This is a genomic window from Nitrospirota bacterium, assembly GCA_040752355.1.
Classification (GTDB): domain Bacteria; phylum Nitrospirota; class Thermodesulfovibrionia; order Thermodesulfovibrionales; family Dissulfurispiraceae; genus JBFMCP01.
Genome location: JBFMHE010000002.1, coordinates 115344 through 173014, shown reverse-complemented (window position 1 = coordinate 173014; position 57671 = coordinate 115344). Strand labels below are relative to the sequence as shown.

49 protein-coding genes, 1 tRNA gene and 1 other RNA gene (2 of these 51 cut by a window edge) are annotated in these 57671 nt (G+C 60.9%); 43 read left to right on the top strand and 8 right to left on the bottom strand.

The window, feature by feature from the left end; all coding sequences use genetic code 11:
• A protein-coding gene (gene priA / locus AB1805_02765) for a primosomal protein N' (GenBank protein MEW5744353.1) crosses the window boundary here: on the bottom strand, positions 1-1481 show its 5' portion. 568 nt of this gene lie to the left of the window's left edge; 1481 of the gene's 2049 nt are visible here — the first part of the coding sequence; its start codon is at positions 1479-1481; its stop codon lies beyond the left edge, outside the window.
• A 108-nt stretch (positions 1482-1589) separates the two neighbouring features.
• On the opposite strand from priA, the gene AB1805_02760 reads away from it, so the two are divergent.
• The 3 genes from AB1805_02760 (at position 1590) to AB1805_02750 (ending at position 5244) form a co-directional block, all read left to right on the top strand.
• A complete protein-coding gene (locus AB1805_02760) occupies positions 1590-4046 on the top strand; it encodes an ATP-dependent Clp protease ATP-binding subunit (GenBank protein ID MEW5744352.1) in 2457 nt (818 codons plus the stop codon).
• A gap of 121 nt (positions 4047-4167) precedes the next feature.
• Positions 4168-4692 (top strand): TlpA disulfide reductase family protein, encoded by a 525-nt coding sequence (locus AB1805_02755; protein MEW5744351.1) that lies wholly within the window; start codon positions 4168-4170, stop codon positions 4690-4692.
• A gap of 3 nt (positions 4693-4695) precedes the next feature.
• Entirely contained in the window at positions 4696-5244 is a 549-nt protein-coding gene (locus tag AB1805_02750) for a DUF4416 family protein (GenBank protein ID MEW5744350.1), read from the top strand.
• 29 nt (positions 5245-5273) lie between these two features.
• On the opposite strand, the gene AB1805_02745 is transcribed toward AB1805_02750, so the two are convergent.
• Positions 5274-5885 (bottom strand): DUF3786 domain-containing protein, encoded by a 612-nt coding sequence (locus AB1805_02745; GenBank protein ID MEW5744349.1) that lies wholly within the window; start codon positions 5883-5885, stop codon positions 5274-5276.
• A 243-nt stretch (positions 5886-6128) separates the two neighbouring features.
• Here AB1805_02745 and AB1805_02740 point away from each other — a divergent pair.
• From AB1805_02740 to recR, 5 genes are all read left to right on the top strand, one after another.
• Positions 6129-6218 (top strand) — tRNA-Ser (locus tag AB1805_02740).
• Positions 6219-6250: 32 nt separating this feature from the next.
• An RNA gene (ffs, locus tag AB1805_02735) (signal recognition particle sRNA small type) lies at positions 6251-6348 on the top strand.
• Between the two features lie 160 nt (positions 6349-6508).
• Positions 6509-8185, top strand: coding sequence for a DNA polymerase III subunit gamma/tau (gene dnaX, locus AB1805_02730; GenBank protein ID MEW5744348.1), 1677 nt, complete (start codon positions 6509-6511; stop codon positions 8183-8185).
• Positions 8178-8519, top strand: coding sequence for a YbaB/EbfC family nucleoid-associated protein (locus AB1805_02725; GenBank protein MEW5744347.1), 342 nt, complete (start codon positions 8178-8180; stop codon positions 8517-8519). The genes dnaX and AB1805_02725 overlap by 8 nt, the downstream gene beginning before the upstream one ends.
• A 92-nt stretch (positions 8520-8611) precedes the next feature.
• On the top strand, positions 8612-9205 hold the full coding sequence (recR, locus tag AB1805_02720; GenBank protein MEW5744346.1) for a recombination mediator RecR: 594 nt from the start codon (positions 8612-8614) through the stop codon (positions 9203-9205).
• A gap of 2 nt (positions 9206-9207) precedes the next feature.
• Here the strand turns inward: recR and AB1805_02715 are convergent, their stop codons facing one another.
• Complete coding sequence (locus AB1805_02715; GenBank protein MEW5744345.1) at positions 9208-9480, bottom strand: hypothetical protein; 273 nt, start codon at positions 9478-9480, stop codon at positions 9208-9210.
• A 71-nt stretch (positions 9481-9551) separates the two neighbouring features.
• Positions 9552-11186: a phosphomannomutase gene (locus tag AB1805_02710; GenBank protein MEW5744344.1), complete on the bottom strand. Its 1635-nt coding sequence runs from the start codon at positions 11184-11186 to the stop codon at positions 9552-9554.
• A gap of 157 nt (positions 11187-11343) precedes the next feature.
• On the opposite strand from AB1805_02710, the gene AB1805_02705 reads away from it, so the two are divergent.
• Both AB1805_02705 and AB1805_02700 read left to right on the top strand, forming a co-directional pair.
• Entirely contained in the window at positions 11344-12255 is a 912-nt protein-coding gene (locus AB1805_02705; protein MEW5744343.1) for a L,D-transpeptidase family protein, read from the top strand.
• Positions 12231-12752, top strand: a complete 522-nt coding sequence (locus AB1805_02700; GenBank protein MEW5744342.1) for a DUF882 domain-containing protein — start codon at positions 12231-12233, stop codon at positions 12750-12752. The genes AB1805_02705 and AB1805_02700 overlap by 25 nt, the downstream gene beginning before the upstream one ends.
• Before the next feature lie 38 nt (positions 12753-12790).
• Here the strand turns inward: AB1805_02700 and AB1805_02695 are convergent, their stop codons facing one another.
• Both AB1805_02695 and AB1805_02690 read right to left on the bottom strand, forming a co-directional pair.
• Positions 12791-14119, bottom strand: coding sequence for an amidohydrolase family protein (locus AB1805_02695; protein MEW5744341.1), 1329 nt, complete (start codon positions 14117-14119; stop codon positions 12791-12793).
• A 235-nt stretch (positions 14120-14354) separates the two neighbouring features.
• Positions 14355-15209: a UbiA-like polyprenyltransferase gene (locus AB1805_02690; protein ID MEW5744340.1), complete on the bottom strand. Its 855-nt coding sequence runs from the start codon at positions 15207-15209 to the stop codon at positions 14355-14357.
• Between the two features lie 221 nt (positions 15210-15430).
• On the opposite strand from AB1805_02690, the gene gcvH reads away from it, so the two are divergent.
• From gcvH to AB1805_02585, 21 genes are all read left to right on the top strand, one after another.
• Positions 15431-15817, top strand: a complete 387-nt coding sequence (gcvH, locus tag AB1805_02685) for a glycine cleavage system protein GcvH (protein MEW5744339.1) — start codon at positions 15431-15433, stop codon at positions 15815-15817.
• Positions 15814-17208: a dihydrolipoyl dehydrogenase gene (gene lpdA / locus AB1805_02680; GenBank protein ID MEW5744338.1), complete on the top strand. Its 1395-nt coding sequence runs from the start codon at positions 15814-15816 to the stop codon at positions 17206-17208. The genes gcvH and lpdA overlap by 4 nt, the downstream gene beginning before the upstream one ends.
• Before the next feature lie 132 nt (positions 17209-17340).
• Positions 17341-18618 carry a phosphopyruvate hydratase gene (eno, locus tag AB1805_02675; protein ID MEW5744337.1) on the top strand — a complete coding sequence of 426 codons (1278 nt, stop codon included), beginning with the start codon at positions 17341-17343 and terminating at the stop codon, positions 18616-18618.
• A 326-nt stretch (positions 18619-18944) separates the two neighbouring features.
• The gene (locus tag AB1805_02670) at positions 18945-19286 is read left to right on the top strand and encodes a septum formation initiator family protein (protein MEW5744336.1); all 342 of its coding nucleotides are present in this window, start codon (positions 18945-18947) and stop codon (positions 19284-19286) included.
• Positions 19276-21453 (top strand): glycoside hydrolase family 57 protein, encoded by a 2178-nt coding sequence (locus tag AB1805_02665; protein ID MEW5744335.1) that lies wholly within the window; start codon positions 19276-19278, stop codon positions 21451-21453. The genes AB1805_02670 and AB1805_02665 overlap by 11 nt, the downstream gene beginning before the upstream one ends.
• A 49-nt stretch (positions 21454-21502) precedes the next feature.
• Positions 21503-22534, top strand: a complete 1032-nt coding sequence (locus AB1805_02660) for a M56 family metallopeptidase (protein ID MEW5744334.1) — start codon at positions 21503-21505, stop codon at positions 22532-22534.
• Between the two features lie 22 nt (positions 22535-22556).
• Positions 22557-23156, top strand: a complete 600-nt coding sequence (locus AB1805_02655; GenBank protein MEW5744333.1) for a hypothetical protein — start codon at positions 22557-22559, stop codon at positions 23154-23156.
• Positions 23157-23301: 145 nt separating this feature from the next.
• A complete protein-coding gene (locus AB1805_02650; protein ID MEW5744332.1) occupies positions 23302-23673 on the top strand; it encodes a hypothetical protein in 372 nt (123 codons plus the stop codon).
• A gap of 80 nt (positions 23674-23753) precedes the next feature.
• Positions 23754-25142: a cytochrome c3 family protein gene (locus AB1805_02645; protein ID MEW5744331.1), complete on the top strand. Its 1389-nt coding sequence runs from the start codon at positions 23754-23756 to the stop codon at positions 25140-25142.
• 13 nt (positions 25143-25155) lie between these two features.
• Complete coding sequence (locus AB1805_02640; protein ID MEW5744330.1) at positions 25156-25905, top strand: cytochrome b/b6 domain-containing protein; 750 nt, start codon at positions 25156-25158, stop codon at positions 25903-25905.
• 47 nt (positions 25906-25952) lie between these two features.
• On the top strand, positions 25953-27779 hold the full coding sequence (locus tag AB1805_02635; protein ID MEW5744329.1) for an ATP-binding protein: 1827 nt from the start codon (positions 25953-25955) through the stop codon (positions 27777-27779).
• Entirely contained in the window at positions 27772-28461 is a 690-nt protein-coding gene (locus AB1805_02630; GenBank protein MEW5744328.1) for a response regulator transcription factor, read from the top strand. The genes AB1805_02635 and AB1805_02630 overlap by 8 nt, the downstream gene beginning before the upstream one ends.
• 75 nt (positions 28462-28536) lie before the next feature.
• Positions 28537-29883 carry a hypothetical protein gene (locus AB1805_02625; protein ID MEW5744327.1) on the top strand — a complete coding sequence of 449 codons (1347 nt, stop codon included), beginning with the start codon at positions 28537-28539 and terminating at the stop codon, positions 29881-29883.
• A gap of 48 nt (positions 29884-29931) precedes the next feature.
• Positions 29932-30669 carry a sulfite exporter TauE/SafE family protein gene (locus AB1805_02620; protein MEW5744326.1) on the top strand — a complete coding sequence of 246 codons (738 nt, stop codon included), beginning with the start codon at positions 29932-29934 and terminating at the stop codon, positions 30667-30669.
• Between the two features lie 325 nt (positions 30670-30994).
• A complete protein-coding gene (locus tag AB1805_02615) occupies positions 30995-31996 on the top strand; it encodes a 4Fe-4S binding protein (protein ID MEW5744325.1) in 1002 nt (333 codons plus the stop codon).
• A 226-nt stretch (positions 31997-32222) separates the two neighbouring features.
• Positions 32223-32834, top strand: coding sequence for a TetR/AcrR family transcriptional regulator (locus AB1805_02610; protein ID MEW5744324.1), 612 nt, complete (start codon positions 32223-32225; stop codon positions 32832-32834).
• Between the two features lie 78 nt (positions 32835-32912).
• The gene (locus AB1805_02605) at positions 32913-34106 is read left to right on the top strand and encodes an efflux RND transporter periplasmic adaptor subunit (GenBank protein ID MEW5744323.1); all 1194 of its coding nucleotides are present in this window, start codon (positions 32913-32915) and stop codon (positions 34104-34106) included.
• A 53-nt stretch (positions 34107-34159) separates the two neighbouring features.
• Positions 34160-37327: an efflux RND transporter permease subunit gene (locus tag AB1805_02600; GenBank protein ID MEW5744322.1), complete on the top strand. Its 3168-nt coding sequence runs from the start codon at positions 34160-34162 to the stop codon at positions 37325-37327.
• Between the two features lie 82 nt (positions 37328-37409).
• Complete coding sequence (gene adeC, locus AB1805_02595) at positions 37410-38828, top strand: AdeC/AdeK/OprM family multidrug efflux complex outer membrane factor (protein MEW5744321.1); 1419 nt, start codon at positions 37410-37412, stop codon at positions 38826-38828.
• Between the two features lie 101 nt (positions 38829-38929).
• Positions 38930-39331 carry a nucleotidyltransferase domain-containing protein gene (locus AB1805_02590; protein MEW5744320.1) on the top strand — a complete coding sequence of 134 codons (402 nt, stop codon included), beginning with the start codon at positions 38930-38932 and terminating at the stop codon, positions 39329-39331.
• Complete coding sequence (locus AB1805_02585) at positions 39321-39713, top strand: DUF86 domain-containing protein (GenBank protein MEW5744319.1); 393 nt, start codon at positions 39321-39323, stop codon at positions 39711-39713. Before AB1805_02590 ends, AB1805_02585 begins: the two co-directional genes overlap by 11 nt.
• A 73-nt stretch (positions 39714-39786) precedes the next feature.
• Here the strand turns inward: AB1805_02585 and AB1805_02580 are convergent, their stop codons facing one another.
• Entirely contained in the window at positions 39787-40542 is a 756-nt protein-coding gene (locus tag AB1805_02580) for a SprT-like domain-containing protein (protein ID MEW5744318.1), read from the bottom strand.
• A gap of 45 nt (positions 40543-40587) precedes the next feature.
• On the opposite strand from AB1805_02580, the gene AB1805_02575 reads away from it, so the two are divergent.
• From AB1805_02575 to AB1805_02540, 8 genes are all read left to right on the top strand, one after another.
• Positions 40588-41616 (top strand): DUF4931 domain-containing protein, encoded by a 1029-nt coding sequence (locus AB1805_02575; GenBank protein MEW5744317.1) that lies wholly within the window; start codon positions 40588-40590, stop codon positions 41614-41616.
• On the top strand, positions 41606-42295 hold the full coding sequence (locus AB1805_02570; GenBank protein MEW5744316.1) for a response regulator transcription factor: 690 nt from the start codon (positions 41606-41608) through the stop codon (positions 42293-42295). Before AB1805_02575 ends, AB1805_02570 begins: the two co-directional genes overlap by 11 nt.
• On the top strand, positions 42295-43671 hold the full coding sequence (locus tag AB1805_02565; protein MEW5744315.1) for a HAMP domain-containing sensor histidine kinase: 1377 nt from the start codon (positions 42295-42297) through the stop codon (positions 43669-43671). The genes AB1805_02570 and AB1805_02565 overlap by 1 nt, the downstream gene beginning before the upstream one ends.
• 459 nt (positions 43672-44130) lie before the next feature.
• The gene (locus tag AB1805_02560) at positions 44131-44940 is read left to right on the top strand and encodes a carbon-nitrogen family hydrolase (protein ID MEW5744314.1); all 810 of its coding nucleotides are present in this window, start codon (positions 44131-44133) and stop codon (positions 44938-44940) included.
• Between the two features lie 142 nt (positions 44941-45082).
• Entirely contained in the window at positions 45083-46831 is a 1749-nt protein-coding gene (gene kaiC, locus AB1805_02555) for a circadian clock protein KaiC (protein ID MEW5744313.1), read from the top strand.
• A gap of 6 nt (positions 46832-46837) precedes the next feature.
• On the top strand, positions 46838-47197 hold the full coding sequence (locus tag AB1805_02550) for a circadian clock KaiB family protein (protein MEW5744312.1): 360 nt from the start codon (positions 46838-46840) through the stop codon (positions 47195-47197).
• Positions 47198-47207: 10 nt separating this feature from the next.
• The gene (locus AB1805_02545) at positions 47208-47624 is read left to right on the top strand and encodes a circadian clock KaiB family protein (GenBank protein ID MEW5744311.1); all 417 of its coding nucleotides are present in this window, start codon (positions 47208-47210) and stop codon (positions 47622-47624) included.
• Positions 47602-49884 carry an EAL domain-containing protein gene (locus tag AB1805_02540; GenBank protein MEW5744310.1) on the top strand — a complete coding sequence of 761 codons (2283 nt, stop codon included), beginning with the start codon at positions 47602-47604 and terminating at the stop codon, positions 49882-49884. The genes AB1805_02545 and AB1805_02540 overlap by 23 nt, the downstream gene beginning before the upstream one ends.
• A 36-nt stretch (positions 49885-49920) precedes the next feature.
• On the opposite strand, the gene AB1805_02535 is transcribed toward AB1805_02540, so the two are convergent.
• Entirely contained in the window at positions 49921-51291 is a 1371-nt protein-coding gene (locus tag AB1805_02535; protein ID MEW5744309.1) for a sigma-54 dependent transcriptional regulator, read from the bottom strand.
• A gap of 480 nt (positions 51292-51771) precedes the next feature.
• Between AB1805_02535 and AB1805_02530 the strand changes: the two genes are divergently transcribed.
• The 4 genes in view from AB1805_02530 to AB1805_02515 are tightly spaced (at most 35 nt apart) and all read left to right on the top strand, a layout consistent with a single transcriptional unit that may run on beyond the window.
• Positions 51772-52164, top strand: coding sequence for a FixH family protein (locus AB1805_02530; protein ID MEW5744308.1), 393 nt, complete (start codon positions 51772-51774; stop codon positions 52162-52164).
• 35 nt (positions 52165-52199) lie between these two features.
• Positions 52200-53525, top strand: a complete 1326-nt coding sequence (locus tag AB1805_02525; protein ID MEW5744307.1) for a TolC family protein — start codon at positions 52200-52202, stop codon at positions 53523-53525.
• Complete coding sequence (locus AB1805_02520) at positions 53518-54780, top strand: efflux RND transporter periplasmic adaptor subunit (GenBank protein MEW5744306.1); 1263 nt, start codon at positions 53518-53520, stop codon at positions 54778-54780. The genes AB1805_02525 and AB1805_02520 overlap by 8 nt, the downstream gene beginning before the upstream one ends.
• Positions 54781-54794: 14 nt before the next feature.
• Positions 54795-57671, top strand: the 5' portion of a protein-coding gene (locus tag AB1805_02515) for a CusA/CzcA family heavy metal efflux RND transporter (protein ID MEW5744305.1). The gene runs 438 nt beyond the window's last position; only the first 2877 of its 3315 coding nucleotides appear in the window; it begins with the start codon at positions 54795-54797; its stop codon lies off the right edge, out of view.

The following is a 57671-nucleotide window of genomic DNA, read 5'->3' as shown; positions in this document are numbered from 1 at the left end:
CCGACGACGAGGGGCATCGTCCCTGCATCGAGCGCGAGGAGCTCGGGCCTGGGGGATGAGGCGGTGACCTCACCTGCTTCTGCCCTCTCGATTACCAGGGCCTCGGCCTCGAGGAGGCGCTCCACCTCCTCCTTTACCCGTTCGGTTCCTGCGCCGAATGGCTCGAGGGCAGCGGCGCCGCAGCGTTCGCACGTATCCGGCAGGGGGCTGCGGGAACCGCAGAGATGACAGTGGAGGATATTCCGGCGCTTGTGCACAACGAGAGAGGCGGCGCAGCGCTTGCACGAGGCGATATGGCCGCACTCCCTGCAGCGGAGGAGGGAGTAGCCCTTTCTGTTGATGAGGAAAAGCATGCGCCCGCCCGCGGCGATGCACCGCTTCGCCTCCCGGAGCGTTTCGCGGGAGAGTATGGCGCGTTCCGCCCCCCCCGGCCGCATGGTGATGATACGTATGCGTGGCCGGGCGAATGGCGTGCGTTCCGGCGAGCGCTCTCTCTCCTCTCCTGCAGCCCTGGTCCGCGTTCCGCTGCCGAGCAGCAGGTATTTGCCGGTGCGCGCATTGTTCATCGACTCGACCGAGGGGCAGAGCGACGAGAGCAGCACGGTGCTCCGCTCCATGAGCCCCCTCATAACGGCGACATCCCTTCCCTGGTAGCGCAATCCCTCCTCCGCCTTATACGCGGTATTATGTTCATCGAGGACAGCGATGAACGAGACGGTCTCGAGAGGGGCGAAGACGGCCGAGCGCGTGCCGAGTACGATATCCGATTCGCCGGAAAGAATCGACCGCACGGCTGCGCGCCGCCTCCCCGGGCTCAACTTGCTGTGGAGAACGCAGAGCCGCTCTCCCCCGAGCGGCCTCAGGGTCGCCTCGATGCGGGGAATGAGGCCTATCTCGGGAACGAGGACGATCATGCCGCGATGACCGCCCTTCATGCCGTCGATCAGATCGCCTAGGAAGCGGTATTCGTCGAAAAGGGAGGGCGCATGGAAGAGAAAGGCCTTGTAGCGGCTCTCCGACAGGGAGCTGAGCACCAGTTCTCTATACTCGTTATATCTCAGGGGGATGTGGTGCGGCGCAGCAGCAGGAGGGGCGCTCGCGGCAAGCTCCCGAGACGAGGCCCTGATCCTCCTCCGGCTGTTCTTCGTCTCATCGAGAGCAGCGACCGACTCCTCGAAGAAGCTGCTCTTCAACGCCGTGCCGAGGGGCATGAGGTAGTACCCGGAGAGCCACTTCAGAAAGGCGATCATCTGCTCGGAGACGACCCGCTGCGAAATCTGCCCGATCTCCTTGATCTCCTTGTGCCCGGGAAAATCCGGCTCGCCGGCGGGACCGATAATCACGCCCTGCGCGGGCTTGCCCATAAGCGGCGCGGTCACGAGGCGGCCCCTCAAGTCTGCAGGAACATCGGACGATACTTTATACGTGAGAGGAGGTAGTTTCAGAGGGAACGCCACATCGACATACATGCCTTTAAGCATAAAAAATATACGAGATTGAAAACAAGAGAAATAACCGGTTTGGTTGACAATACAGCGGAAAAATAGGTACTATTTCCATAGAAGACTAAGCTTTTGAGGAGAAAAAAGATGTTTGAGAAGTTTACCGAACGAGGTCGGAAGATAATCATATACGCCAAAGAGGAAGCGGAACGGCGGAGCAATGATTATCTCGGGACTGAGCATCTCCTTCTCGCGATTCTGAGAGAAGAAGACAGCATTCCCATCACGATCATCAAGAAGATGGGATTATCAATAGACGAAATCAAGTTCGAGATCGAGAAGAATCTCCCTATCGGCGGCAACCTCTTGACCTTCGGCGATATTCCGTTCACTCCGCGGGCCAAGAAGGTGCTCGAGCTGGCGATCGAGGAGGCGAGACTCCTCGGCCATAATTACATAGGAAGCGAGCACCTTCTCCTCGGCATTATCAGAGAAGACGAGGGGATCGCCGGAAAGATCATCAGGAACCTGGGCGCCAACCTGCTCGCCGCCCGGCAGTTGACGATCAACCTCGCGGTGAAGCCCCAGTTCCAGCAGGCGAGCCAGAAGGAGCGGAGGAAGACCAACACCCCTGCCCTCGATGAGTTCGGCAGGGATCTCACCATGCTCGCCGCCGAAGGCAAGCTCGATCCGGTCATCGGCAGAGAGGACGAGATAGAGCGCGTACTCCAGATACTCGGCAGGAGGATCAAGAACAATCCCGCCATCATCGGCGAGCCGGGAGTCGGAAAGACCGCCATCGTTGAAGGGTTGGCACAGAAGATCATCATGGGCGATGTTCCCGATATCCTTATCGGCAAGAGGATCATCTCGCTCGACCTGGGCGCACTCATTGCGGGAACCAAGTACCGCGGACAGTTCGAGGAGCGGCTCAAGGCGGTGATGAGGGAGATACTCCAGTCCGAGAACATCATCCTCTTCATCGACGAGTTCCATACGCTCATCGGCGCCGGCGCTGCCGAGGGGTCGGTCGATGCGTCGAACATGCTGAAGCCCGCCCTTTCACGGGGAGAGCTGCAGTGCATCGGCGCGACGACGCCCGACGAGTACCGCAAATATATCGAGAAAGACGGCGCGCTCGAGCGGAGATTCCAGCCTGTTCTCATCCAGCCGCCGACGGTAGAGACGGCGATGGATATCCTGAAGGGCCTGCGGCCCCGCTACGAGAACCACCACAAGGTGAAGATCAGCGACGAGTCGGTAGAGGCGGCGGTGAAGCTTTCCGACCGTTATATTACCGATAAGTTTCTTCCTGACAAGGCGATCGACGTAATCGACGAGACCGGGTCGCGGCTGAAGCTGAAGAGGTCGACCATGCCCCAGGAGCTGCGGGACATGGAGACCGAGCTGATCCAGCTCTCGAAAGAGAAGAGCCTGTATGTGCGGCTCCATGACATCGAGAAGGCGCAGACGATCAGGGCGCAGGAAGACAAGCTGAGGAAAACGTACGAACTGCAGTACAAGAAGTGGAAGGATACCCTGACCAAGGAGGTGCCGGTCGTCTCCGAGGAGGATGTCACCTACACGGTCTCGAAGATGACGGGCATCCCGCTCTACAAGCTCGAGGAGACCGAGTCCGAGAAGCTGCTCCAGATGGAGACCCTCCTGCACCAGAGGATCATCGGGCAGGACGAGGGCATCAGGGCCGTTGCCCGCGCTATCAGGAGATCGAGGTCGGGTCTGAAGGCCAAGAACCGGCCGATCGGGTCGTTCTTCTTCCTCGGCCCTACCGGCGTCGGGAAGACCGAGCTGGCGAAGGCGCTTGCCGGGTTCATGTTCAACGACGAGAACGCCCTGGTGAAGGTCGACATGTCGGAGTACATGGAGCGGTTCAACGTATCGCGGCTGACCGGCGCGCCTCCCGGCTATGTAGGCTATGAGGAGGGCGGCCAGCTGACCGAGAAAGTGCGCAAGCGCCCCTACTCGGTCATCCTCTTCGACGAGATCGAGAAGGCGCACCAGGATGTCTTCAACATGCTCCTCCAGATCCTCGACGAGGGCGTGCTCACCGACAGCTACGGCAGGAAGGTCGATTTCAGGAACACGATCATCATCATGACCTCGAACCTGGGCGCGCGGATCATCGAGAAGGCGACGCCGCTCGGCTTCTTCCGGTCCGCCTCGCAGTCCGAGGATGTCTACGGCAAGATCAAGGACAACGTGCTCTCGGAGCTGAAGAAGACCTTCAACCCCGAGTTCCTGAACAGGGTCGATGAGACGGTGGTCTTCCATCCGCTCGAGAAGGAGCATCTCCTCTCGGTGGTCGACCTGCTGCTCATCGAGACGAACAAGAAGCTCTCCGAGCATGCGCTCACCGTCGAGGTGACGCCCGAGGCGAAAGAGTGGCTGCTCGAGAAGTACTACCAGCCCGCGTACGGCGCGCGTCCGATGCGGAGGGCCATCTACCGGGAGATCGAGGACCCGCTCTCTGAGGAACTGATCAAGGGCAGGTTCAAGGATACCCATGTAGTCCGGGTAGTTCTCGAAGACAACAAGCTCCAGTTCAAGGGAGTCGAAGATACCATGCTGGTCACCGTCAACTGACGGCGCCTGCACTACCATTACCCAGCCCATCAGCCTGCCGGCAACGGCAGGCTGATTTTTTTTATCCTCCCTGCCCTATGGTATAATGAAGGCTCAATTCTTGAACGATCGAGGTATCCCCATGAGAAAAGGAATCATCTTACTCGCTATTCTCGTGACAGGAATCGCCGGCGTCCTGCTCCTGGTGACAAAGGAGGAGCCCCGGCAGCCGGTGACCGCCGCAAAAGGGCTGGAAGCGCCCCCCTTCGAGCTGGCCGATCTCGAAGGGAAAACCTGGAGGCTTGCCGACCTCAAGGGCAAGGTCGTGCTGCTCAACTTCTGGGCCACCTGGTGCGACACCTGCAAGCAGGAGAACCCCTCGCTCCAGGCGCTGATGAACGCGGAAAAGGAAAATGACCGGTTCGTGTTCCTCACCGTGCTCTACAAGGACACCCCTGCCAATGCAAAGGAGTATCTGAAGGCGAACGGCTTCACCTTCCCGGTGCTCATCGATACGAACAATGTGGGACGCGCTTACGGCCTCACCGGGGTACCCGAGACCTTTCTTATCGACAAGAGGGGCATCATTCAGGAGAAGGTCATAGGCCCCATGGAGTGGAATACCCCGGAGGTGCGGGCGGTCCTGGCAAAACTCGCCAACGAATAGATAATGAGGAGAAGGAAGCCGACGCCCCCCGAACACGCCCTGCTGGTGATCGGAGCCCTCTTTGCAGACGAGGAGGCGTACCTGGAGGCTGTGCCGCTCCTCGAGAAGACCTTCGGCGAGGTCATCATGGAGAGTCCGCTGATCCCGTGGGACTTCTCGAGCCACTACGAAGAAGAGCTCGGCTCGCCGATCTGCCGCAGATTTCTCTTCTTCAAAGACCTCATCGACCAGGGCGAGCTCTCCTCCGCCAAACTGAAGACCTGCGCAATCGAGAACACGATCTCCCTGAATGGCAAGCGCACCGTCAATCTCGATCCCGGCTATCTCACCGTCGCAAAGCTGGTGCTCGCCTCTACGAAGGATTACGCTCATCGGATCTATATAGGAAAGGGCGTTTTCGCCGAGGTGACGCTCGCCTACAACAAGAGCAAGCGCTGCTATCTCCCCCTGCCGAATACCTATAACGATTTCAAGGACAGGCGCTACACGAGACTCTTCGCGGTGGCGCGGGTGCTGCTCCGTTCGCTCCAATCGGAACAGAAGGCATCGTAACCCCGTCCTGCTATGCCGAAGATAAAGGGTTAGAGCATCACCAGCAGGCTCATCATGGCGATCGACCAGATGATATCCAGCGGGAGCTGGAGCTCGCAGCTCGAGTCGAAGAGCAGGTCCACCCGTGCGGGGAACTCCTCATCGGCAAGCCAGAGGATCAGGAAGGCGGGAACACGCGGCAGGGGAGAGAACCTGAAGGCCGCATCGCCATAGCCGGCCCGCTCGCCGCCGAAGCGGGCCCCTCTCTCGAGAAAGCCCTCACGGTCGGCGGCATACTTTTCCGCCACCTTCTCGAGGGGCAGCACGTGAGACCCCTGGAAGAAGAGCTGTCCGCCGGCGAGGTTCGTCGGCTTCACGAGCCGCCCGGTAAGGGCGATGTCCTTTGCGCTCACCAGGTACCAGGGAACCGAGAGCTTGAAGAAGTAGGCCAGCCTGGTCAGAAGCAGGCTGCTTTCAGGGGCGGCGCTGGTTATGCTCTTCTGCTTCGGGTCGAGGGTAAACTCCATACCGAGCGACCGGAGCGTATAGAGCCCGGTCTCGCCGTCGTAACCGGCCAGCGCATTGCGGCACACCTCGGCAGGGTCCTTACCGAGCAGAAGCTCCCACGCCTTTTCTTCCCCGGAGATTATCGTCTGTGCCATAATGGTATTATACTCCTAATCGGACGTCTGGATTACGGAGAGGACTTTATCGTGCAGGGAGCCGTCACCCGTCTTGCACTGTTGTGGACGAGAGGAAGCCGCCCTCTCCGAACCGTTTCGAGCGCGGTTATTCTGCGAGACGTATCGCACCCCGGATATCGTTCAATCTCCTTGGTTATTGCGCTCCCTAATGGTTGATTTTAAGGGGCGCTATACAGTAACCTAAATAATTGTGGGCATTTTGGAGAGGTGACCGAGAGGCCGAAGGTGCACGACTGGAAATCGTGTGTGGGGTCAAACTCACCCAGGGTTCGAATCCCTGCCTCTCCGCCAGAACAACCGTAACAGTGTTTTTCTACAGCCGGGGGCTGGCCCTGCGCAGCAGGCATGTGTGAATCCCGCCAGGTCCGGAAGGAAGCAACGGTAAGCATTCTGTCTGGGTGCCGCAGCAAGCCGGCCCCATAACCCCCACTGCAGCGAGCGCGGGGTGTTACAGGGCAAACGAGTGGCGCTGCAGACGCACTAAGCGCTGCTCGCCAGAGCGCCAGAGCAAGAGAACGCCGGTCGCCGGGTGTAGAAAAACAGGGTGCGGTTAACGCTGAGGAGCGGTGTAGAGAGGATGTATGGCTTATCTGGTTCTAGCGCGTAAGTGGAGACCCCGGACTTTCGACGACATGGTCGGGCAGGAACACGTCGCCCGCATACTGAAGAACGCCATCGGCGCCAATAAAGTAGCCCACGCCTATATCTTCTCGGGCCCCCGCGGCGTCGGCAAGACCTCCACGGCGCGCATCCTCTCGAAGGCCCTCAACTGCGAGCACGGCCCCACTCCCGAACCGTGCGGCGCCTGCGCCTCCTGCCTCTCCATAGCCGAAGGCTCGTCCATCGATGTCTCCGAGATCGACGGCGCCTCGAATACCGGCGTCGACAATATCCGCGATTTGAGGGAGCGCGTGCGCTATGCGCCTTCGGAAGGGAGATACAAGGTCTATATCATCGACGAGGCGCATATGCTCTCGACCTCGGCATTCAACGCGCTCTTGAAGACCCTCGAAGAGCCGCCGCCCCATGTCGTCTTCGTCCTCGCAACGACCGAGGCGAAGAAGATCCCGCCCACCGTCCTGTCGCGCTGCCAGCATCTGCCGTTCAGGAGGATATCGGGACAGAAGATAAAGGAACGGCTCAAATTCATCGCCGGCCAGGAGGGGATACGCGTCAGCAGCGCGGCCCTCGATATGGTCGCCCGCGCTGCAGACGGCAGCATGCGCGACTCGCTGACCATACTCGATCAGATCGTCTCTTTCTCCGACGACATCTCTGCCGAAGAGGTGAAAGACCTGCTCGGTATTACCGATGTGGAGACCCTTGCGCAGCTCACCGCATCCGTTGTCGGCGGCGACCGCAAGACGATCATTACCACGATCGCCGCCCTCGCTGCTACGGGAACCGACCTCAAGGCGTTTACCCGGGATCTCCTGCAGTTCGTCAGAAACCTCCTCATCGCGAAGGTGGTCGGCGCCACGGAGGACGTGCTCGAGCTGAGCGAGGAAGAGAACGCTGCGATCGATACCCTCACGGGCGCGACCACCGAAGAGCACATCGCCCTGCTGCTCTCCGAGCTGATCAAGGCGGAGCAGGGCATCAGGGGCGCCTTCTACCCCCGGGTCGCGCTTGAGATGACGCTCATTAAATTGAGCTTCCTGAGCCGCTTTACCGCTATCGATGAGGCGCTCAGCATGGTCCAGGGCAGTGGTCCGGGCATTTCCGGGGCTCAGCCCGGCGCCGATCAAACTGTTTCACGCCCCCGTCCTGCTGCGCAGAAGGAGCAGCCTGCAGAATCCCGTGGCCCGGTCCGGAGTGAAAAGAAGGCTGAAGAGACAACGACACCGGCAGCGGCCCCCGAGCAGCGTCCTGCAGTGAAACCGCTTGCGCTGCCTGAAGCCTGGAACCGGGCTGTCGAGATGATCGACGAGACGAACCACCCTCTCGCAAACAAGCTGCGCGACGGCAGCGCCGCCTTCAACGGCGACGGGATTACGCTCACCTATACGGGCGGCCTGGCAAAGGTCCATACCGAAGCGGTCGCCGAGAACATGCAGCTGATAAAGAGCATGATCGAAGCGGGCACGGGCAGGCCGGTTACCATTACGATCGAGACGGCAAAGGGAACGGGCGTGAGCAAGAAGGACCTCAAGGAGAAAGCGTTGCAGAACCCGATCGTCAAAGAGGCCCTCGAGCTCTTCGAGGGAAGAATTGTCGATGTAGTGCCGTTACCCAATAAAGGAGGAGAACATGTCTAAAAAGATGCTCGGCGATATAATGCGCGAGGCACAGAAGCTTCAGACCGAGATGCAGAAGATGCAGGAAGAGGCGAAGACCAGGACGGTCGAGGCGACCGCAGGCGGCGGCATGGTCACGGTCGTGGCGAACGGCGGCGGCGAGCTCGTCTCGATACGGATCGAGAAGGATGTGGTCAATCCCGACGACATCGATATGCTCCAGGACCTCATTCTCGCAGCAGCGAACGAGGCGCTCCGCAGGGCGCAGCAGATGGTGAACGAAGAGATGTCGAAGCTCACCATGGGGCTGCAGCTGCCGGGAATGGGCGGCCTCGGCAACCTCTTCGGAAAATGACAGCCGTAATCCGTAACGCGTAATGAGTAACGAGTAAAGGAGAGCGCAGCACTGTTCTCTCATCGCGCATTACGGATCGCCGATCACGAATCATGACACAGGGAATTATCGAAAATCTGGTAACACAGCTCTCGAAGCTTCCCGGCATCGGCCGGAAGAGCGCGCAGCGCCTCGCCTTCTTCATCCTCACCATGTCGCAGGAAGAGGCGAAGGGCATCGCCCGGGCTATTGCGGAAGTGAAGGACAAGGCGATGTTCTGCTCGGTCTGCTTCACGATCACCGACACCGACCCCTGCAGCGTATGCAGGGATGCAGCGCGCGACAGGAAGCGCGTCTGCGTCGTCGAGGAGCCCAGCAACGTGCTCGCGGTCGAGAGGACGCGGAGCTTCAACGGGACCTACCATGTGTTGCTGGGCGCCCTCTCCCCGCTCGACGGCATCACCCCGGACCGGCTGAAAATAGATGAATTGTTGAAACGTATCCCGTCGGAAGGCATCGAAGAGATCATTCTCGCCACGAACCCCAACACCAAGGGAGAGATGACGGCGCGGTATCTTACCGAAGCGGTAAGGCCGTTCGGCGTCAAGGTGACCAGGATCGCGTACGGCCTGCCGATCGGAAGCGATATAGAGTTCGCCGATGAAGTCACCCTCGCCAAAGCGCTCGAGGGAAGACGGGAGATGTAACGCTACTCTCTTCTGCTCTTTCTTCTGTCGAGCACCTCTGCGAGGAAGGGCAACAGGAGCGACCCGAAGGGCAGGAGGAAGACGATCAGCGCCGGAACCACCCGGGACAGCTTGAAGAGATGCATCTTGATCCTGAGCTTTTCGTCGAGCGTCCAGGGGAGCCCCGTGTTCCGGGGCTTCATGAGCAGCTGCATCAGACCTCTTGCTTCGAGGACCTCTTCGAGGATAAAGGCCCTGTTCTTGACGATCAGTCGCTTAATGTAACCGCTCAGCATCGGGGGCAGCGCATTCTGGAGCTGCGCAGCGCCTCCTCTCCCGGAAAGAGTGCCCCCCGGGCACTATTATATTACATACCCAGCGCTTCTTGCGTCATCGTTCTTGCCGCATCGAAGACCGCTGCCTTCCCCTCCTCGGTCCGGGCCTCGATATAAAAGCGCACCTTGGGCTCGGTGCCCGAGGGCCGGATCATCAGCCACGAGCCGTCGTCGAAGACGACCTTGGTGCCGTCAACGGTTATGACGTCCTTGACGGTCCTGGTCTTCCCGCCGATAACGGCAGCGGTCCCCTTCCGGTAGCGCTCCTGAATGACCGAAAGCTTCCTGAGCAGCGGCCCCCCTACCAGCGAGCGGTCGACGGTTATGCCGGAACGGTCGGGATAAAAGTGCCCGAACTCGTCCATCAGCTCCTTCAGATAGACGCTCAGGTTCTTGCGGGTGACCGCCATCATCTCGACGGCGAGCAGCAGGCCGAAGAGCGCATCCTTTTCGAGCGTATGGTTATACGCGGAGATGCCGTCCGACTCCTCGAAGGCGACGATCGCCCGTTCCGGCGCGCTGCGCAGCAGGTAGGGCCTGAAGTTCTTGAAGCCGACCCTGGTCTCCCGCACCGGGATGCCCAGGCGCTCCGCTATGGCGTTGACGAAGTTGCTGGTGCCCACCGATTTCGCCACCACGCCCGTGATGCCCTTGTGCACATGGAGAAAATGCAGGGCCATGGCGCCGAAGTAGTTCATCGGTATCTGCATGACGCCGTCGCTGTAGCGGATGCGGTCGCCGTCAGGGTCCATGATCACCCCCAGGTTCAGCCGCGTCTCGCTCCTCCGGAGGAGCCGGTCCACGGTCTCCATATTCTTTTCGGAGGGTTCGGGAGCGACGCCGCCGAAGAGGACATCGTCTTCGGTCCTCAGGTACTGCATGCTCGTGCTCATGCCGAGGATCCGCTCCATGCGCCCCCGTGTGGCCCCATGCACATTGTCGACATAGAGAGAACAGTCGGCGCTGTTGATGAAGGCCCTGATCTTCTCGAGGTCGAGCGTCTTCCGCTCGGTGAGGTACGCGATATAGCGCTCCGTCAGGTCGATGCGCTCGACCGACGCGCTATCGACCCGCACCTGCTCCGGCACGGCGCCGTCGCGCATCATCCGGTTGGCGTTCTCTTCTATTCTGGCGGTGAGCTCCGTACCGGCGGGACCGCCGTCCGAGGGATTGAACTTGAAGCCCGCATAGTTGGCAGGGTTGTGCGAGGGGGTGAGATTGACCGAGCAGGCGGCGTTGAGCATCTCGATGCCTGCGGAAAACTCGGGCGTCGTCGCCTCTCCGGCATACCAGGTCCTGATACCCTCTCCCTGCAGCAGGCCGAGCACCTCCATCGCGAACTCCCGGCCGAGGAACCGGTTGTCATGCCCGACGATAATGCCCCGCCGCTTAATCTCGTCGAAATCCGCAACGCCCATCGCCTGCATCACCGCGGCATCGCCGCTCTTGAGCATCTCGATGATCGCCGCAGTGACGATACGCACATTCGTGAAGGTGTAGTCGGTCCCGATCTCTCCCCGCCATCCCGAGGTGCCGAAGACGACCGGCGCCGGTGAGGTGTTTTCTCGTGCGAACCGCTCGATGACCGGCAGCAAGCCTCCATGCTGCGATGCGTCGGAGAGGATCTTCTTCCAGCAGTCAGCCGCAGTCCCACAGGTCTGAGCCATTTCTCCTCCTGATACGGTTTTTCATCTGTAATTGTAGCACAGAATCATTCATGCTTCGAGCCAAAAAACGGAAGCGCATCGCCTGCATCACCATCTCCTCCCCTGTGGTATGATAAGGTTAGTGACTTTTGCCCCTTAATAGGAGGAGCTCCCGCCGATGAAATACCTTTCCCTTCCGCTCCTCATCGTTCTCCTCGGACTCACTGCGCCCGCAGCTGCCGAGCAGCCTCCCGCCGCCATCATCGAGCAGACGGTCACCTATACGGTCGTCAAAGGAGACACCCTCATGCGCATCGGTGCCAGGCTCGGGGTCGATTGGAAGCGGCTCGCGAGGGAAAACAGCATCGATCCCCGCAAGCCTCTCAAACCGGGAGTAGTGCTGAAGACATCGATCAGGAGGATCGTACCCAGAACGATCGAGAACGGCATCATCATCAACATCCCCGAAAAGATGCTCTACTTCTTCAAGGACGGCGCCCTTGCCGGGGTATTCCCGGTAGGACTCGGCATGCCTTTCTGGAACGGCATGACGAGGTGGAGGACGCCGGTGGGGCCGTTCAAAGTAATCTGCAAGGAAAAGAACCCCACCTGGTACGTCCCCGAATCCATGCAGCTGAAGATGGATATGGAGGGGAAAGAGGTGAAGACGGTGGTGCCGCCGGGACCCGACAACCCCCTGGGCCGCTACAAGATCAAGACATCGATCCCGGGTATCGTCATCCACGAGACGATCTGGCCCTCGTCGGTCTACCAGTTCATGAGCCACGGCTGCATAAGAATGCTGCCCGAACATATGGAAAAATTTTTCCCGGAGGTTGAGATAACTGCCCGCGGTGAGGTAATCTATGACCCGGTGAAGCTGGCCCGCTCGGCCGATGGGCGGATCTTTCTCGAAGTGCACCGTGATGTCTACGGGAGAGTGCCCGGCATGAAGGCAGCGGCGCGGCGGCTCATCGAGGAGTCGGGCGCTGCCGGCCGGGTGGACTGGAATGCGGTGGACCGGCTGCTCCACGAAAAGTCGGGCGTTGCGGAGGACATCACCGGGTGGTCTCGAGGAGAAATTTTTTAAAGGCCCTTGCAGCGGGTATCGTCTGGTACCCCTTCCGTGATGTCGTTGCTTCGCTCCCTCCCGAACGCTCCCTCTCCCTGTACAACATTCACACCGGCGAGCATATCGCGATTACCTATTACGCATCCGGCTCCTACGACTATGCCGCCCTTACCGCCATCGACCGGTTCCTCCGTTGCCATTATACCGACGAGATCATGCCCATCGATACGCGGCTCCTCGACCTGCTCGGCGCTGTCGTCGACCGCGCGGGCGCAAAGGGCCCGGTCCAGATCATCTCGGGCTATCGCTCGCCGAAATATAACGACTACCTGCGGAGCATCGGCAGGAAGGTGAGCAAGAACAGCCTCCATCTCCAGGGCATCGCCATCGATTTCACGCTCCCGGGCATCGGCAACCGCGAGCTCTTCAGCGTCGCACGGTCATTCGCTGCGGGCGGCGTCGGCTACTATCCCGAATTCGTCCATATCGATACCGGCCGCGTCCGGTACTGGTAGGAACGGGCGAAAAGCCGGGAAAAACGAAAGCGATCGGGTCAGCTCCGCGAATTGCAGGCCCTGATCCTCTCAGCCCATGCAGCCGCCTTGCGCAGCAACTCCTGTTCATCGCCGGTCTGGAGCGCGCCGTTGCTGACGACACGGGCGCCGTTGACGAAGACGGTCTCGACATCGGATGCTTTGGCAGCGTAGGCCAGGTGGGAATAGATATCGTAGAGCGGCGTGAGGTGGGGCTTTCTCAGATCGAGGGTGATGAGGTCCGCCCGCTTGCCCCTCTCGATGCTCCCGATGCGGTCAGCGAGGTGGAGCGCTTCAGCGCCCCAGCGCGTCGCCATGAGGAGCGCCGTCTTCGCGTCGAGCACCGTGGGGTCCTTGGCAAGGGCTTTGTGCACCTTTGCAGCCACCGAGAGCTCGCCGAAGATATCGAGGGTATTGTTGCTCGCAGCGCCGTCGGTGCCGAAGGTCACGGGTATCCCGGCGCGCAGCATCTCCGGGACCGGTGCAAAGCCCGAGGCGAGCTTCAGATTGCTCTCGATGCAGTGCGAGACGCCGACGCGCTTCCGGGCGAGCAGGGCGATCTCCTGCTCATCGAGCCACACACAGTGGGCGGCAAGCAGCCGCTCGTCGAGAAGGCCGAGGGCATCGAGATGTTCGGCCGGCCGCTTTCCGAACCGCGACTGCAGCTCACCCACCTCCCACGCCGTCTCGGAAAGATGCGTCGTTACGAGCACGTCCCGTTCATCCGCAAGCGCCTTCACCCGCCGGAGTGTCTCGGGGCCGCAGGCATAGGCCGAATGCGGGGCGATGCACGGGGTGATCAGCTCGTCTCCCTTCCACGCATCGATGAACCGCGCGGCATTGCCCAGGTATTCATCGGCGGTCGCCGCCGTCATGGTCGGGAAATCGACGATCCCGACGCCGAGCACCGCCCTCATACCGAGCCGCCTGGTGCTCTGCGCCGCGCTGTCGCCGAAGAAGTACATGTCGTTATAGGTGGTGATGCCGGCCTTGAGCATCTCGAGGCAGGCGAGCTCCACCGCATCGCCGACGAAGCCGGCGCTGAGCCATTTTCCCTCGGCAGGCCATATATGCCCTTCGAGCCACTCCTTCAGGGGGAGATCGTCCGCCAGCCCCCTGAAATAGACCATCGCCGCATGCGTATGGGTATTGACGAGCCCGGGCATCACCACCCTCCCCTCGCCCGCCACGATATGCCGGGCATCATACTTCTTCATTACGGCGTCGCGGGCATCGACCGCGAGGACCGTCGTACCACCGACCGCCACAGCGCCATCCCTGAGCACGCTCAGACGCTCATCCATAGTCACCACATAATCGCCGCAGATGATATAATCAGCCTTCTCCATGAATCCTCCCCATGAGCCTCTTCAGATAAAAAATCGAAAAGAAAAATTAAAAATTGCGGAGCTCCTTATTTTTTGATTTTTCTCTTTAAGAGCCCCTAACAGCCCCTAACAGAATGAATGAGCTTGGAGTCGAACGAGGCATAGTACATGAGCGGCACGGGCAGTCCTGGCGTAATCCCCGCCCGAATCCCCTTCCTCATTCAGTGAGACGCTCTTACTTTTACTCTTTACCGTATCACGATATCACGGCGACGAGGGTAACAATGAAGACAGTGATGCTGATGTAGCCGTTCATATTGAAGAACGCCATGTCGAGCCTGCTCAGGTCATCCGCCTTCACCAGGGAGTGCTCATAGACCAGCAGTCCTGCGACGATGAGCATGCCGGCCCAGTAGGCAGGGCCGAGATCGAAGAGCGCCCCGGTCAGAGCAAGGAGCGACCAGGTGACCGCGTGGAATACCCTCGCCAGGAGCAGGGTGGCGGCAACGCCGAACCGCTGGGGGATCGAATGGAGCCCGTAGGCGCGGTCGAACTCCATGTCCTGGAGCGCATAAAGGATATCGAAACCGGCGAGCCAGAAGACGACGCCGAGGCTGAGCGGCAGGATCTCGGCATCGAAGGTCCCCCGCACCGCGACCCATGCGCCGAGAGGCGCTGCAGAGATGGCAATGCCCAGCACAAAATGGGCGAGCCAGGTAAACCGTTTGGTGTACGAATAGAGCACAAGGACCGCGATAGCGAGCGGCGAGAGCTTCAGGCAGAGGTCGTTGAGCTTATACGCAGCGAGGAGCATGATGCCGAACGAGATGAGGGTGAAGACCGCCGCCTCACCGGCGCGTATCTTCCCCGAAGGGATCTCCCTGCCCGCTGTCCTCGGGTTCTGCGCGTCGATCCTCCGGTCGATGATCCTGTTCAGCCCCATGGCGCCCGAACGGGCGCCGACCATGGCGACAGTGATCCAGAAGAGTGCTCCCGCTGCCGGGATTCCGGCTGCGGCGAGGAGCGCCCCGGTAAAGGCGAAGGGGAGCGCGAAGACCGAGTGGGAGAATTTTATCATCCGCAGGTAGAGGAGGGCCTTATTTTTGACCATTTCCATAACTTTTATGATACCATATGGTTCTATTCGGCCGGCAGCGGCCTCTCTTCCTCTCGGGGGAGGCCGGCCCGAATGCAGGGCGGCCCCGTTTCGTTTTGAACAAGTATTTCAGCAGGTTGCTCTTCACTGTATCAATGGCGTTTTCTTGACAAAGCGTAAAAACTATGTTAAGAAATTCTCAAATTCGTTTTCCAAAGCTACATAAGGAGGCTGGCATGAATCCGGAGGATCTCAAGTATCACAAAGAGCACACGTGGGTAAAAGTATCGGGCAAAAAGGCGACGATTGGGATTACCGATTACGCCCAGGATGCGCTTGGCGACATTGTCTACATAGACCTTCCTGAAGTCGAGTCCGCGGTGGATGCGAATACCGAGATAGCGGAGATCGAGTCCACCAAGGCCACCTCCGCAGTCATCGCGCCGGTCAGCGGGACCATAGTCGAGGTCAACGAAAAGCTGAGCGATTCCCCGGAAGTCATCAATGAGGATCCTTACGGAAAAGGATGGATCGCCATTATCGAGATGGACGACAAGTCCGAGCTCGACGACCTCCTCGATATCGGTGACTACGAGCGCTACATAGAAGAGGAAGCAAAATGAAGCTGGTCATCCTCGGTGCAGGTCCGGGCGGCTACGTCGCCGCGCTGAAGGCCGCGCAGCTCGGCGCAGAGGTCACGGTGATCGAGAGCGACGAGGTCGGCGGCACCTGCCTGAACTGGGGCTGCATCCCGACCAAGGCGCTCGTCGCATCGGCAGAGGCGCTGCACACGGCGAGACGCCTCGAGGACTACGGCATCGCGGTGGCGGGGTCGATCGCTCCGGATATCGCCAGGATAATGGAGCGGAAGAACAAGATCGTCGCCACGCAGGTGAAAGGTATCCGCTCGCTCTTCAAGAGCTGGGGCGTTACGCTGGTGGAAGGAAAGGGCGTGCTGCTCACGCCGGAAAAGGTCGAAGTGATGAGAAGGGACGGCTCCGTCGAGATCATCCCTGCCGACACGATCATCATCGCCACCGGCTCCCGGCCCGCTCAGCTGCCGCAGTTCCCCATAGACGGAGGGCATATCCTCTCGAGTGACCACGCTGTATCGCTCGCCGCCATCCCGAAGAGCATGATCATTGTCGGCGCCGGCGTCATCGGCTGCGAGTTCGCCTTCATCTTCAGGGAGCTCGGCGCCGAGATCACCATGCTCGAAGCCATGCCGCGCCCCCTTCCCTCCGAAGACCACGAGATAGGGGAGATGCTGGAACGCGAATTGAAGAAGAAAAAGATCGCGCTCTTTACCGGGATTACGGTGACAGGGGTCAGGGGAGCGCACGACGGCATCCATGTCGCTCTCCAAGACGGCAGGGAGCTGGTCGCCGAAAAGATGCTCGTCTCTGTCGGGAGGGCCTTCAACACGGAGAATATAGGACTCGAGGCGGTGGGGATCAAGAAGGGACCGCGGGGCGAAATCCTCGTCAACGAGAGAATGGAGACGAACATCGGCGGCATTTACGCCATAGGCGATGTCACCGGCGGCATGCTCCTCGCCCATGTCGCGTCGCGGCAGGGCATCGTGGCAGCGCACAACGCGTGCGGCAAAGAGGTGAGCATGGACTATTCCGCGGTGCCTGCAGGCATATTCACCTCCCCCGAGATCGGGTCGGTCGGCCTCCGGGAGCATCAGGCAGCGGAGAAAGGCATGAAGGTCGCCATAGGCCGCTTCCCGTACCGGGCGCTCGGCAAGGCGCATGCAGCGGGAGAGATAACCGGGATGGTCAAGATCATCGCCGATGCCGCGACCGACCGGGTCCTCGGCGTCCATATCATCGGCGCCCATGCAGCCGACCTCGTCCATGAAGGAGCGCTGGCAGTCAAGGCGGGGATGACGGCCAGGGAGCTTGCATCGATGATCCATGCCCACCCGACCCTCGCCGAAGCGGTCATGGAAGCGGCCGAGGATCTGCACGGCGGGGCGATCCATGTCCCGAAGAAGAGCAAAGAATAACGAGCTCTGGCAGCGAATCACTCCCTGCTTTTGATTTCACAGCATCGATCGCATTGCTGTCTTGCCGTATCGCATTCTTTTTACGTACTGAATGACGAAGCACGATACTACTGCTCATAAGGAGAGAGGAACATGGGAGACATTCTGGACATCTATGCAGCCGAAGTCATTGACTCGAGGGGAAACCCGACGGTGGAGGTCGAGGTGCTGCTCGACAGCGGCGCTCTCGGGAGGGCGATCGTCCCCTCCGGCGCCTCGACCGGCGCGCGCGAAGCGCTCGAGCTGCGGGACGGCGACAGGAAGCGGTTCCACGGCAAGGGCGTGCTGGCAGCGGTAAGAAACGTGAGAGAGAAGATCGCCCCGCAGCTCAGGGGCATGGCCTCCGAGGAGCAGGCGCTCATCGACGAGACGATGATAGACCTCGACGGCACGGAGAACAAGAGCAAGCTCGGCGCCAATGCCATTCTCGGCGTCTCGATGGCGGTCTGTCACGCCTCGGCGAACGAGATGGGGCTTCCGCTCTACCGCTACATCGGCGGCTGCAATGCCAAGGAGCTCCCGGTCCCGCTCATGAATATCATGAACGGCGGCGCCCATGCCGACAACAACCTCGATATCCAGGAGTTCATGATCATGCCCGCCGGGTTTCCGCACTTCGCCTCCGCCCTGCGCGCCGGCGCCGAGATCTTCCAGACGCTGAAGTCCCTGCTCAAGAAGAAAGGATTGAACACCGCGGTGGGCGACGAGGGCGGCTTTGCCCCCACTCTCCAGACCAACGAGGAGGCGCTTTCGATCATCATGCAGGCGATCAAGGAGAGCGGCTATGCGCCGGGCAAGAATGTGTTTCTCGCGCTCGATGTCGCCTCTTCGGAATTCTACGATAAAGGGAAATATACCTTCGAGGGGAAGAAGATCAGCCCCGCCGATCTCGTCGGCTATTATGAAAAGCTGGTGGATAAATACCCCATCCTCTCCATCGAAGACGGCGCTGCCGAGAATGACTGGAAGGGTTGGGAGCTGCTGACGCAGCGCCTCGCCAAGCGGGTACAGCTCGTTGGCGACGATCTCTTCGTCACGAACACGAAGATCCTGAAGGAAGGCATCGAGAAGGGCATCGCCAATTCGATCCTCATCAAGCTGAACCAGATCGGTACGATGACCGAGACCCTCGACGCCATAGAAATGGCGAAGCGGGCCAGGTACACCGCGGTGATCTCACACCGGTCGGGCGAGACCGAGGATACGACGATCGCCGATCTCGCCGTCGCCTGCAATGCTGGCTTCATCAAGACCGGCTCCCTTTCCCGAAGCGAGCGCATAGCGAAGTACAACAGGCTGCTGCGCATCGAGGAGGAGCTGGGTGCATCGGCGGTCTTCAGGGGCAGAGAGGCCTTCTACAACCTGGCGTAACCGTGTCGAGGAAAGCAGGGGACCGGGGGAGTCTTTTTTCATCAAGAGTGATTAGACGTTTTTTTCTCTTGCAGAGGTGAAACAGAATATACGTCCTCTCTCACGAGCAGAGGTGGGGGGCGCAGCGTGCAGCGTGCAACCTGCGCCCTGGAGAACCCAGACACTCTTGATGAAAAAAGACTCCCCCGGTCCCCTTCCCTGGTATCCCTGCTCCCACCTCTTCCGCCGCCAAAGCTCCACCATTGATTTTATAGTACCGCCGTGGTATAACATATCGCGATCATTCATCTGCGCGATTTCACGATAACTAGGGTGTGTATGCAACCATGAGGAAACGGGCCAAGCCGAAAAATCTGAGGCAGCAGGTATCGGTCGAACGGAGGAAGCGGAACATCCTCTTCTTCATGCTCACCGGCGCCGGCATCCTCTATCTCGGCGGGGCGCTCCTCTTCGGCGATATGGGATTCATTAAGTATGCCGAGCTCAAGAGAACAAAGCGCGCGCTCGAAAAAGAGATCACCACGCTCGAGGAAGAAAACAGGAGCCTGCAGCGCCACGTCACCGCGCTGAAAGAGGACCGCTTCTACATCGAGAAGCACGCCCGCGAGGAGTACGGCCTCGCCAGGCCCGACGAGTATATATTCCAGTTCAAGCAAGATGGCAGATAGCCCCCTGCATATCGCCTTCCTCTGGCATATGCACCAGCCGTACTACAAAGACCCCGCAACCGGCATGTTCCGTCTCCCCTGGGTCAGGCTGCATGGCGTCAAGGACTACCTCGACATGGTCAGGGACCTCGCCGACTTTCCGACGCTCCGCCAGACCTTCAACGTGGTCCCTTCGCTGCTCGACCAGTTGAAGGACTACCTCGACAACGGCGCTGCCGACCGCCATCTGGAGCTGACACGGCGGCATCCCGTCGATCTTACCGAGGAGGAACGGCTCTTCGTCCTCGAGAACTTCTTTCTCGCAAACTGGGATACGATGATCAAGCCTTTCCCCCGCTACTACGAGCTGCTCGTCATGCGCGGCTTCCGGGTCACCAAGGGAGACATCCTGCGGGCGTCGCGCTACTTCAAGGAGCATGATATCAGGGACCTCCAGGTGCTCTTCAACCTCGCCTGGATCGATCCCTCCTTCAGAGACAGCGATCCCTTTCTCAGCGGGCTCGTCCGCAAGGAGAGGGACTTCACCGAAGAGGAGAAGCACCTCGTTATCGAAAAGCAGTTTGCAATCCTGAAGGAGATTATTCCCGAATACCGGAAGATGAGCGAGGCGGGGCAGATCGAGCTCTCGGTAACTCCCTTTTACCACCCCATCCTCCCGCTGCTCTGCGACACGGATAGTGCGCGCATCGCCATGCCCCAGGTACAGCTGCCGCGGCGGCGGTTCGCGCATCCCGAGGACGCGCGGGAGCAGATACGGAGGGCGCTCGCCTTCTTCGAGAGCACTTTCGGCCGCAGGCCGGCAGGCATGTGGCCCTCTGAGGGCTCGGTCAGCGAGGAGGTGCTCGGGATCATGGCAGCCGAAGGGATACGCTGGACAGCGACCGACGAAGAGGTGCTCGCCCGCTCGCTGGAACGGCCGCTCAGGGGACCGCAGGGCGAGCTCCTCGATGCCCCGACGCTCTACCAGCCCCACCGCTTCGGCGAGGTCGCCCTTTTTTTCAGGGATCACCGCCTCTCCGACCTGATCGGCTTCACCTACTCCGGATGGAGCCCGGAACAGGCGGCAGGGGATTTCATCGACAAGCTCGCCCAGATCAGGAACAGCCTGGCCGGCAGCGGGCCGCATATCGTCCCGATCATCCTGGACGGAGAGAATGCATGGGAGCACTACGGCAACGACGGCCACGATTTCCTGCGGGGACTCTATCGGGCGCTGAGCAGCGACCGCCGCTTCAAGACCGTCACCTTTTCCGAGTTCCTCGCTGAGCACGGCAGCGGCAGGGAGCTGCCGAAACTGCATGCTGGCTCATGGATATACGCCAACTTCGGCGTCTGGATCGGCCACGAGGAGGACAACCTCGCCTGGGACTACCTTGCAGAGACGAGGGACGACCTCGAAGAGCTCCAGAAGTCCTTTCCCGACCGGGACCTGAGCGAGGCATGGGAGGCAATTTATGCTGCCGAGGGCAGCGACTGGAACTGGTGGTACGGCGACGACCACTCGACCGAGACGGCCGAGGAGTTCGACGAGCTCTTCAGGAGCAGCCTGATCAAGGCATACACCGTCATGGGGAAAGAAGCGCCGCCGCACCTCCACATCCCCATACTGCGCGAGGACCGGCAGATCGAGCCCGCGGTGCGGATACGGGGGTTCATCCATCCGAAGATGGACGGGCTCGTGACGAGCTACTTCGAGTGGCACCAGGCTGCCCGCATGGAGGTGAAGCGGTCGGGCGGCAGCATGCACCGCTCGGAGAGCTTCATTGCGGCACTCTATTACGGCTTCAATAAGGATAACCTTTACCTGCGCATCGATCCGGTACTCCCCTTCAGCGAGGTCCACGAGCAGATGACCGTCCGGCTCGACATCGTCCGCCCGCACCTCTGCCGGATCGTATTCGACCTCCACGGCCCGCAGCAGAAAGCCCTCGTGCAGGAGAAGACCGGCGACAGCTGGGTCACCAGGGAGCACCTCACCGCTGTGGCGGCAGAGGACATCGTCGAGATGGAAATCCCCTTTTCGGTCCTTACGGCAGCGGAGAATGACGAGATACAGTTCGCCGTAGATATCCTGCGCAACGGAGAGGAGGTCGAACGCTCTCCCTGGAGAGGATACATCGCGGTTACGGTCCCCTCCCCGCACTACGAGTCGATCATGTGGTACTAGGACAGAAGAGCGCAACACGAGATATAGAGTACAATGTACTATGAGAAGCATGACTTCCTTTTTCGCGTCCTATCCCGGCATGTACATCGTTCAGTCGTTTGTCCATGCCCTGGTAGCCGCCCTTGTTGTCGACCGGGCGCTCCAGGCGTGGAACATCCGTGACCCCCTGACGCGGCAGCGGTTCCGCTTCCTGGTGGTGCTGCTGCCGCTCGTCCTCTTTCCTCTTTATCAATGGGCGGACCCCGGGCGCGGCTCGCTCTCGTTCAGGCTCGGCGCCCTCTTCGACAGCAGCCGGTGGCTCGGCCTCGAGCTCTGGGGGACGATCCCGCTGAGTCTCCTGCTCCTCCTCGTCGTTTCGGTCACCACCCTGCTGTTTCTCTTTCAGGAGCTGCTCCCGATCATCCACCATACCTTCGTCACCCGGCGGCCCGGCGCCGCCCGGAGCTCCGGCAGTGAAAGAGCGGACCCCGCCGGAGAGACCCGCCTGACCGCCCCTGCCGGCGGGCTCACCCCCGGCCCGCTTTCGATGAGCCTCGAAGAAGAGGCGCCTCCTATCGAGCTCGTCGAGAGCGATGAGCTTGTCCTCTTCTCGACCACCGGCAAGCACGCCGCCGTCTATATCTCCCGGGGGATTATTGCAGCGCTCTCTCCTGAAGAGCGGGAGGTGGTCGTGGCCCACGAGGTCGCCCATGTCGTGAGAAACCGCCGGCCCCTGCTGGTCCTCGTGTTTCTCGTGCGTGTATTGCTGTTTTTCAATCCCGTGATACTGCTCGAATTCCGGAGAATCGTCCAGGAGGAGGAGAAGATCTGCGACGACATGGCGGCATCCATGACCAGAAAGCCCGGAGTGCTGGCCGCAACGCTGAAGAAGCTCTACCTGGACTGCGGACGGTCCGAGAGCACGGGACCGGAGAAGAGGGTCCCGGTAAGAGAGGCGCTCGAGAACTACAGCCATGCCGTGCATATACAGAGCAGGGTCGCGCGGCTCGAGCAGTGGCAGGCAGAGCCGCGCGGCGGCAGATGGTTTCCCTTTGCCGCGACCTTTACAGCCATCGCGGCGATCAACTATTTTATAGTATGAAGGAGTGACACGGGAGAAGGGAATGAAGAGAAAATCGCTCGGCCTGCTCTACTTCGCCATAACCCTTGCAGCGCTGCTCGCCGTCCTGAAGCTCCTCAACTGGCTCCCCAGCGCGGTCCAGAAAGGGATGCTGAGGCACTACACGACCATTGAAGAGGTAAAGTCGGCGCTCAAGATCAAGACCGTATACGTTCCCGCCTACTTTCCCCAGAACCTGTCGTGGCCGCCCTCGGCCCTGATAGCGCAGCGCAGCCCCTTTATTGCGGTCATCATGCATTTCCGCAGCCGTGATTCCCGCGATATCGGGATGGTTATCCAGCAGATCAGCGCCGGGGCAGAAGGGTATCCCGATACCGCCATCGTGATGGGAACAGTGCTTCACAGGAGCCCTCTTGCCATAAAGGATCGGGAGGGGACGCTCGTCACCGGCCTCTGTGACGGACGTATCCCCTGCTACCGGGTGTCCTGGACCGAGGGAGAGTACCATCTTTCCGTTACCCTCAAGGGCCAGGAGAGGGAGCTTATACGGATCGCGCGCAGCATGATCCCCGGGGCTTCTTCGCCGGAAGAGCAGTCGGCATCGTCCTTACTGTCCTTGTCGGCGCTCTCTGCCCCTGAATAGGACATTTTTTCTGCTCAAATAGGAAGTTTTGCCAATTGTTGGGCGGGCCGCGGCAATGCTATGCTTTAGACAAGAAGAGGAAGGAAAAGAGGGAAAAATGAAACAGGAGCGAATACAAACCACGGCAGCCACAAGGAGGTGTACCATGTTACGGAGCAGAGGCGGAGAGAGGGCAAAGAGAGGAAGCTACTGGAACTTCGGCACCGGAGAGCGCGTCATCGCCACCGAAGGCATGATCCTTCCCGGAGACCGCGCCACGACCTACTACCGGGCGCACCCCCTGGTGATCCTGCTTGCAGCGCCCCTGCTGGGGCTTGTCTACGCGGTGTTTCTGCCCTTCATAGGTATTGCGGCGATCGTAAAGATGGTGACCGAGAAGGCAGTGACCGGGACAGCCCGCCGGGTGGCCGGTGCAGCCCACTTCGGCTGGAGGCCCCTGGAGGCCTATTTCGGCGGCAGGAAAGCAAAGAAAAACGATAAGGAGAAGAAGGATGGGGAGGGCAAGGCCGGGCAGTAGCGCTCTTGGGCAATGAGGGGCCCGGCGCCGCCGCTCATCACCCGGGTCCCTTCATTACCAGCATAATCAGGGAGGCAGTAATGAAAAAGCGGCTTCTATGCATACTGGCAGCACTGGCGGTTGTATGCCTTTCAGCGCCCGGCTGGGCTATGCAGGGATTATCAGAGGAGGACCGTGTCTGCATGGGCTGCCATGACCAGGAGCGGTTCATGCTCTTCGAGAGCGGAGAGAAAGTCTCGGTAAAGGTTCAGCCGGGTGACATCAAACGCTCGGTCCATGCCATCCTCGGCTGCACCCAGTGCCACGATTTTGCCGCCGGCGACCATCCGCGAAGGGTGTTCAAGACACGAGAGCAGTACCATATCCTTGCTGCAAGAACATGCACGAAGTGCCATACCTCGCACAAGACCGAAATCCATGCAAAGCTCATAAAGAAATCTCCCAAGGGTACCGTCTGCACCGACTGCCACGGCGCCCATAACGTCCGCCGGGCCCGTGAAATGACGCAGGGCAACCGCTTATGCCTGAACTGCCACGCGGTCGAGGCCCATATGACGTTCAAAGACGGGACCAGACAATCCATACAGATCGACGAGAAGATACTCAACCAGTCGATCCACAAGGACCTGAGCTGCTCCGACTGCCACTTCGGGTTCTCCTCGGAGGAGCACCCGGTCCGGGCCTTCAGGAGCAAACGGGATATGTCCATCGCCCTGTCGGAGAGCTGCAGGCGCTGCCATTTCGATAAATATTCGAAGACCCTCGAGAGCATCCATTTCAATCTCCTCGCCCAGGGAAACCTCAGTGCGCCGGTCTGCACCGATTGCCACGGCGCCCATTCGGTCCTCTCGGGGAGAAGGGAGAAGCTGGCGAACGCGAGAAAATGCCAGCAGTGCCACGGAGCGATCTACGGCCAGTATGTACAGAGCGTCCACGGCGGCGCGCTGATATCCGAACACAACGAGGATGTGCCCATCTGCTCGGACTGCCATAAGGCCCACGACATCAGCGACCCCCGCACCGCGGACTTCCGGAACACGGTGCCGCAGCTCTGCGGCAAATGCCATGAAAACAAGGAGATCATGAAGAAGTACGGACTCTCCACCTCGGTCGTCGACAGCTATCTCCAGGACTTCCATGGCGTGACCCTGAAGTTCTACCGGAAAAAGGCGAGCGCGCGCTCCATCGCGGTCTGCACCGACTGCCACGGCATCCACGACATCACCAGCACGCGCGGTGCTGACGCCGCAACGATCAAGGCAAACCTTGCCAGGCGCTGCCAGAAATGCCACCAGGACGCGACACACAACTTTCCCGACAGCTGGATATCGCACTACGAGCCGGATCTGAAAAAGGCGCCGCTCGTCTATCTCATAAATGCAGGGTACAAGATCTTTATCCCCTTCATGATCATCGGGCTGCTGCTCCAGATCCTGCTGCATATATGGCGCTATGCCGTCAATAAATAGAGAGGAGGCATTCATGGATATAAACGGGGTCGACAACAACGCCGCTGTCAGGCGATTCCATCCCTACCGCCTGTTCGAGCACTGGTTCAATGCAGCGGCGTTCACCATCCTGGCGATAACGGGGCTTTCCCAGAAATTCCACGACTATGAGACGTCGCAGGCCGTTATCATGTTTCTCGGGGGCATCGACGCGACGAGGCTCATCCACCGCCTGACGGGCCTCTTCCTCACCGTGCTGACCCTCCAGCATATCCTCGCCGCCTGCTTCGGCGTGCTCTTCCTGCGGTGGCAGCCCTCGATGGTCATCCACAAAAAGGACTTCACCGATGCCGTCGACAACCTCCGCTACTACTTCGGGGTCTCGGACGCGCCGGCGCGCTGCGACCGCTTCGATTACAAACAGAAGTTCGAGTACTGGGGCGTCGTCATCGGCGGGGTGCTCATGATCACCACCGGCCTGGCGCTCTGGTTCCCGATAACCGTGACGAGCTTCCTGCCCGGCGTACTCATTCCCGTCTCCAAGGCGCTCCATACGAACGAGGCGCTGCTCGCCTTTCTCGTTATCATCACCTGGCATATCTACAACGCCATATTCAGCCCGGAGGTCTTTCCCATCGATACGGTGATGTTCACGGGAAAAATTACCAGGAAACGGATGATGCACGAGCATCCCCTCGAGTACGAGCGGCGGTTCGGAACGCCGGCCTCCCCGGCCCTGCCGGCTGCGGAAAAGGGAGGAGCGGAGGCGGGCACGGCGACTTGACAGCCGGAGGAGCCAGGAGGTATGGTTTAAGCAGGGAATAACGCTTAATGCAGAGAAAAATCCTGGTTGCCATCATCCTCAACGTCATCATCATATCGGCGACGCTGGGGATCATAAGTTATCTCACCATAAACGAGAGCATCGAGCGCTCCCTGAAAGACCGTATTACCCTGGCGAGGATCATCGCCGACTACCTCGAGGTCTTTCTCCACAACAATCTCAACCGGCTCTTCGACGTATCGCTTTCCGGCAAGGTCGACCTGAAGGACGACGACTGGGAGCCCGAGAGGCGGGCCCTCGAGACAGCCTACCGCTATTCTCTCTTCGCCGACGGGGTCTTCCTCCTCGACCGCCACGGCAACGAGCTGCTGGTCTATCCCCCGCGCGTCGCTTCCGCCGGGAACCTCGCCTATATCCCCTATGTGAACCAGGTCCTCGAAAAAGGCAGACCGGTCATTTCCAACGTTTATACCATAGAACCCGTAAAAAAGCAGATCATCTTCATGATGACCCCCCTCAGGGATAAAGGGGGTGACATCGTCGGCATCGCGGGCGGCATGCTGAATCCCACCAATCCCCTCATCAACCAGCTCCTCCAGACGATCAACATCGAAAAGGACAGCTATATAGAGGTCATCGATTCGAACGAGATCGTCCTGGCGTCGGACACCCCCGCCCGCCTCCTCCGGCATCACGACCACGGGCGGGTGCTCGGCAAGATGATCCAGGAGGGCAGAGCGGGCATCAGGGAATGCGGCCACGGGTATTCCCACCCCGATGAAACGGAGAAGCATCTCGACCTGCTCGCCTTCGCCCCGCTCAAATCCGCGCCCTGGGGCGTTATCGTGGGACAGGCGGACGACCATGTCTTCGCCCCCGCGACAAAGCTGCGCCGGCTTTCGATAGGACTGATCCTCGCCTTCATCGCCAGCTCCGTGCTGTTCGCGGTCGGGGCGAGCAGGAGGATCGTACGGCCGCTCAAGGCCCTCATAGAGGAGACCAACCGCATCGCCAACGGCGACCTCTCGAAGCCCGTGGGCAATGTGGGCAGCGACGAGATGCTCCTGCTCAGCAAGAGCTTCGACGTCATGAGAGCCGAGCTCGCCCTCTCTCTCGACAGCATACAGAAGCACAACCTCGAGCTCGAGCAGCGCGTCGCCCTGCGCACCCGGCAGATCCGCGAGAGCCAGCTCAAGGTCGAAAGCCTGCTCAAGAAGATCATCTCCTCGGAGGAGGATGAACGCAAGCGTATAGCGCGCGAGCTCCATGACGAGGTGCTCCAGGACGTTTCCGCGTTCCTGATCAATCTCGACATCTGCAAGGCGACCGGGAAGAGCCTCAATACCGAGAGGATCGACGATATGAGGGACATCGTAGTCAAGATCATCGACGACATGCACCACATCATCCAGAACCTCCGCCCCACGACCCTCGACGACCTGGGGCTCCATGCGGCGATCATGTGGCTCGTGAACCGGCATTTGAAAGAAAAGGGGATCGCCCACTTCATCACGATCGATCACCCCGGGGAGATGCGTTTCGACCCGATGATCGAGATCACACTGTTCAGGATCATCCAGGAGTCGATCACGAATATCGCGCGCCACGCGAATGCCCAGAATGTATTTATCGCGCTAAAGACCGGTCACCGCTCCGTCTCGATCGACATCGAAGACGACGGCGACGGCTTCGACGTGCAGGAAGCGACGAAACAGTCCCCCACCGGGATCCGCGGGCTCGGAATCCTGGGGATGAAGGAGCGTGCAGCGCTGCTCGACGGCAGGCTTACCATATGCTCCACCCCTGGACAGGGCACGAGAATATCCGTTACAGTTCCCCTGAAGATCAAGGCCGAGGAGGAAGAACATGTCTAAAATAACGGTGCTGGTCGCCGATGATCACGCGCTGGTGCGCGAGGGAATCGCCGCTTTCCTCAAGATATGCGATGATATCGAAGTGGTCGCCGAGGCGGCCGACGGTATCGAGGCGATCGAAAAGTGCAAACAGTACAGGCCCAACGTCGTCCTGATGGACATCTCGATGCCGAGGCTCGGCGGCCTCGAGGCGACCGTCGAGATAAAGAAGTTCGATCCCGATGTAAAGATCCTCGTCCTCACGCAGTACGACGACAGGGAATACGTCGCCCGCTTTCTCAAAGCCGGGGTCTCGGGCTACCTGCTCAAGAAGGCGGTGGGGAACGAGCTCGTCGCGGCGATCAGGGCCGTCTCCCGCGGCGAGTGCTATCTCTTCTCCTCCATCGCCGCTGAAGTCGTTGCCGGGTATCTCAATGCCGAAAAGCGGCCCTCGATCGAGGACCCCTACGAGAAGCTGAGCGACCGCGAAAAGCAGGTGCTGAAGCTGATCGCCGAGGGCCTGACTCACAAGGAAGTCGCCGGGCTGCTCAATATCAGCGCCAAGACGGTGATCGCCCACCAGACGAACATCTTCGAGAAGCTGAACCTCCACAGCCGCGCCGATCTCCTCAAGTTCGCGATCCAGAAGGGGATCATCAAGATCGACCTCCAGTCCCCTCCCCTGCCGTCCGAAACGTCATAGGGAAACAAGGTACACGTACCCCCGCCATGAAGACAGCGCACCAGAGAGCCGCATCGAGATGAACCGAGGGACCGGATGAACACCCTCTCCTATCTGTTTCTCAACTTCGCCTACCGCGAACAGTGCGCCGAGGTCTCCTTTGTCGTAGGCGGGGCGGTACGAGATGTCCTCCTGAATACCGAGGTAAAGGACCTCGATATCGCGGTCAAAGGCGATGCAGTGGCCCTCGCCAGAAAATTTGCCGATACGATCGGCGCTGCCTTTGTTCTCCTCGACGAGCATTTTGCCACGGCGCGTGTGGTAAAGGGTGATCACTGCGTCGATATCGCCGCGCTCCGGGGAGGCTCGATCTACACCGATCTCGCGGAGCGGGACCTGACGATCAATGCCATGGCATTGCCGCTCACGAGCCTCGCTGCGCTGCGCGTCACGAGCTACGCCCTGCAGGAGATCATCGATCCCTGCAAGGGGAGGCGCGACCTCGCCGACAGGATCATCCGCATGATTGCCGAGGAGAACTTGCGCAAGGATCCCCTGCGGCTCCTCCGCGTCTACCGCTTCGCTGCAGTCCTCGGGTTCTCTATCGACCCGGCGACGCGGCAGAGCGTCAACAAGCTCGCCGGCCTTATCACCACGGTCGCGGCAGAAAGGATCGCCGAGGAGCTCCGGGCGATGCTCGGGGCCGGGCGTTCCTCGCCGGCGGTCACTGCCATGATGCAGGACGGGCTCCTCTCCTCGCTCTTCCCGGCGCTGTCACCGGAACGGTCCGACAGCATCCTCATGGCTTACGGCAAGGCAGAGGATATCCTGAACGACCCGGGCGCCTCCTTCCCCGGGTACGAGAAGCCTGTCAGAGAATATTTTGCCGCTGACGAGCGAAGGACAGGGACCAAGCTCGCCGCCCTCTTCCCCCGGCCCGACGAGGCGCTCGCTGCCGCCGTGCAGCTGAAATTATCAGTGCGGGAAAGAGAATTCATCCATGCCGTAAGCGCGCACCGGCGGGATATCGAGTTGCTGTACCGGGGAGGCGATCACAGCGACCGTTCTGTTCTCCTCTTCATCAAGAGACATAGGGAACACCTCTATCCTCTCCTCGTGCTCTCCCTCGCCGGGGCCGGAGCGGCAGGAGAGGACCCCGCTTCGGACCATGGATTTCAGGCCTTCTGCCGGTCGCTCCTCAGGAGCTATCACGAGGAGCTCCTCCCCCGGATGCGCCTTCTGCCCCTCATTACCGGCGACGACCTCATACAGGTCTTTCATCTCGCTCCCTCGCCCCTTTTCAAGGAGATACTCGGTACAATAGAAGACATGGTAGCAGAGGGCGCGGTAACCACGAAAAAGGAAGCGCTCAGCACCGTTAAGGACATCCTGTCCGGTACATTCCAAACACCAAATTCCGAATTTCAAACAGGTGATGAATAATACGGTTTTGAGTCCGGGATTTGTTATTTGAATTCGGAGCTTAACCCTATGAGTTTTTTTATCGGTCTTCTCGGCGGCTTTTTCGGCGGCCTCGTCGGTCTCGGCGGAGGGGTGGTGATGATCCCCCTCATGATCTCGATCGGAAAGCTGACGCAGCATCAGGCGCACGGCACGAGCCTCGTAGCAGTGGTATTTACCGGGCTCGCCGGCGCAATCGCCTATCTTTTCCACCACGCCGTAGACTGGCAGGCTTCGGCGATCCTCGCCCTGAGCGCAACCGCTACGGCGCGCTTCGGCGCCCATTACGCCCACTCCCTTCCCGAAAAAAAACTCAAAAAGGCCTTCGGCGCTTTTCTCATCGCGGTCTCGGTGCTCATCATCGTCAAAGCATACCTCCCCGGAAAGAGCCAGGAGCTCGCCTTCGGGGCGAGGACGGCTGTCCTGCTCCTCACCGGCGCCGGGACCGGCTTCCTCTCGGGAATGATGGGCGTGGGCGGCGGCACGGTCATGATCCCCGCCATGGTGCTCTTCGCCGGCATGGGGCAGCATCTCGCGCAGGGGAGCTCGCTCCTGGCCATGGTCCCGGTCGGTGTTTCGGGAGCGTTGACACACTACAGGCTCGGCAATGTCCGCACCGATATGGTCCTCGGCCTCAGCGCAGGCGCGGTTGTCGGGAGCTATCTCGGCGGCACCGCGGCGAACGTCCTGCCGGAGCTCTATCTGAAATATATCTTTGCCATCATCCTCACCTGGCTCGGACTGAGATATTCAGGAATAGCAAAGTAGGACGTGCAGTTCGGGAGCGATACGAAACGGGCAATACGAGAGGGGGGGTATACTCGGAAGCTTTACCATGCAACACCGCTGAACATGCCCTGGAGCGATAGTAACCCGGGAGGTTGTTTGAGCGTGAGTGGACTCAAGGTGACCACAGGGGGAGATGAAACAACCAATGATCCTATCGCCGTAAGGGCATACTGATGATCCACCGTTGCATTTGTAAAGGTTTCGAGTATGCCCCCCCTCTCGTATCTATAAAGTAATCGTTGGAATCTCCTATTTGACCTAGATCAAATTTTTTATTACGTCTTTGGCGTAGAATAGGACCAGTATGGAAAAGATCGACCGCTCTTATATAAGGACGATGCGCTATGCCGTTCAGTGGACCGTCTTCGCCATGACCCTCTACGGCGGGGTGAGCTTCTTCTTTTTCGTCCGCGCCCTGGAGCAGGGAATGCTCCCTTCGGTCTCGCGGTCGCCTTCGGTCGAAGGCTTCATGCCTATCGGCGCCCTCATGGCTTTCAAGCTCTGGATTACCGAAGGCATCTTCGATCCGGTACACCCTGCGGCGCTCGTCCTCTTCATCGCCGCCCTGCTGCTCGCCGTGCTGTTGAAGAAGTCCTTCTGCAGCTGGATCTGTCCGGTAGGCACGCTCTCCGAGGCAGTGGGAAAAGCAGGGAGCCGCATCTTCGGCAGGAACTTCGCCCTCCACCGCTACATCGATTATCCGCTGAGATCGCTGAAGTATGTCCTCATGCTGTTTTTCCTCTATGTCATTCTTCTCACGATGTCCCCTTTCCAGATCGGGATGTTCCTCAGTACCCCTTACTGGAAGGTTGCGGATATCAAGCTGCTGCGCTTCTTCACCGACATGTCGCTCACGACCCAGGTTACGCTGGTGATCCTCTTCGGCCTGTCGTTCGTCTACAGGAACTTCTGGTGCCGCTATCTCTGCCCCTATGGCGGCCTGCTCGGACTCCTGAGCACCCTGAGCCCCGTCAAAATCCGGAGAACGCCCGCGCGCTGCATACAGTGCGGCTCGTGTACGCGGAGCTGCCCCTCCCTGCTTCCGGTCGCTTCCAAGGAGACGGTACGGTCGCCGGAGTGCACCGGCTGCCTTACTTGCGTCAGCGCCTGCCCGGCGCCGGGTGCGCTGGATGCAGGCGTGCCGCGCCGCCGGGTTCTCCGTCCCGGGTATATGGCTGCGGCAGTGGTGGTCCTTTTCTTCGGCGCTATAGCGCTCGCCCATCTCACCGGCGCCTGGCATTCGTCGGTCTCTCCCGGGGAGCTGATGCAGCTCCTCCCCTTTCTCGATCGTCTCGAACACCCTTAGAGCGTCTGAACTGAATGAGCAGGGGGAGTTGAGCGAGGCACCGTATGTTCGCTCACCTGCCATGCCTCCCCCGTTGACTACTGAGAATGGTCTTGTAAATAACCTCTACCCGGTTACAATCTCTCTACCTATCCAGCCCTGTCTCATCAAGCTCGGGTTGACAGAAAGCGTTCTGAAATATTAACTTAACAGTGTTAATCTAACATACCACGGTTAAGGAGAGCTGATGGGGGTCAAGGAAAAAAGAGCAAAATACAAGGAAGAGTTCCGCCGGGAGATTCTCGATGCAGCGCGGGAGCTTTTCATGAACGAAGGCTACGAAAAGTTCTCCATGCGCAAGCTCGCGGAGAAAATAGAGTATTCGCCGACCACCATCTATCTTTACTTCAAGGACAAGGATGCTCTGCTGTTCGCTATTTGCGAGGAGGTTGCCGAGCAGTTTTTTTCCAACCTGAACGCTGTCAGGGCGCAGTACCGCGATCCTCTCGAGACCCTTCGCCAGGCCCTGCTCTACTTCATGGAGTTCGGCTTCACCAATCCGAATCAATATAAAGTGTTTTTCTTCACGAGCCCGGATGTGTACGGCACGCAGGGAGAATTCATGGAAAAGGAGTCGATGGCGCGGAACTCCTTTCTCGCATTCAGGGAAATAGTGCGGCATTGCGTCGAAACGGGAAGGCTTCGGGAGATGGATGTAGATGTTCTGACGCAGGTGCTCAGCGTAGCGACTCACGGTCTGATAATGATGACAACCTACAGGAAAAGTTTCCCCTGGGCCGACCGGAACGTGCTCGCCCATACGCTGGTCGACGGATTATTGAGAGGGTACCGGAAATGAATCTTTACCCGGTCCGTATCGTTCGCCATTCACGATTTACATAAAAGCTCGGAGGAATCAACCATGTCATTTATCGCGATGTACAGGCAGGCCGGGAGCAAGACCGGGATACTTACATTATCCGGAGCCCTGGCGGTCATTGGAATGCTTGCCGGATCCCTTGTTGCGGCCGGTTGCGGAAAGCAGAATGCCGCAGCCGGAAAGGCGCCGGCCATGGTACCTGAAGTGGGGGTGATCGTGGTGCAGCCGCAGCGCGTGGCGCTCACCACCGAGCTCGCCGGCCGCACGTCCGCCCATCTCGTTGCCGAGGTGCGGCCGCAGGTCGGCGGCATCATCCAGAAGCGCCTGTTTACCGAGGGCGCTGATGTCAAGGCAGGCGAGGTGCTCTACCAAATCGACCCTGCCTCCTACCAGGCAGCCTGCAACAGCGCAAAGGCCGCGCTCGCCAAGGCCAAAGCCAATCTCGTCCCCGCCCGGCTCAAGGCCGAGCGTTATCAGGAGCTCGTCACGATCAACGCAGTCAGCCAGCAGGACTACGACGATGCGAGCGCTGCGCTCAAGCAGGCCGAGGCGGATGTCGAGGCCGGCAAGGCAGCGCTCGAAACAGCGAGAATCAACCTGGCATACACCAAGGTGACCGCCCCCATCTCCGGACGGATCGGCCGTTCGTCGGTGACGAACGGCGCCCTGGTGACCGCCAGCCAGCCTGCTGCGCTCGCCACCATTCAACAGCTCAGCTCCATGTATGTAGATGTCACGCAGTCGAGCGCCGAGCTGCTCCGCCTGAAGCAGAACCTGGCGAGCGGCCTGCTGAAGAGCAACGGGCCGGCGCAGGCGCGGGTAAAGCTGCTGCTCGAAGACGGCAGCCCGTATCCCCTGCCGGGCACCCTGAAGTTTTCCGAGGTGACGGTGGACCAGAGCACCGGCTCCATTACGCTGCGGGCTATCTTCCCGAACCCGAAGCAGACGCTGCTGCCGGGCATGTTCGTCCGCGCTATCCTGGAGGAAGGGATCAGCGAGCAGGCGATACTCGTTCCGCAGAGAGGAGTCACCCGCAACCCGGCAGGCAACGCCATGGTGATGGTGGTGGGAGCGGAAGAAAAAGTGGAGCCGCGGATCATCAAGGTCGTCCGGACCGTCGGCGACAGCTGGCTGGTCAGCGAAGGGCTGAAAGCGGGCGACCGCGTCATCCTCGAAGGACTCCAGAAGGCACGCCCCGGAACGCCGGTCAGGGCCGTGCCGTTCGGCAGCCCGGCAGAAGCAAACAAATAATCGGACATGTCTGACAAGTCGGACACGTCAGACGACTTTCAAAGGAGATATTCATGTCCAGATTCTTCATAAACCGTCCCATCTTCGCCTGGGTGATCGCCATCATGGTCATGCTGGCCGGTCTGCTGGCGATCAAGACCCTGCCGGTCTCCCAGTATCCGCCGATTGCGCCGCCCCAGATCTCTATCAATGCCGTCTATCCGGGTGCGTCGGCCCAGACCGTGCAGGATACCGTCACTCAGATCGTAGAGCAGAAGATGAACGGGATCGACAACCTGATCTATATGTCCTCCACCAGCGACTCTGCCGGGGCGGTGGCGATCAACCTGACCTTCAAGGCCGGCACCGACCCGAACATAGCCCAGGTGCAGGTACAGAACAAGCTCCAGCTTGCGCTGCCGCTCCTGCCCCAGGTCGTGCAGCGGCAGGGAGTCCAGGTCGTCAAGTCGACCAGGAACTTCCTGCTGATCGTCGGGCTCGTCTCGGAAGACGGTTCCATGAGCCGCTACCAGCTGACCGACTACATGGTGGCCAACGTCCAGGACATCATCAGCAGGGTCGAGGGGGTCGGCGAGCTGACGGTCTTCGGCTCCCAGAACGCCATGCGTATCTGGCTGAACCCCGATAAGCTGCGCAATTACAAACTGACGCCCCACGACGTTATCGCTGCGCTCCAGGCCCAGAATGCCCAGGTCTCCGCCGGCCAGTTCGGCGGCACCCCGGCGCCCCAGGGACAGCAGCTGAACGCCACCATTAACGCCCGGACCCTGCTCCAGACGCCGGAGCAGTTCGATGCCATAATCCTGCGTACGAACAGCGACGGTTCGACGGTACGGCTGCGGGACGTGGCGGAGAGCAGGATCGGCACCGAGAACTACGATGTGCAGGCCCGCTACAAAGGGAAACCGGTGGCCGGCATGGCGCTCAGGCTCGCGGCCGGCGCCAATGCGCTGGATACCGCCGAGCGGATCAAGGCAAAGATGGATGAGCTCTCCCGGTTCTTCCCCGCCGGCGTGAAGGTGGTCTACCCCTACGACACGACGCCGTTCGTCAAGATATCCCTCGAAGAGGTGACGCATACCCTGATCGAGGCGGTCTTCCTGGTCTTCATCATCATGTTCCTCTTCCTGCAGAACATCCGGGCCACCCTGATCCCCACTATCGCCGTGCCGGTAGTGCTCCTCGGCACCATGGGGGTGCTGGCAGCAGGAGGCTTTTCGATCAACACCCTGACCATGTTCGCCCTCGTGATCGTGATCGGCCTGCTCGTGGACGACGCTATCGTCGTTGTCGAGAACGTGGAGCGGATCATGTCCGAGGAGGGGTTATCGCCGCGGGAGGCGACCATCAAGTCGATGGGGCAGATCACCAGCGCCCTCTGGGGCATCGCCACGGTGCTGGCGGCGGTCTTCCTGCCGATGGCCTTTTTCGGCGGATCGACCGGCGTGATCTACCGCCAGTTCTCCGTTACCATCATCTCCGCAATGATCCTGTCGGTGCTGGTCGCGATGATCCTGACTCCGGCCCTCTGCGCCACCCTGCTCAAGCCGGTGGAGAAAGGGCACGTAGCGGGAGAGAGCGGCTGGTTCAGGGGATTCTTCCTGCGGTTCAACCGGTGGTTCGACCGCAGGAGAGCGCAGTATGAGGGCATTGTGAGCCGGTCGTTCGGCAAGCCGGTGCGCTACCTGGCGGTGTACGGCGCTATTGTCGCAGCCATGGCGTTCTTTTTCCTGCGGCTCCCCACCGCCTTCCTGCCGGATGAGGACCAGGGGTTCATCATCGCCCAGGTGCAGCTGCCTGCCGGCGCCACCCAGGAGCGGACCCTGAAGGTGATCGAGCAGATAGAACGCCATTTCCTGGAGCGGGAAACCGAAGCGGTCGATTCACTCATCACCGTGGCCGGGTTCAGCTTTGCCGGTCGCGGCCAGAACATGGGGCTGGCGTTCATCAAGCTCAAGGACTGGAAGCTGCGCAAGAGCCCTGACCTGAAAGCGCCGGCTGTTGCAGGCCGGGCCATGGCCGCCTTCTCGAGAATCAAGGACGGCCTGGCGTTCGCTTTCTCACCGCCGGCAGTCGTGGAGCTGGGGCAGGCCAACGGCTTCGACTTCCAGCTCCAGGACCGCGGCGGCCTGGGGCACGAGAAGCTGATGGAGGCCCGCAACCAGCTGCTCGGGATGGCGATGAAGAATCCCAAGCTGATCGCGGTGCGACCCAACGGACAGGACGACTCCCCCCAGTTCAAGCTCGCTATCGACGATGTGCGGGCAGGGGCGCTGGGGGTCTCGCTCTCCTCTGTCAACGAGGTACTTGCCACTGCCTGGGGCAGCTCCTATGTCAACGACTTCATCGAAAACGGAAGGGTCAAGAAGGTCTATGTCCAGTCCGACGCGAAGTACCGGATGCTGCCGGAGGATATCGGCAGGTGGTATGTCCGCAACAGCCGCGGCGAGATGGTCCCCTTCTCCGCTTTTTCGACGGCGCGCTGGGAATACGGCTCGCCGCGCCTGGAGCGGTACAACGGCATGCCGTCGATGGAGATCATGGGCCAGGCGGCGCCGGGGGTAAGCACCGGCGAGGCGATGGCCGAGATGGAGAAGATGGCTGCCCAGCTGCCGCCCGGCATCGGTTACGAATGGACCGGCCTCTCGTATGAGGAGAAGAACGCCGGCGCCCAGGCTCCGGCCCTCTACGCCATTTCGCTCCTGGTAGTGTTTCTCGCTGTAGCGGCGTTGTACGAGAGCTGGACCATTCCCTTCGTGAACCTGCTGATGCTGCCGCTGGGCCTGGTGGGAGCGGTCACGGCGGTTACCCTGCGGGTGCTGCCCAACGATATCTATCTCCAGATCGGCCTGCTCACCACCGTGGGTCTTTCGACCAAGAACGCCATCCTGATCATCCAGTTCATCAAGGAGCAGCTGCACCAGGGGCATGAGCTGGTCGAGGCGACCCTGGCAGCGGTGAGGATCAGGCTTCGTCCGGTCATCATGACCTCGCTGGCCTTCTTCTTCGGCACCCTGCCGCTGGCTCTTACCAAGGGAGCCGGGGCCGCAGCCCAGAACGCCATCGGGACCGCCGTCACCGGCGGACTGCTCTCGGCCACCTTCATTGACCTGATCTTCATTCCCTTCTTCTTCGTGATGGTGTCGCGGCTGTTCGGCCGGAAAAAACATAAAGCGCACGCAGCAGCGCCCGCTGTTGCCGCTGCTGCGGAGGGACAGTAATATGAAACAAAGATTTATAGCAGACATCAAAAGAACGCTGTCATTGCGAGGAGCGGAGCGACGTGGCAATCCCGCCGTAGGATTGCCTCGCCGCGTCATCCCTCTCTGTGTTTCACTAATAATTCTGGTCTTGACCGGCTGCGCGAGCATGGCGCCGGAATACACACGCCCTGACGCGCCCGTCCCGTCCGAATGGCCGGACGGCCCGGCGTACAAGGACAGCGCAGCCGAGCCGGGAGATAAGACCGCTGCCGATATCGCATGGCAGGAGTTCTTTATCGATGAGCGCCTGCAAAAGCTGATCGCCCTCGCGCTCCGGAACAACCGCGACCTGCGCATCGCCGCTCTCGCCATCGAACGATCGCGGGCCCTGTACCGCATCGAGCGCGCCGATCTCTTCCCCTCGGTGGTCGCGGCCGGCAGCGGGATCGAACAGCGGGTGCCGGGGAGCCTCTCGGTTACGGGACAGTCCCGGACCGTGCATCACTACAGTGTCGATCTCGGGTTCAGCGCCTACGAGCTCGACCTCTTCGGCCGCGTGCGGAGCCTCAACAACCGTGCGCTCGAGGAGTTTTTCGCCACCGAGGAGGCGCGCCGCAGTGTGCAGATCAGCCTGGTGGCCGAGGTTGCGGGCAACTACCTGACCCTCGCCGCCGATAAGGAGCGCCTCACCATCGCCCGGGACACGTACGAGAGCCAGCTCGCCTCGTACAACCTCATCAAGCGCCGCTTCGAAGCAGGCGCCTCCTCCGAGCTCGATCTCCGGCAGGCCCAGACGAGTGTCGATGCGGCACGGGTGGATATCGCCCGCTTCACCGGCCAGGTGGCCCAGGACGAGAACGCCCTGGCGCTCGTGATCGGCTCGCCGGTGCCGGCCGATCTCGTGCCGTCCGGGCTCGGTCCGATCACCGGAGTGAAAGAGCTCAGCGCGGGTCTGCCGTCCGACGTGCTGCAACGCCGTCCCGACATCGTGCAAGCAGAGCACCTCCTCAAAGCCGCCAACGCCAATATCGGCGCGGCGCGCGCGGCGTTCTTCCCGCGAATCACCCTCACCTCGATCGTCGGCACTGCCAGCGATCAGCTGTCCGGGCTCTTCGGGGCCGGTTCCGCCGCATGGAGCTTTGTCCCGCAGATCACCCTGCCGATCTTCACTGCAGGGAGAAACCGGGCCACGCTGAAAGCGACGGAAGTCGACCGCGCGATATTCCTTGCGCAGTATGAAAAGGCGATCCAGAGCGCTTTCAGGGAAGTAGCCGACGCCCTCGCGCAGCGGGGGACCCTCGGCGACCAGCTGGAGGCGCAGCAGTCTTTGACCGACGCCACCGCCGAGAGCTACCGCCTCTCGCAAGCGCGCTACAGCAAGGGCATAGCAAGCTACCTGAATGTCCTGGACGCGCAGCGCTCTCTCTACAGCGCGCAGCAGGGGCTGATCGGCGTTCGCCTCTCCCGGCTGCTCAATCTGGTGACGCTCTACAAAGTCCTCGGCGGGGGAGGCGTGTAACAGCATGGCGGAATATGCAGCCCTGAGCCGCCCGCGCTCTCTTTTATCTTGGCGCCGCTGTTGCCGTTGACAATTCTCTACGCCCAAATTATGATACTCGTATGGAAAACAAGGAATTCAGAAGCTTCTGCGAGAGAAACAGTATCGAGCTGCTGGTCCTTTTCGGTTCGCATGCATCGGGCAAACTGCATCCCGGAAGCGATGTGGATGTGGCGGTTAAGCTCAAAGAGGGAGCAGCGGTCTCAAAGCTCGAACTGCTCTATCAGCTCGATGATGTTTTCGAAGGGAAGGACATCGATCTCGTCGTCCTTACCTCCGACACCGACCCGCTGCTCCTCTACGAGGTGTTTTTCAACGGCAGGGCCCTCTATGAGGAGAAGCCGGGCGCCTTTGACGCCGGGAGGTTACGAGCGTGGAAACTGTATATCGACACGGAACGATTGCGCGCGATGCAGAAAGAATATCTGAAGAAGTTTACCGAGAGGATCTCCGGTGTCGCCTGAAGTTGTAGACAAGAAACTTGTTGCAATGACCACCTACCTGAACGACCTGCTGCCGTATAAAAACATTTCCTTCGATGCATTCATGAAGAGACATTACGAGATAGAGCGGTTGCTCGAGCTCCTCGTAATGACCGCAAGCGATATCATCTTTCATCTGATTTCGGCGAAGGGTGAGCCTGTGCCCGTATCGTATAAGGCAGCCTTTTTACGAGCAGGAGAGATAGGCATACTCAGTAAAAAGCTGAGCAGGAGCCTCGCCCTCGGTGCGGGGCTGAGGAATATACTTGTCCATGAGTATGAGAAGATAGACTACAGCCTTGTGCATGAAAGCATCCCGACGGCTATCAGGGATTTTACCGCCCTCATCAAAGAGCTCTCATGAGGAGCTGACGCTGCAACAGGATCGTACGCCGGTACCGGCATTGCTCTTTCTCCCGCAGCAGAAGCACTCTCTCCTACCCGCCGCCCCATAACCGCGTCTTCTCCCACTCCAGGGCGCGCTCGTACTCCCTGAAGAGCCGCTCCCGCTTCTTGAACTCCCGCGAATGGACCGACCTCCTCCCTTCGGTCTCCTCTATTCCCAGGGCGGCATGAAGCATCTCGTGGTAGATGACGAACTCGAGGAAGTAGCGGGGCACCGACCTCCTGTCGAGCACGGGGCTTATGCGGATGGTATTCGTGAGACTGCTGTAGCTGCCGAGCGTCCTCTTCCGCGCCCACCGCCGCGGCACGTGGCTGCCCCAGGTGATGATCGCCCTTACGCTGTTTCCGAAATACTCCTCGTTGACCGCATCGTAGAGGGTGCGGAGATTGTAGTGCTTTCCCTGCACGACAGCCCTGATCGTCCGGCGGGGCACCTGGTCCAGTACCGCCCTGTTGTCTCTTATGAACTGCCGGAGGAGCGGCATTGTACCCCTGCGGCTGCGTACGAACCGGGCGATCTCGTCGATCACCTCTCTCCCTGCGGTGAGAAACATCCGGTGCATCCGCACCTGCACCACGGCGTCTCTCGTCCTTACCGAGAGGACGCTGGTGGAGTTATCGGTGAGCACGAGGGAGACGGGATCGCCCGAAACCTGCGCGAAGAGGCGTTCCAGGGATTCGCGATCGTGCTCGGGGAAGAGCGCCAGCTGCCCCGCCGGCCGGGCGGTCTGGCCGGCCTGGCCCGGCCCCTGTTTTATATGACATCCCGGTCGATACCTGCGCGGCATAGTTAACTATACCATGGAATCCGCCGATTATATGAGTATGACTTCATGAATACAGAGGAGGAAGCGGTGCCCGAACTACGGTTGAACATGCTGACGAGGAAGTGGGTCATCATTGCGCGGGAGAAGTCGAAGAAGGCTGAGGATTTCATAAGGGCAAGCACGAAGAAGCGCCATCCCGCGTTCCTCGAGACCTGCGCCTTCTGCCCCGGCAACGAGGAGAAGTCGCCGGGTGAACGCTACCGCATTCATGGCGAGAAGGGCTGGAGCGTACGGGTGATCCTGAACAAGTTCTCGGTGCTCAGCACCGACGGCGACCGGCACCGCTCCGTCTCGGGACTGAAACAGAGCATAACCGGCTTCGGCACCCACGAGATCGTGGTCGAGAGCCCGCTCCATCACCACACCACCGCGCTCATGCCGGTGGAGCAGATCGAAAACGTGCTCCGGGCGTACAAGGACCGGCTGATCGAATGCTACAAGGACCCCCGGGTAGAGCACGTGGTCGTCTTCAAGAACAGCGGCCACGACTCGGGGACCACGATCGAGCACTCCCTCTCGCAGATCGTCGGTATGCCGGTCACTCCCTTCGAGGTGCGGAGCAGGAACGATATCGCCCTCCGCTTTTTCGACAATACCGGAGAGTGCCTCCAGTGCAGGATGCTCGCCGAAGAGCTCGCCGAAGATGCGCGCATCGTCCACGCCTCGGAGCACTTTGCGGTGCTGGTGCCCTACGCCGCCCTCTCCCCGTTCCACCTCTGGATATTTCCGCGGCGCCACTCGGGCACCTTCGCGGACATCAGGCCCGAAGAGGCAAAGGACCTCGCCGCCGCTCTCAAAACCACGCTCGCGAAGATCTACTGGGGGCTCGAAAACCCGGACTTCAACTATGTCCTGCGCACAGCGCAGCCGAGCGCCGTCGACTCGCCGTACCTGCACTGGTACCTGAGCATCGTGCCGCGGGTCTCGACCCTGACCGGCTTCGAGCTCGGCTCGGGAATGTTCATCAATCCCCTCGTGCCCGAGGAGAGCGCAACCTTTCTGAAGCGTGTTAAAATAACGGAGTATGGCGCATGAAAGAGTATTGATTGTAGAGGACGAAAAGAAGATAGCCGACATAGTCACGTCCTATCTCGAGCGCGAGGGGTTCGATGCGGTGGTGGCGCCGACAGGGCACGAAGCGCTCACCCGCCTGAAAGAGGGCTTCGACCTCGTCATCCTCGACCTGATGCTCCCCGATATCGACGGCGAGAGCATCTGCAGCTCTCTCAGGACCATGTCCGATATCCCCCTCATCATGCTCACGGCGAAGAGCGGGGAGGAAGACCGGATCAAAGGCCTCGGCCTCGGCGCCGACGACTACGTGGTGAAGCCCTTCAGCCCCCGCGAGCTCGTGGCCCGCGTCAAAGCCCACCTCAGGAGATCGAAGAGAGAGGAAAAGAAGGCGCTCTCGTTCAACAAGGGGGCGCTGAGGATCGATACCGGCTCGATGGAAGTACTCAAGGCCGGCAGACCCGTCCCGCTCACGGCCACGGAGTTCAGGATACTGCTCCTCCTCGCCGAGCGTCCCCAGGCGGTCTTCAGCAGGCTCCAGATCGTCAATGCCGTGCAGGGATACGACTTCGAGGGGTTCGAACGCGTCGTCGACGCCCATATCAAGAACATCCGCCACAAGATCGAGGACAGCACCCAGCGGCCGGTGTTCCTGAAGACCGTCTACGGCGCCGGCTACAAATTCATAGGAGTCCCCGACTGATGAAGACGAAGATCTTTCTCGCCTTCATCGCGGTCATCGCCGCTGCCCTCGTCTCGAATTTCTTTTTCGGCCGTCTGATCATACGCGACTTCGACAATTACGTGAGCGGCGTCAGGGAGGACCAGATGTACTGGATACTCGCCTCGGTCGAGGGCGGGTATGAACAGGGGGTATGGAACCGGCAGGCGCTCTCCGAAGCCATCCATTGGGGAATGATGATGGGGCTCGACATAAGGATTCTCGATGCCCGGGGCGGGGAGGTCCTCTCGTCGCACGAGGCCATGTCTTCCCTTTCTGCCTCGATGCTGCGCCACATGGAAGGGCTCTTTCACCTGCACGAGACAGCAGGGCCTTTCGAGAAGTATCCTCTTTACCACAAGGAGCGGCAGATCGGCACCCTCCTCTCCCGTCCGTTCCTCAGAGAAAAGATCAAGGAGAAGGAGTTCATCTTCAAGCAGCGGGCGGAAGACTTTACGCATATTTCCCTGCTCATCGCCGGCAGCGGCGCGCTGCTCCTCGCCTTGTTCCTCAGCCGCTACCTGACGCGACCGCTCATGGACCTGAAGGCAGCGGCGGAGAAGATCGCGAAGAGGGATTTCAGCGTCCGCATTCCCCGGGGCTCGCGGGACCGAAGCGCCGGCGATGAAGTGAGCAGGCTTTCGGAAACGTTCAACATGATGGCGGAGTCGCTCCAGAAAGAAGAGCTGCTGCGGAAACGCCTCATGTCCAATGTCGCCCACGAGCTGAGGACCCCGCTCACGATCATGAAGACCCATGTGGAGGCGCTTGCCGACGGCATTATCCAGGACAGGGAGAAGGGGCTCGAAACGGTCCACGGCGAGATCGACCGCCTGATCAAGCTGGTGAAGGGCATCGAGGACGTGACCGAGGCCGAGGCGAGCTTTTTTACGAAGCACGAACAGGTAGAGGTGAACCTGCACGAGCTCCTCGCCGGGATTGCGGAAGATATGCAGCAGCTCTTCAGGGAGAAGGGGCTGGGGATCACGGTGGTGCGCGACTACGACCTCACCGTGGTCACCGATGTGGAGAAGCTCGAGAAGATCGTCTTCAACATCCTCTCCAACTCCCTCAAGTATACTGACAAGGGCGGCGTCTGGATCGACTACGGCGTCGCGGGAGACGCCTTCTTCATCGAGGTGCGGGATACCGGACGGGGGATACCGGAGGACGAGCTGCCCCGCATCTGCGACCGCTTCCACCGGGTGGCCGAGAGCGGGGCGTCCGGCGCCGACGGCCTCGGGCTCGGACTGGCGATCGTGAAGGAGCTCGTCGAGGTGATGGGGGGCAGGATCGAGGTCGAGAGCAAGCCCGGCGAAGGGACGCGTTTCAGGGTATATCTTCCGATCAACAGCTAAATAAATTTTTAACTTAAATCGGTCATAAGAGCATAGGGGGACAAGGGTTGATAGGTTCGTCTCATTCTCGCAAGGCATCCACGCCTTGCTCCGAGGCGGGGCAGCTCGGAATCGAGTCGTACCGACCCGCTCCGCCATCCCTGGCTTCGCCTGGGCTGCCCATGCCGCTCACCTATCAACCCTTGTCCCCCTATGCTCTGTCTTACCTGATATAATTAGATTTGTACTATAGCCTTTAATACTAAACTGAGGGGAGGACGGTGCCGGTTTTGAGGGGAATTCCTGGCTCTGGTGCAGCCCATAAAGGCGAAGCCTTTGGGGCGAACCACCATTGCGGGTGCATTTACGAGGATCGAGTTCAACACCCTCTGCTCTGGAGCAAACGAAGAATAATTCCGCTCAAAACCGGCACCGTCCTCTCCTCGAATAAAAATTCATACTCCATAAAGGAACCTATCGATGAAGGTCGCGCTTGTTCAGTTTAACGGGATATGGGAATCCGTCGAGCCGAATCTCGAACGGGCGGAAGGCTTCGTGAAGAGGGCTGCGGAGGAGCGGTGCGATCTCGTCGTGTTTCCCGAGATGTTCGCCACCGGCTTCTCAATGAATGTGCCCGTTGTCGCGGAGGAGGGGTTCGGCAGGACCGCGGCAGCGCTCTCGAAGATGGCGAAGACCTACACCGTAAATATCATCGCCGGGCTCGCCATGAGGGCCCCGGGAGCCGGGCAGGCGCGGAACATGGCGCTCGTCTGCAACAGGGAGGGGCTGCCGGTCGCCACTTATACGAAGATCCACCCTTTCTCCTTCGCCGGGGAAGACCGGCACTTCATCGCGGGCATCGACACCGTCACCTTCGACCTCGATGCCATGCCGGCGAGCGTCTTCATCTGCTACGACCTCAGGTTCCCCGAGGTGTTCAGAAGCGTGGCGCGTGATGTCCAGGCCATTGTCGTGATCGCCAACTGGCCCGAATCGCGCAAGGCCCACTGGGAAGCGCTGCTCCGGGCCCGCGCCATCGAGAACCAGTGTTTCATCATCGGCGTCAACCGCACCGGCAGCGACGGCAACGGCATCATCTATCCCGGCGCATCGCATATATTCGATCCGCTCGGCAACGATATCTGCTGCGGCAGCGGGACGGAGGAATTCATAACAGCCGAGCTCGATCCCCGCGAGGCCGATCGGGTGCGTGCCGAATTTCCTTTCCTGAAGGACATGAAGCCCCTCTCGCTCGACCTGGTGGAGGGCAGCAGCGGCGAAGAGCGCTGAAAAGGTACTTTCTTGTTGATTTTTAATGTGTTATGTTTTACAGTAAAAGAGTTATGCCTTAAATTCTCATTTTCATAGTTCCTCTCCCTATTGTACGGTTTGTTTGGCGCATCCGCTCTCCGGGAGGCGAAAGGAGTCTCTGGTGGCAAAGACAAGAGAAGCGATACCTTCCCCCCAGCCCCGGCTGCCGAAGAGCCCCACCGGCATCGGGGGCTTCGACGAGATCACCGGGGGAGGCGTGCCCACCGGCAGGCCGACCCTCGTCTGCGGCGGCGCCGGGAGCGGCAAGACCCTCTTCGCCATGGAGTTCCTCGTCAAGGGGGTTACCGACTACAACGAGCCCGGGGTCTTCGTCGCCTTCGAAGAGACCCCTGCCGAGCTCGCCCAGAACGTCGCCTCCCTCGGTTTCAGGCTGAACGAGCTCGTCGCAAAGGGGAAGCTGGTCCTCGACCATGTCCGTATAGAGCGGAGCGAGATCGAGGTGACCGGCGAATACGACCTCGAAGGGCTCTTCGTCCGGCTCGGCTACCATATCGATACCATCGGCGCGAAACGCGTCGTGCTCGACACCCTCGAAGCGCTCTTCGCGAGCCTCCCCAACGAGGCCATACTCCGCGCAGAATTGAGACGCCTCTTCAGGTGGCTCAAGGAGAGGGGCGTGACCGCGGTCATCACTGCCGAACGGGGGCCCAAAGGGGAGCTGACCCGCCACGGCCTCGAGGAGTATGTCTCGGACTGCGTGGTCGTGCTCGACCATCGGGTCACCGAGCAGGTCTCGACGCGCCGCCTCCGTATCGTCAAGTACCGGGGCACGCTCCACGGCACCAACGAGTATCCCTTCCTGATCGAGCAGGACGGCATCTCGATACTCCCCATCACCTCCGTCGAGCTCAGGCACACGGTGAGCAGCGAGCGCGTATCGAGCGGCGTAGAGCGCCTGGATGCCATGCTCGGGGGCGGCTACTACAAGGGGAGCACGGCCCTCGTCTCGGGCACTGCCGGGACCGGCAAGACGAGTATCGCCGCCTCCTTCGCCGCTGCGGTCTGCGGCAGCGGCAAGCGGTGCCTCTACCTCGCTTTCGAGGAGTCGGAGGACCAGGTCGTCAGGAACATGCGCAGCATCGGGATCGACCTCGGGGCGTGCGTCAGGAAGGGCCTTCTCGGGTTCCATGCCTCGCGGCCTTCGGCCTACGGCCTCGAGATGCACCTGGTGAAGATCCACAGCCTGATCAACGACTGCAGACCCGATGCGGTGGTCATGGACCCCATCTCCAACATGATCAGCATCGGCAGTCCTGCGGAAGTCAACTCGCTGCTCAACCGTCTGATCGATTTCCTCAAGGGCAGAGGGATCACTGCGCTCTTCACCAGCCTCGCCCACCCCGATACCACCGAGATGACCGAGATCGCGATCTCGTCCCTGATCGACACCTGGATACTGCTCAGAACGGTCGAGACCGGCGGAGAGCGGAACCGCACCCTGCACATTCTCAAATCCCGCGGCATGGCGCACTCGAACCAGGTGCGGGAGTTCACCATCACTGACAGGGGAATACAACTAACCGACGTCTACATCGGCGAGGGACAGGTCTTTACCGGCGCTTCCCGCGCGGCGCAGGAGGCGCGGGACAGGGCAGAGGAGCTCGCCCGCAGGCAGGAGAGGGAGCGGCGGCAGCGGGAGTTCGAGCGGAAGAGGAAGCTGGCCCAGGCCCAGATCGAGGCCCTCATGCTCCAGATGCAGCAGGACGAAGAGGAGCTCGCCATGGCCTTTGCGCAGGACCGGATGCGCGACGAGGCCCGCGCGCTCGACCGGAAGCGTTCATCGGAGCTGCCCAGGGCGGATGCTCCTGCCGGGGCCTCTAAAAAACGGACGGCGGGAAAGGGAGAGTAGATACGCATGACTGCGGCGGGAAAGAAGACGGCGCGAAAGGCCGCTCCGAAAGCGAAAGCGGCAAGAGCGAAAAGGATAGAGAGGACCGATGAGGGTTTTTTCGATCTTCGCCTCTATGTAGCGGGACAGACGCCGAAGTCCCTCGCAGCGCTGGCGAACCTGAAGAGGATCTGCGAGGAGCATCTGAAGGGCAAGTACCGCCTCGAGGTCGTCGACCTGCTCAAGAACCCGCAGCTCGCCCAAGGCGACCAGATACTGGCGATCCCTACGCTCGTGAGAAAGCTGCCGGAGCCCATCAAAAAGATCATCGGCGACCTCTCGAATACCGAGAGGGTCATCGTCGGGCTCGATATACGCCCGCGGTAAAAGAAACGTAATGGTAAAGCGTACGGTAAAGACGAAAGAGCGGACAGCGCTCGAGGAGTTCGAGAGGGCCCTCGCGAGGAAGGACATCAAGTTCGTGCTGCGGCTCTATGTAACCGGCGCGACGAAAAGGTCGGCGAAGGCGATAGAGAACATAAGGAGGATCTGCGAGACCTACTTGAAAGACCGTTACGAGCTGGAGGTCGTCGATATCTACCAGCAGCCCGAGGCTGCCGGAGAGGAGCAGGTGATCGCGGCCCCCACGCTCGTGAAGAAGCTGCCGCTGCCGATCCGGAAGCTGATCGGCGATATGTCGGACGAGGACCGCATCCTGATCGGGCTCGGCCTCAAGCAGCAGAAAGAGACCGTGAAGACGAAGCGCACCCCGGCAAAGGGCGAGAGAGAAGATGCCAGCAAAAAGAGAGCGTGAGCTGTTAGAAGAGATAGAGTCGCTTCGCGCCAGGGCGGCGGAAGCCGAAGAGACCATCAGCGCCATCAGGAGCGGCGAGTTGGACGCCCTCGTCGTCTCGACCCCTGAGGGCGGCGATCGGATATTCACGCTCAAAGGCGCCGAAGCCCCCTACCGCACGATCGTCGAGAGCATCAACGAGGGCGCTGCAACGCTCGCCGACAGCGGCATCGTCCTCTATGCCAACGCCCGCCTTTCGGGGATGCTCGGGATACCCCTGCCGAGGATCATCGGCTCATCTCTGTTCGACAGCGTCCGGGAGCAGGAGCACGATCTGCTCAAGGGGCTCATCGAGCAGGGCCTGAAAGAACATGCCCGGGGCGAGCTCTCCCTGGTCACCGGAGACGGCGGTCTTCTGCCGGTCAGCCTCTCCCTGCACCGCCTCGCCATCAACGGCGAATACGGCCTGAGTGCCGTAGTCACCGACATCAGCGAGCGGAAGCAGGCCGAGGAGGCGTTGCGGAAGGCGTACGGGGAGGTCGAGGCCAAAGTCGCGGAGCGCAAACAGGCGGAAGAGGCGCTCAGGCAGAGCAAGCAGCGTCTCGATGATGTCGTGCGCGCGACCGGGGCGGGCTATTACGAACACACCCCCGATATGTCGTCCGGCCGCATCGATGCGCGGTTCGCCGAGGTATTCGGCTATACGCCCGGGGAAGTCCCCCCCTTCCCGGAGCTGGGCCGGTGGCTCCGCAGCCGTATCTGCGAAGAGGACCTCGGCCGCGTGATGAGGGCGTACAAGGATTTCATCGAGGGCCGCACGGCCACCTACGAAAGGGAATACCGCATCCTCACCAGGCACGACCAGTGGCGCTGGGTGCGGGCCGTCAGCACGAGTGTCGAGCGTGACGGCGAAGGACGGGTCACCTTTCTTGCGGGCCTGCTCTTCGATATAACCGAACGGAAGCGGATGGAAGAGACGATCAGGTACCAGGCCTACCACGACGCGCTGACCGGCCTGCCGAACAGGATGCTCTTCAACGACCATCTCACCCTCGAGCTCACGCAGGCGCGGCGGCATGCGACGAGGCTCGCGGTGCTCTTCCTCGACCTCGACCGCTTCAAGATGATCAACGATACCCTCGGCCACCAGGTCGGCGACGAGCTGCTCGGCGAGGTCGCGCTCCGGCTGAAGGTCTGCGTCAGGCAGTCCGACACGGTGGCGCGCCTCGGCGGCGACGAGTTCGCCGTGCTCCTGCCGAATATCGCCCATGCGGAAGACGCTGCCGTGATCGCCGAAAAGATCATTGCCGCGGTCCAGAAGCCCTTCGCCCTCGACAGCCAGGAGCTTTATATGACGACCAGCATCGGCATCAGCATGTATCCCGGAGACGGGGACCACCCGGAAACCCTCCTCAAGAACGCCGATATCGCCATGTACCACGCCAAGGGACAGGGGAGGAACAACTACCAGTTCTACAACGCTGCCATGAACATCAGGACTCTCGAGCGGATGATCCTCGAGAGCAATCTCCGCCGCACCCTCGACCGCGGCGAGCTGCTGGTCTACTACCAGCCCCAGGTCGACCTCGCCACCCGCATGGTCGTCAGCGCCGAGGCGCTCGTGAGATGGCAGCACCCCGAATTGGGGCTGCTCAACCCGATGCAGTTCATCCCCATGGCCGAAGAGACCGGGCTCATCCTCCCGATCGACGAATGGGTCCTGAGGACCGCCTGCAACCAGAACAGGGCGTGGCAGGAAGCGGGCCTGCCCCCCATGCGCATCACGGTCAATGTCTCGGCGCGGCAGTTCGTGCAGCCGCACTTCTCGGATATGGTCTCGGAGATACTGTACGAGACCCGGCTGCGGCCCCGGTTCCTCGAGCTCGAGATCACCGAGAATATCGCCATGCGCGACATCGAGCACACCATCCCGCAGCTGCAGCGATTGACCGACCTCGGGATCGGCTTCTCGATCGACGATTTCGGCTCGGGCTACACCTCGCTGGGGCACCTCAAGAACCTGCCGGTGAAGCGGCTCAAGATCGACCGGTCCTTTATCAGGGGGCTCATCGTCGGCAACGAAGACCGGGCCATCGTCAATGCCGTGGTCATCATGGCGCACAGCCTGAAGATGAAGGTGGTCGCCGAAGGGGTCGAGACCGAAGAGCAGGTCGCCTTCCTCCGCATGGCCGGCTGCGACGAGGTGCAGGGCTTCTTCATGAGCGAACCGCTCCCCTCCGCGAGCTTCGAGCGGTACCTCACCGCAGCCGCCGCACGATAGCGCCACCGCCAGCCCGGCACGGAGCGCTTCCTCCTCTTATTTCGAGAGGCCGATCTTCTTCCTGAGCGTCAGGCGGTTGATGCCGAGGATCCGGGCGGCCTCGGACTGGTTCTCTTTCGTAGAGGAGAGGACATAATCGAAGATAGCCTTGTCGAGCTCGTCGTGCAGCGCATCGTAAATGTTTTTATCCCCCCGCTCGATCGCCTGCTTGAGCGAGGGGACGACCGCAGCCGCCAGGGTCCGGGGGAGCTGTTCCTCTTCGAACAGGACGGCATGGCTGCCCAGCTCCCTGAGCTCACGCGTCGTGAGATAGGGGGTCTTGCTGAGGGCGATGGCGGAGCGGACGACATTCTGCAGCTCCCTGATGTTGCCGGGCCAGTCATAGGCGGTCAGCCGCTTGGCGAAGGCCCTGGTGAACCCCTTGACGGACCGCTGGGCAGTATCGCGATGGCGGTAGATGAAGAAGTGGACGAGGGAGGGGATATCTTTCTTCCGCTCTCTCAGCGACGGGGCGTGGATCGTCGCGACGCGGAGGCGGTGATAGAGGTCCTCCCTGAACTTTCCCTCGCGGATCATCCGGGGCAGGTCCCTGTTGGTCGCCGAGATCACGCGCACATCGACCTGCAGCTCCCTGGTGCTCCCGATAGGAAAGAAGGTCTGCGTCTGGAGGAACCTGAGGAGCTTGCCCTGGAGCGCGAGCGGCAGCTCGCCCACCTCGTCGAAAAAGACGCACCCGCCGTCCGCGATCTTGAGCATGCCCTCCTTGGAGGCGACCGCGCCGGTGAAGGCCCCTTTCTCATAGCCGAAGAGCTCGGATTCGAGCAGCGCCTCGGGAACAGCGGCGCAATTGATCATGACGAAGGGCTTGCCGAAGCGCGAAGAGAGCTGCGCGATCGACTCGGCTATCAGCTCCTTGCCGGTCCCGGTCTCCCCGGTGACGAGCACCGGGACCTCGACCTGGGCGAGCTGGGCGATCTTTTTGCAGACCTCCATGACCGCGGGCGTGCTCCCGACGATGGCGCAGGTGGCGGTGAGCGGGAGATTCTCCTTCGAAATGGGAATTATATCGGACAGCTCGGCGCTCAGGTCGGCGAGCTCCGCAATGATCGCGCCGACCGACTCGCGCCGCAGCGGCCGGTGGACCACCTCGTAGGCGCCGAAAGCGGTCGCCTCCATCGCGGGCTCGGTCCGCTTCTGGCTGGTGACGGCGACGACGAAGGCCTTGTCGCTCAGCTCCCTGATCTGCCCCGGGGGGACGGTGTCGATATCGAAGAAGACCGTCTGTCCCGAGCACGTTTCGTCGGGCAGCGTCCTGCCGCAGGGCAGCAGCCGATAGCCCTTCGGAAGCGCTGCAGCGGCCTCCTTCCGGAGCTCGCGGTCTCTGGTGACGATACGTACCGTATTCATGGCCCTTCCTGTCTAAATAATATACACTTTGTTTAGTGTTTAATCAACTGAGAACCGCTCGCATACCATACCCCGCCCCCTCTCCGGTGCTCTTCAGTGTGCTATGGATATAAGACCCCTATCAGTAGTCAACGGGGGAGGCATGGCAGGTGAGCGGCATGGGCAGCCCAGGCGAAGCCAGGATGGCGGAGCGGGTCGGTACGACTCGATTCCGAGCTGCCCCGCCTCGGAGGTCGCATCGACCGAGAATGAGTCGAACCTGTCGTGCCTTCCCCGTTGACGATGACCCAGCTCCTAAACGAGCAGGGGGGAATGGGCGGGTTGCGGACCGCTCCTTCATATTTTCTTCACCATTGCCTGTTATCATGGAGCATGGACGGGCAGGAAAGCCCCCCCTCCCGCGGCGGTTTGACATCGCCCCGGCAGTGTGAGATGCTTTGCTTTGAGAGCATTCCATTTCCATAGTACGAGGAGGAGATCATGGTGAAAAGAATCGCTGTCATGGTGGTGGCGCTGCTCGTGGCGGCAGGCGTCGCGTATGCGAAGGATTACGAAGTGAAAAAGAAGGCGGGGGAGTATGCCGTAACGGTGGCCATCGACAGGAACCCGCCCGTGACGGGCGAGAACAACGTAACCGTCACGGTAAAGGACGCCGCAGGGAACGCGGTCACCGACGCAAAAGTGAAGGTGGAATACTCGATGCCCGCCATGCCCGGGATGCCGCCCATGAATTACAAGACCGACGCCGCGTTGAGCGGCAGCGTCTACAAGGCGAAAATGAACCTCTCGATGGCAGGCCCGTGGAACATAATCGTCAAGGTCGCGCGCGGCGGGAAGACGTCATCGATGAAGTTCAGCGTGGACGCCCGGTAAGCGGCCGGTACGTGAAGCGGAAGGAGGAGCGGCGTATGACCCGGCAGAAGACACCACGGTTAGTGCGACGGAGGCAGCCGCTGTACGTTCACGTTATCAGTGTTGCACTGTGCTCCGTCGTCGCGCTCCTGTTCACGGCCGGCGCGGAGGGAGCCGAAGAGCTCGCCCTGAAGCCGCTGATCGAAGAGGCGCTGAAGAACAGTCCCGAAATCCAGGCCGCGGAAGCGCGCACGTCGGCGGCGCAGTACCGGATACCCCAGGCGAAGAGTCTTCCCGACCCCATGCTGATGTTCGGGTACCAGAACGAGGGTTGGGAGCGCTACACCTACGGCGAGATGGCGGACGCGCAGTGGATGTACTCCGTCTCCCAGATGTTCCCCTTCCCCGGAAAGCGGGGGCTCAAGGGCGACATGGCGGCCAGGGATGCGGAGAGCCGGTCGGCAGCGGCCAATGCCGTACGGCTGAAGACCGTCGCCCGGGTGAAGGAGCTCTACTATGACCTTGCGCTGGCATACAAGAATCTCGATCTCCTCAAGGAGCGAGAGGGGCTCTTCTCGAAGATAGAGGACGCGGCGCTCGCCCGTTACTCGGCGGGGATGGCGCCCCAGCAGGAAGTGCTCATGGCGCAGACCGAGAAGTACATGCTCCTCGAAAAAGAGGAGATGCAGAAGCAGAAGATACAATCCCTCGAGGCGATGCTGAATACGACGGTAGGGAGGCCCGCGACCTCCCCGCTCGGCAGGCCGGCGGAGCCGTCGTTCACTTCCTTCGTCCGCAGCCTGAACGAGATGATCGCGGTCGCCCAGGCGAACTCCCCGGAAGTAAGGGCGAGGGAAAAGATGATCGCTGCAGCCGAGGCAAAAGTGAAGATGGCGAAGAAGGAGTATTATCCCGACTTCACGGTGGCGGCGAGCGTCTTTCAGCGCGGCGGCGAGTTCGACGATATGTGGAGCCTGACGACGACCGTCAACATTCCCCTCTATTATAAAACGAAACAGAGGCAGGGGGTCCATGAGGCGGAGGCCGAGAGGGCGGAGGCGCGGAACGAGCTCGAAGCGACGAAGCTGATGCTGGCGTCGGGCATACGCGATACCTATGCGATGCTGACGGCGTCGGAGCGCTTAATGGATGTCTACAAGAGCGGCCTCATCCCCAAGACCTACCAGGACTTCGAGTCCGCCCTCTCCGGCTACGGCACCGGAAGGACCGAGGCGATCACCGTCATCAACCGGCTCAAGGCGATCGTCGATTTCGAGAACTCCTACTGGGCGCAGCTCGTCGAGCATGAGAAGGCGATCGCCCGCCTCGAGGCCCTGGCAGGGATCATGGACTCCGGAAAGGGAGAGGCACGCCATGAATAAAAGAGCTGTCCTTATCCTCGCCGCCTGCGCGGCGCTCATCGCAGGGCTCCTTTTCCTGGGCTATTCGAAGCTCGGTGGCGATCTGCTGGGCAAGTCCTCGCAGCAGAAGACGGTGCAGCAGGCAACGCCCGGCGGCCACGCAGGCCACGGGGGCGCGCCTCCTCCGCCGCAAGCGTCAGGAGAGCCGGAGCAGCCGGTGCCCGAGGCCGCAGAGGAGGAGCCGCAGATCGTCGAGATTCCCGAGGATAAGCAGCAGATGATCGGCGTCAGGACCGTCGCCGCTTCGGTCAAGCCGCTCCGGAAGGTGGTCCGGACCGTGGGGCGCATCGAATACGATGAGCGGAAGATAGCTACGGTCAATACCAAGATCGAGGGCTGGCTCGAACGGCTCTACGTGAATACCACCGGCCAGTACGTTGCCAAAGGCGCTCCCCTCGCCGCGGTGTACAGCCCGGAGCTCGTCGCCACCCAGCAGGAGTACCTCAATGCCCTCAGGTGGGCGAAACAGGGCGGCGCAGCGCAGGAGGGTGCGCGGGGGCCGGACAGTATCGGAGGCGCACTGGATAAAATGTTCTCCCGCGACGCCGGAGCCATGCGCGAGGCGGCGCGGCAGCGGCTGAGGCTGTGGGATATCAAGGATCCGGAAATAAAGAGGATCGAGGAGTCGGGGCAGCCGATCCGCACCCTCACCATCCACAGCCCCGTCAGCGGCTACGTGGTGCAGAAGGCGGCGCTCCAGGGCATGCGGGTGATGCCCGGAGAACGGCTCTTCGATATCGCCGACCTCTCGACCGTGTGGGTCATTGCTGATATCTATGAATACGATCTGCCGCTGATTCAGCCAGGCCAGACCGCGAGCATCGGCCTGAGCTATCTCCCGGACAAGGTCTTCACCTCGAAGATCGATTTCATCTATCCCGTGCTGGCGGGCGAGACGAGGACCGCCAAGGCGCGCTTCGTCATCCCCAACCCGGGCGGCAGGCTGAGGCCGCAGATGTTCACCAATGTCGAGATCGGCATCGACCTCGGCCGCAAGCTCGTCATCCCCGAGGACGCGGTCATCAATACCGGAACGAAGCAGATCGTCTATGTGGATAAAGGCGAAGGCTCGTTCGAACCCCGCGAGATAGCGACCGGCATCACTGCCGAAGGGATGGTCGAGGTGGTGCGGGGGCTCGCCGCGGGCGAAAAGGTCGCCGGCTCAGCCGCCTTCCTCATCGACTCCGAAGCGCGCCTCAAGGGCGTCGTGCAGTAGGGCATGGTGCAGCCATGATCGCGCGCATTATAGAATTCAGCGCCCGGAACAAGTTCATCGTCGGCCTCCTCGTCCTCGCCCTCGCCGCCTGGGGCTACTGGGCGATGCTGCGGACGCCGCTCGACGCGATCCCCGACCTGAGCGACACCCAGGTCATCATCTTCACCGAATGGGAGGGCAGGAGCCCCGACCTCATCGAGGACCAGATCACCTATCCCATCACCTCCACGCTCCTCGCCGCGCCCAAAGTGCAGGTGGTGCGGGGCTTCTCGTACCTGGGCAGCTCCTTCATCTATGTCATCTTCGAGGAGGGGACGAACCTCTACTGGGCGCGGAGCCGGGTGCTCGAATACCTGCAGGCGGTGAAGAACAAGCTCCCCGCGGACGTGAACCCGGTGCTCGGCCCCGATGCCACGAGCGTGGGCTGGGGCTTCTCCTACGCCGTGGTCGACGAGACCGGCCGCCATACCCTCGCCGACCTCCGGACGGTGCAGGACTGGAACATCAAGCTCGCCCTCGAAAGCGTGCCGGGCGTCTCGCAGGTGGCGAGCATCGGCGGCTTCGTGAAGCAGTACCAGATCGTGCTCGACCCGAACCGCCTGGCCGCCTTCAATCTCTCGCTCGACACGGTCATGAACGCCGTGCGGCAGAGCAACAAGGATGTCGAGGGCCGGGTGCTCGAGCTCTCGGGCGTCGAGTACATGGTGCGCGGCCGGGGCTACATCAGGAGCGTCAAAGACCTCGAGACCATCCCGGTCGCGTCGAGCGGGACAGGCACCGCCGTCTTTCTGCGGGACGTGGCGCGCATCCAGCTCGGTCCCGAGATCAGGCGCGGCCTGGCCGAGCTCGACGGCAAGGGCGAGGTGGCGGGCGGCATCGTGGTGGTGCGCTTCGGAGAAAACGTGCTGAACGTCATCGAGCGGGTAAAGGAGAAGATCGAGCGCGACATCGCGCCGAGCCTTCCCGAGGGCATGAAGATCGTCACGACCTACGACCGCTCGGACCTCATCCACCGCTCCATCGACACGCTCAAAGAAGAAATCCTGCGGCTCTCGATCGCGGTGAGCGTCGTCTGCGCCGTCTTCCTCTTCCACCTGCCGAGCGCCCTGGTGGTGATCCTCACCCTGCCCTTCGCCCTCATCATCTCCTTTATCCTGATGTACTATCTCGGCGTCACCTCCAACATCATGAGCCTGAGCGGCATCGCCATCGCCATCGGCGCGATGGTCGACGCCTCGATCATCATGGTCGAGAACGCCCACAAAAAGCTCGAAGACTGGGAGCACGCCGGCAGACCGGGCCGGAGAGTCGATGTGGTCATCGAGGCGGCCAAGGAGGTGGGGCCCTCGCTCTTCTTCTCGCTCCTCGTCATCACCGTCGCCTTTCTGCCGGTCTTCACGCTCCAGGCACAGGCGGGCAGGCTCTTCAAGCCCCTGGCCTACACCAAGACCTTCGCCATGCTCTTCTCCTCGTTCCTGGCGGTCACGCTGACGCCGGTGCTGATGACCCTCTTCATCCACGAGAAGACGCCGCTCCTGGGCAGGCTGCCGGTGCTCAAGTATCTCTTCACCGTCTTCCCCGAAGACCGTCATCCCGTGAGCATCGTCCTCAGGAAGATGTACGAGCCGGTGGCGCGCTTCGCCCTCCGCTTCAAATGGGGGGTGATCGCAGGGGCGCTCGTCATCATGGGCCTCACCATCATCCCTTACAAGAAGCTCGGCTCGGAGTTCATGCCGCCGCTCCACGAGGGCACGCTCTTCTTCATGCCGGTCTCGGCCCCTGCCGCCTCGATCACCGAGGTCTCGAAGCTGCTCCAGCTCCAGGACCGGGCGCTCAAGTCGGTCCCCGAGGTGGCCCAGGTCTTCGGCAAGGCGGGCCGGGCCGAGACCGCGACCGACCCCGCGCCGCTCGAAATGTTCGAGACCGTCGTGAACCTCAAGCCCGAGTCCGAGTGGCGGCCGGGCATGACCTACGACTCGATCAAGGCGGAGCTCGAGGACGCGGTCGATATCCCCGGCATCGCCGGAGGCTTCACCATGCCCATCAAGGCGCGCATCGACATGCTCGCCACCGGCATACGCTCGCCCGTGGGCATAAAGGTCCTCGGCCCGAAAATAGAAGAGGTCGAACGCATCGCCCTCGAAGTCGAACGGGCGGTAAAGGATATCAAGGGCACCACCAGCGCTATCGCCGACCGGCTCACGACCGGCTACTTCCTCGACATCGCGGTGAAGCGCGAAGAGGCGGCCCGCTACGGCCTGACCGTCGAGAGGGTCCAGGAGGTCATCCAGTCCGCGGTGGGCGGGATGAACCTCACCACCACTATCGAAGGCAGGGAGCGGTACCCGGTGAATGTCCGCTACTCCCGCGACTTCAGGAGCGACATCGAGAGCCTCAAGCGCGTGCTCGTGCCGGTCTCGATGGGAGACGGGGGGGCTTCATCGCAGGCAGCGCAGGGGATGTCCGGCAGCCAGGGATCGATCACCGCCCGTCCGCTCGCTGCGCCCGCCGCGCCCTATTCGCTCTCCTCGGCGCCGGCGGCCCTCCAGGTGCCGCTCGGGACACTGGCGGACATACGGATCGTGCGGGGGCCGACGAGCATCAAGAGCGAGGAAGGGCTCATCGCCGCGTATGTCTCGGTCTTCTTCTCGGGCAGGGACGTGGGCGGGTATGTCAGGGAGGCGAAAGAGCGGGTCGCGTCGCTCAAGATCCCCGAGGGCTACCGCCTCGAATGGAGCGGCGAGTACGAGTACATGGTGAAGACCGAGGAGCGGCTGAAAATCGTCATCCCCCTCACGCTGCTCGTCATCTTCGTGCTCATCTTCTTGAACACCAAGTCGGTGACCAAGACCTTCATCGTGCTCCTGGCGGTGCCCTTCTCGCTCGTCGGC

What these genes read in the sequence shown, in the direction of transcription:
- AB1805_02760 (MEW5744352.1), top strand. Translation starts at nt 1,590, where the DNA reads ATGTTTGAGAAGTTTACCGAACGAGGTCGGAAGATAATCATATACGCC.
- AB1805_02755 (MEW5744351.1), top strand. Translation starts at nt 4,168, where the DNA reads ATGAGAAAAGGAATCATCTTACTCGCTATTCTCGTGACAGGAATCGCC.
- AB1805_02750 (MEW5744350.1), top strand. Translation starts at nt 4,696, where the DNA reads ATGAGGAGAAGGAAGCCGACGCCCCCCGAACACGCCCTGCTGGTGATC.
- AB1805_02745 (MEW5744349.1), bottom strand. Translation starts at nt 5,885, where the DNA reads ATGGCACAGACGATAATCTCCGGGGAAGAAAAGGCGTGGGAGCTTCTG.
- dnaX (MEW5744348.1), top strand. Translation starts at nt 6,509, where the DNA reads ATGGCTTATCTGGTTCTAGCGCGTAAGTGGAGACCCCGGACTTTCGAC.
- AB1805_02725 (MEW5744347.1), top strand. Translation starts at nt 8,178, where the DNA reads ATGTCTAAAAAGATGCTCGGCGATATAATGCGCGAGGCACAGAAGCTT.
- recR (MEW5744346.1), top strand. Translation starts at nt 8,612, where the DNA reads ATGACACAGGGAATTATCGAAAATCTGGTAACACAGCTCTCGAAGCTT.
- AB1805_02715 (MEW5744345.1), bottom strand. Translation starts at nt 9,480, where the DNA reads ATGCTGAGCGGTTACATTAAGCGACTGATCGTCAAGAACAGGGCCTTT.
- AB1805_02710 (MEW5744344.1), bottom strand. Translation starts at nt 11,186, where the DNA reads ATGGCTCAGACCTGTGGGACTGCGGCTGACTGCTGGAAGAAGATCCTC.
- AB1805_02705 (MEW5744343.1), top strand. Translation starts at nt 11,344, where the DNA reads ATGAAATACCTTTCCCTTCCGCTCCTCATCGTTCTCCTCGGACTCACT.
- AB1805_02695 (MEW5744341.1), bottom strand. Translation starts at nt 14,119, where the DNA reads ATGGAGAAGGCTGATTATATCATCTGCGGCGATTATGTGGTGACTATG.
- AB1805_02690 (MEW5744340.1), bottom strand. Translation starts at nt 15,209, where the DNA reads ATGGTCAAAAATAAGGCCCTCCTCTACCTGCGGATGATAAAATTCTCC.
- gcvH (MEW5744339.1), top strand. Translation starts at nt 15,431, where the DNA reads ATGAATCCGGAGGATCTCAAGTATCACAAAGAGCACACGTGGGTAAAA.
- lpdA (MEW5744338.1), top strand. Translation starts at nt 15,814, where the DNA reads ATGAAGCTGGTCATCCTCGGTGCAGGTCCGGGCGGCTACGTCGCCGCG.
- eno (MEW5744337.1), top strand. Translation starts at nt 17,341, where the DNA reads ATGGGAGACATTCTGGACATCTATGCAGCCGAAGTCATTGACTCGAGG.
- AB1805_02670 (MEW5744336.1), top strand. Translation starts at nt 18,945, where the DNA reads ATGAGGAAACGGGCCAAGCCGAAAAATCTGAGGCAGCAGGTATCGGTC.
- AB1805_02665 (MEW5744335.1), top strand. Translation starts at nt 19,276, where the DNA reads ATGGCAGATAGCCCCCTGCATATCGCCTTCCTCTGGCATATGCACCAG.
- AB1805_02660 (MEW5744334.1), top strand. Translation starts at nt 21,503, where the DNA reads ATGACTTCCTTTTTCGCGTCCTATCCCGGCATGTACATCGTTCAGTCG.
- AB1805_02655 (MEW5744333.1), top strand. Translation starts at nt 22,557, where the DNA reads ATGAAGAGAAAATCGCTCGGCCTGCTCTACTTCGCCATAACCCTTGCA.
- AB1805_02650 (MEW5744332.1), top strand. Translation starts at nt 23,302, where the DNA reads ATGTTACGGAGCAGAGGCGGAGAGAGGGCAAAGAGAGGAAGCTACTGG.
- AB1805_02645 (MEW5744331.1), top strand. Translation starts at nt 23,754, where the DNA reads ATGAAAAAGCGGCTTCTATGCATACTGGCAGCACTGGCGGTTGTATGC.
- AB1805_02640 (MEW5744330.1), top strand. Translation starts at nt 25,156, where the DNA reads ATGGATATAAACGGGGTCGACAACAACGCCGCTGTCAGGCGATTCCAT.
- AB1805_02635 (MEW5744329.1), top strand. Translation starts at nt 25,953, where the DNA reads ATGCAGAGAAAAATCCTGGTTGCCATCATCCTCAACGTCATCATCATA.
- AB1805_02630 (MEW5744328.1), top strand. Translation starts at nt 27,772, where the DNA reads ATGTCTAAAATAACGGTGCTGGTCGCCGATGATCACGCGCTGGTGCGC.
- AB1805_02625 (MEW5744327.1), top strand. Translation starts at nt 28,537, where the DNA reads ATGAACACCCTCTCCTATCTGTTTCTCAACTTCGCCTACCGCGAACAG.
- AB1805_02620 (MEW5744326.1), top strand. Translation starts at nt 29,932, where the DNA reads ATGAGTTTTTTTATCGGTCTTCTCGGCGGCTTTTTCGGCGGCCTCGTC.
- AB1805_02615 (MEW5744325.1), top strand. Translation starts at nt 30,995, where the DNA reads ATGGAAAAGATCGACCGCTCTTATATAAGGACGATGCGCTATGCCGTT.
- AB1805_02610 (MEW5744324.1), top strand. Translation starts at nt 32,223, where the DNA reads ATGGGGGTCAAGGAAAAAAGAGCAAAATACAAGGAAGAGTTCCGCCGG.
- AB1805_02605 (MEW5744323.1), top strand. Translation starts at nt 32,913, where the DNA reads ATGTACAGGCAGGCCGGGAGCAAGACCGGGATACTTACATTATCCGGA.
- AB1805_02600 (MEW5744322.1), top strand. Translation starts at nt 34,160, where the DNA reads ATGTCCAGATTCTTCATAAACCGTCCCATCTTCGCCTGGGTGATCGCC.
- AB1805_02590 (MEW5744320.1), top strand. Translation starts at nt 38,930, where the DNA reads ATGGAAAACAAGGAATTCAGAAGCTTCTGCGAGAGAAACAGTATCGAG.
- AB1805_02580 (MEW5744318.1), bottom strand. Translation starts at nt 40,542, where the DNA reads ATGCCGCGCAGGTATCGACCGGGATGTCATATAAAACAGGGGCCGGGC.
- AB1805_02575 (MEW5744317.1), top strand. Translation starts at nt 40,588, where the DNA reads ATGAATACAGAGGAGGAAGCGGTGCCCGAACTACGGTTGAACATGCTG.
- AB1805_02570 (MEW5744316.1), top strand. Translation starts at nt 41,606, where the DNA reads ATGGCGCATGAAAGAGTATTGATTGTAGAGGACGAAAAGAAGATAGCC.
- AB1805_02565 (MEW5744315.1), top strand. Translation starts at nt 42,295, where the DNA reads ATGAAGACGAAGATCTTTCTCGCCTTCATCGCGGTCATCGCCGCTGCC.
- AB1805_02560 (MEW5744314.1), top strand. Translation starts at nt 44,131, where the DNA reads ATGAAGGTCGCGCTTGTTCAGTTTAACGGGATATGGGAATCCGTCGAG.
- AB1805_02550 (MEW5744312.1), top strand. Translation starts at nt 46,838, where the DNA reads ATGACTGCGGCGGGAAAGAAGACGGCGCGAAAGGCCGCTCCGAAAGCG.
- AB1805_02545 (MEW5744311.1), top strand. Translation starts at nt 47,208, where the DNA reads ATGGTAAAGCGTACGGTAAAGACGAAAGAGCGGACAGCGCTCGAGGAG.
- AB1805_02540 (MEW5744310.1), top strand. Translation starts at nt 47,602, where the DNA reads ATGCCAGCAAAAAGAGAGCGTGAGCTGTTAGAAGAGATAGAGTCGCTT.
- AB1805_02535 (MEW5744309.1), bottom strand. Translation starts at nt 51,291, where the DNA reads ATGAATACGGTACGTATCGTCACCAGAGACCGCGAGCTCCGGAAGGAG.
- AB1805_02530 (MEW5744308.1), top strand. Translation starts at nt 51,772, where the DNA reads ATGGTGAAAAGAATCGCTGTCATGGTGGTGGCGCTGCTCGTGGCGGCA.
- AB1805_02525 (MEW5744307.1), top strand. Translation starts at nt 52,200, where the DNA reads ATGACCCGGCAGAAGACACCACGGTTAGTGCGACGGAGGCAGCCGCTG.
- AB1805_02520 (MEW5744306.1), top strand. Translation starts at nt 53,518, where the DNA reads ATGAATAAAAGAGCTGTCCTTATCCTCGCCGCCTGCGCGGCGCTCATC.